The 56,855-nt window shown below is 69.6% G+C and carries 50 protein-coding genes, 5 tRNA genes and 6 pseudogenes (2 of these 61 cut by a window edge); 41 read left to right on the forward strand and 20 right to left on the reverse strand.

What is annotated here, in order from left to right; translation table 11 throughout:
• A protein-coding gene (locus L2X99_RS04925) for a TrmH family RNA methyltransferase (protein ID WP_329608134.1) crosses the window boundary here: on the forward strand, positions 1-131 show its final stretch. It extends 727 nt beyond the left edge of the window; 131 of the gene's 858 nt are visible here — the last part of the coding sequence; the start codon falls outside the window, past its left edge; it ends in the stop codon at positions 129-131.
• On the opposite strand, the gene L2X99_RS04930 is transcribed toward L2X99_RS04925, so the two are convergent.
• Positions 64-1,308, reverse strand: a complete 1,245-nt coding sequence (locus tag L2X99_RS04930; protein ID WP_236135702.1) for an MFS transporter — start codon at positions 1,306-1,308, stop codon at positions 64-66. The two genes, L2X99_RS04925 and L2X99_RS04930, sit on opposite strands and share 68 nt — an antisense overlap.
• Positions 1,309-1,402: 94 nt before the next feature.
• Between L2X99_RS04930 and L2X99_RS04935 the strand changes: the two genes are divergently transcribed.
• Entirely contained in the window at positions 1,403-1,987 is a 585-nt protein-coding gene (locus L2X99_RS04935; protein WP_236135703.1) for a TetR family transcriptional regulator, read from the forward strand.
• Between the two features lie 15 nt (positions 1,988-2,002).
• Here the strand turns inward: L2X99_RS04935 and L2X99_RS04940 are convergent, their stop codons facing one another.
• From L2X99_RS04940 to L2X99_RS04955, 4 genes are all read right to left on the reverse strand, one after another.
• Positions 2,003-2,524, reverse strand: coding sequence for a hypothetical protein (locus tag L2X99_RS04940; RefSeq protein ID WP_236135704.1), 522 nt, complete (start codon positions 2,522-2,524; stop codon positions 2,003-2,005).
• Entirely contained in the window at positions 2,521-3,192 is a 672-nt protein-coding gene (locus L2X99_RS04945; RefSeq protein ID WP_236135705.1) for a TetR/AcrR family transcriptional regulator, read from the reverse strand. The genes L2X99_RS04940 and L2X99_RS04945 overlap by 4 nt, the downstream gene beginning before the upstream one ends.
• A gap of 139 nt (positions 3,193-3,331) precedes the next feature.
• On the reverse strand, positions 3,332-4,753 hold the full coding sequence (locus tag L2X99_RS04950) for a glycerol-3-phosphate dehydrogenase/oxidase (protein WP_236124774.1): 1,422 nt from the start codon (positions 4,751-4,753) through the stop codon (positions 3,332-3,334).
• Complete coding sequence (locus L2X99_RS04955; RefSeq protein WP_236124772.1) at positions 4,750-5,319, reverse strand: TetR/AcrR family transcriptional regulator; 570 nt, start codon at positions 5,317-5,319, stop codon at positions 4,750-4,752. The genes L2X99_RS04950 and L2X99_RS04955 overlap by 4 nt, the downstream gene beginning before the upstream one ends.
• A 59-nt stretch (positions 5,320-5,378) precedes the next feature.
• Here L2X99_RS04955 and L2X99_RS04960 point away from each other — a divergent pair, with 59 nt between their 5' ends.
• The 3 genes from L2X99_RS04960 to L2X99_RS04970 are packed head-to-tail and all read left to right on the forward strand — an operon-like array spanning position 5,379 to position 9,535.
• Positions 5,379-6,998: an FAD-binding oxidoreductase gene (locus L2X99_RS04960; protein ID WP_236124770.1), complete on the forward strand. Its 1,620-nt coding sequence runs from the start codon at positions 5,379-5,381 to the stop codon at positions 6,996-6,998.
• A gap of 1 nt (position 6,999) precedes the next feature.
• Positions 7,000-7,908, forward strand: a complete 909-nt coding sequence (locus tag L2X99_RS04965; protein ID WP_236124769.1) for a diacylglycerol/lipid kinase family protein — start codon at positions 7,000-7,002, stop codon at positions 7,906-7,908.
• Complete coding sequence (locus tag L2X99_RS04970; protein WP_236124767.1) at positions 7,901-9,535, forward strand: GMC oxidoreductase; 1,635 nt, start codon at positions 7,901-7,903, stop codon at positions 9,533-9,535. Before L2X99_RS04965 ends, L2X99_RS04970 begins: the two co-directional genes overlap by 8 nt.
• 220 nt (positions 9,536-9,755) lie before the next feature.
• Here the strand turns inward: L2X99_RS04970 and L2X99_RS04975 are convergent, their stop codons facing one another.
• The 4 genes and pseudogenes from L2X99_RS04975 to L2X99_RS04990 form a co-directional block, all read right to left on the reverse strand.
• Positions 9,756-11,906: a 3-hydroxyacyl-CoA dehydrogenase NAD-binding domain-containing protein gene (locus L2X99_RS04975; RefSeq protein ID WP_236135706.1), complete on the reverse strand. Its 2,151-nt coding sequence runs from the start codon at positions 11,904-11,906 to the stop codon at positions 9,756-9,758.
• 12 nt (positions 11,907-11,918) lie between these two features.
• Positions 11,919-13,127, reverse strand: a complete 1,209-nt coding sequence (locus L2X99_RS04980) for a thiolase family protein (protein WP_236124766.1) — start codon at positions 13,125-13,127, stop codon at positions 11,919-11,921.
• Between the two features lie 73 nt (positions 13,128-13,200).
• Positions 13,201-14,393: pseudogene (locus L2X99_RS04985) on the reverse strand (ribonuclease D).
• Complete coding sequence (locus tag L2X99_RS04990) at positions 14,386-14,967, reverse strand: DUF3000 domain-containing protein (protein WP_236135707.1); 582 nt, start codon at positions 14,965-14,967, stop codon at positions 14,386-14,388. The pseudogene L2X99_RS04985 and the gene L2X99_RS04990 overlap by 8 nt, the downstream one beginning before the upstream one ends.
• 25 nt (positions 14,968-14,992) lie before the next feature.
• On the opposite strand from L2X99_RS04990, the gene L2X99_RS04995 reads away from it, so the two are divergent.
• Complete coding sequence (locus L2X99_RS04995) at positions 14,993-16,183, forward strand: alpha/beta hydrolase family protein (RefSeq protein ID WP_236135708.1); 1,191 nt, start codon at positions 14,993-14,995, stop codon at positions 16,181-16,183.
• Positions 16,184-16,221: 38 nt separating this feature from the next.
• Here L2X99_RS04995 and L2X99_RS05000 read toward each other — a convergent pair whose 3' ends face one another.
• A complete protein-coding gene (locus L2X99_RS05000; protein ID WP_236124762.1) occupies positions 16,222-16,653 on the reverse strand; it encodes a SufE family protein in 432 nt (143 codons plus the stop codon).
• A 19-nt stretch (positions 16,654-16,672) separates the two neighbouring features.
• Positions 16,673-17,568: pseudogene (locus tag L2X99_RS05005) on the reverse strand (sulfurtransferase).
• A 124-nt stretch (positions 17,569-17,692) separates the two neighbouring features.
• Here L2X99_RS05005 and zapE point away from each other — a divergent pair.
• Positions 17,693-18,733 carry a cell division protein ZapE gene (zapE, locus tag L2X99_RS05010; protein WP_236124760.1) on the forward strand — a complete coding sequence of 347 codons (1,041 nt, stop codon included), beginning with the start codon at positions 17,693-17,695 and terminating at the stop codon, positions 18,731-18,733.
• A gap of 117 nt (positions 18,734-18,850) precedes the next feature.
• Positions 18,851-20,101: an ammonium transporter gene (locus L2X99_RS05015; RefSeq protein WP_236124758.1), complete on the forward strand. Its 1,251-nt coding sequence runs from the start codon at positions 18,851-18,853 to the stop codon at positions 20,099-20,101.
• On the opposite strand, the gene L2X99_RS05020 is transcribed toward L2X99_RS05015, so the two are convergent.
• Positions 20,068-20,790, reverse strand: a complete 723-nt coding sequence (locus L2X99_RS05020) for a YceI family protein (protein WP_329608135.1) — start codon at positions 20,788-20,790, stop codon at positions 20,068-20,070. The two genes, L2X99_RS05015 and L2X99_RS05020, sit on opposite strands and share 34 nt — an antisense overlap.
• A 240-nt stretch (positions 20,791-21,030) precedes the next feature.
• Between L2X99_RS05020 and L2X99_RS05025 the strand changes: the two genes are divergently transcribed.
• The gene (locus L2X99_RS05025; RefSeq protein ID WP_442923512.1) at positions 21,031-21,447 is read left to right on the forward strand and encodes a type II toxin-antitoxin system PemK/MazF family toxin; all 417 of its coding nucleotides are present in this window, start codon (positions 21,031-21,033) and stop codon (positions 21,445-21,447) included.
• Between the two features lie 46 nt (positions 21,448-21,493).
• Here L2X99_RS05025 and L2X99_RS05030 read toward each other — a convergent pair.
• Both L2X99_RS05030 and L2X99_RS05035 read right to left on the reverse strand, forming a co-directional pair.
• Positions 21,494-21,569 (reverse strand) — tRNA-Gly (locus L2X99_RS05030).
• Position 21,570: 1 nt separating this feature from the next.
• Positions 21,571-21,643, reverse strand: a tRNA-Val gene (locus L2X99_RS05035).
• Between the two features lie 212 nt (positions 21,644-21,855).
• Here L2X99_RS05035 and L2X99_RS05040 point away from each other — a divergent pair.
• The 7 genes from L2X99_RS05040 to L2X99_RS05070 all read left to right on the forward strand — a co-directional run bounded on the left by L2X99_RS05040 (position 21,856) and on the right by L2X99_RS05070 (position 26,015).
• Positions 21,856-21,928: transfer RNA gene (locus L2X99_RS05040), tRNA-Gly, on the forward strand.
• Positions 21,929-21,983: 55 nt separating this feature from the next.
• Positions 21,984-22,054: transfer RNA gene (locus tag L2X99_RS05045), tRNA-Cys, on the forward strand.
• Between the two features lie 25 nt (positions 22,055-22,079).
• Positions 22,080-22,151, forward strand: a tRNA-Val gene (locus tag L2X99_RS05050).
• Positions 22,152-22,370: 219 nt separating this feature from the next.
• Positions 22,371-22,787, forward strand: coding sequence for a DUF6098 family protein (locus tag L2X99_RS05055; protein WP_236124754.1), 417 nt, complete (start codon positions 22,371-22,373; stop codon positions 22,785-22,787).
• A 399-nt stretch (positions 22,788-23,186) separates the two neighbouring features.
• Positions 23,187-23,369: a hypothetical protein gene (locus L2X99_RS05060; RefSeq protein ID WP_236135709.1), complete on the forward strand. Its 183-nt coding sequence runs from the start codon at positions 23,187-23,189 to the stop codon at positions 23,367-23,369.
• Positions 23,370-23,475: 106 nt separating this feature from the next.
• Positions 23,476-25,431, forward strand: coding sequence for a threonine--tRNA ligase (gene thrS / locus L2X99_RS05065; protein ID WP_236135908.1), 1,956 nt, complete (start codon positions 23,476-23,478; stop codon positions 25,429-25,431).
• On the forward strand, positions 25,428-26,015 hold the full coding sequence (locus L2X99_RS05070; protein WP_236124751.1) for an HIT family protein: 588 nt from the start codon (positions 25,428-25,430) through the stop codon (positions 26,013-26,015). Before thrS ends, L2X99_RS05070 begins: the two co-directional genes overlap by 4 nt.
• An 86-nt stretch (positions 26,016-26,101) precedes the next feature.
• Here the strand turns inward: L2X99_RS05070 and pdxY are convergent, their stop codons facing one another.
• Positions 26,102-26,953: a pyridoxal kinase PdxY gene (gene pdxY, locus L2X99_RS05075; RefSeq protein ID WP_236124749.1), complete on the reverse strand. Its 852-nt coding sequence runs from the start codon at positions 26,951-26,953 to the stop codon at positions 26,102-26,104.
• 28 nt (positions 26,954-26,981) lie between these two features.
• Positions 26,982-28,289, reverse strand: coding sequence for an aminotransferase class I/II-fold pyridoxal phosphate-dependent enzyme (locus L2X99_RS05080; protein WP_236135710.1), 1,308 nt, complete (start codon positions 28,287-28,289; stop codon positions 26,982-26,984).
• A gap of 67 nt (positions 28,290-28,356) precedes the next feature.
• Between L2X99_RS05080 and pdxS the strand changes: the two genes are divergently transcribed.
• The 11 genes and pseudogenes from pdxS to L2X99_RS05135 all read left to right on the forward strand — a co-directional run bounded on the left by pdxS (position 28,357) and on the right by L2X99_RS05135 (position 39,515).
• Complete coding sequence (pdxS, locus tag L2X99_RS05085) at positions 28,357-29,247, forward strand: pyridoxal 5'-phosphate synthase lyase subunit PdxS (RefSeq protein WP_236124747.1); 891 nt, start codon at positions 28,357-28,359, stop codon at positions 29,245-29,247.
• A complete protein-coding gene (gene pdxT, locus L2X99_RS05090) occupies positions 29,244-29,837 on the forward strand; it encodes a pyridoxal 5'-phosphate synthase glutaminase subunit PdxT (RefSeq protein WP_236124746.1) in 594 nt (197 codons plus the stop codon). The genes pdxS and pdxT overlap by 4 nt, the downstream gene beginning before the upstream one ends.
• A 37-nt stretch (positions 29,838-29,874) precedes the next feature.
• Positions 29,875-30,753: a DUF402 domain-containing protein gene (locus L2X99_RS05095; protein ID WP_236124744.1), complete on the forward strand. Its 879-nt coding sequence runs from the start codon at positions 29,875-29,877 to the stop codon at positions 30,751-30,753.
• Positions 30,754-30,829: 76 nt separating this feature from the next.
• Positions 30,830-31,591, forward strand: coding sequence for a YebC/PmpR family DNA-binding transcriptional regulator (locus L2X99_RS05100; protein WP_236124742.1), 762 nt, complete (start codon positions 30,830-30,832; stop codon positions 31,589-31,591).
• 119 nt (positions 31,592-31,710) lie between these two features.
• The gene (gene ruvC, locus L2X99_RS05105) at positions 31,711-32,292 is read left to right on the forward strand and encodes a crossover junction endodeoxyribonuclease RuvC (RefSeq protein WP_236124741.1); all 582 of its coding nucleotides are present in this window, start codon (positions 31,711-31,713) and stop codon (positions 32,290-32,292) included.
• A 9-nt stretch (positions 32,293-32,301) separates the two neighbouring features.
• Positions 32,302-32,910, forward strand: coding sequence for a Holliday junction branch migration protein RuvA (gene ruvA, locus L2X99_RS05110; protein WP_236135711.1), 609 nt, complete (start codon positions 32,302-32,304; stop codon positions 32,908-32,910).
• Positions 32,903-33,931, forward strand: coding sequence for a Holliday junction branch migration DNA helicase RuvB (gene ruvB, locus L2X99_RS05115; RefSeq protein WP_236124738.1), 1,029 nt, complete (start codon positions 32,903-32,905; stop codon positions 33,929-33,931). The genes ruvA and ruvB overlap by 8 nt, the downstream gene beginning before the upstream one ends.
• A 74-nt stretch (positions 33,932-34,005) precedes the next feature.
• A complete protein-coding gene (locus L2X99_RS05120; RefSeq protein ID WP_236135712.1) occupies positions 34,006-34,431 on the forward strand; it encodes a preprotein translocase subunit YajC in 426 nt (141 codons plus the stop codon).
• A gap of 36 nt (positions 34,432-34,467) precedes the next feature.
• Positions 34,468-36,207: a protein translocase subunit SecD gene (gene secD / locus L2X99_RS05125; RefSeq protein ID WP_236124737.1), complete on the forward strand. Its 1,740-nt coding sequence runs from the start codon at positions 34,468-34,470 to the stop codon at positions 36,205-36,207.
• Entirely contained in the window at positions 36,207-37,196 is a 990-nt protein-coding gene (gene secF, locus L2X99_RS05130; RefSeq protein WP_236135713.1) for a protein translocase subunit SecF, read from the forward strand. The genes secD and secF overlap by 1 nt, the downstream gene beginning before the upstream one ends.
• Positions 37,197-37,266: 70 nt before the next feature.
• Positions 37,267-39,515: pseudogene (locus tag L2X99_RS05135) on the forward strand (RelA/SpoT family protein).
• On the opposite strand, the gene L2X99_RS05140 reads toward L2X99_RS05135, so the two are convergent.
• Complete coding sequence (locus tag L2X99_RS05140) at positions 39,494-39,838, reverse strand: hypothetical protein (protein ID WP_236124733.1); 345 nt, start codon at positions 39,836-39,838, stop codon at positions 39,494-39,496. The pseudogene L2X99_RS05135 and the gene L2X99_RS05140 sit on opposite strands and share 22 nt — an antisense overlap.
• 287 nt (positions 39,839-40,125) lie before the next feature.
• On the reverse strand, positions 40,126-41,406 hold the full coding sequence (locus L2X99_RS05145) for a DUF349 domain-containing protein (protein WP_236135714.1): 1,281 nt from the start codon (positions 41,404-41,406) through the stop codon (positions 40,126-40,128).
• A gap of 264 nt (positions 41,407-41,670) precedes the next feature.
• Between L2X99_RS05145 and nirB the strand changes: the two genes are divergently transcribed.
• From nirB to L2X99_RS18205, 5 genes and pseudogenes are all read left to right on the forward strand, one after another.
• Positions 41,671-44,247 carry a nitrite reductase large subunit NirB gene (gene nirB, locus L2X99_RS05150; protein WP_236135715.1) on the forward strand — a complete coding sequence of 859 codons (2,577 nt, stop codon included), beginning with the start codon at positions 41,671-41,673 and terminating at the stop codon, positions 44,245-44,247.
• Between the two features lie 2 nt (positions 44,248-44,249).
• Positions 44,250-44,624 carry a nitrite reductase small subunit NirD gene (gene nirD / locus L2X99_RS05155; protein WP_442923513.1) on the forward strand — a complete coding sequence of 125 codons (375 nt, stop codon included), beginning with the start codon at positions 44,250-44,252 and terminating at the stop codon, positions 44,622-44,624.
• The gene (gene cobA, locus L2X99_RS05160) at positions 44,621-45,376 is read left to right on the forward strand and encodes a uroporphyrinogen-III C-methyltransferase (RefSeq protein ID WP_236124730.1); all 756 of its coding nucleotides are present in this window, start codon (positions 44,621-44,623) and stop codon (positions 45,374-45,376) included. The genes nirD and cobA overlap by 4 nt, the downstream gene beginning before the upstream one ends.
• Positions 45,373-46,194 (forward strand): annotated as a pseudogene (locus L2X99_RS05165) (uroporphyrinogen-III synthase); the annotation flags it as partial. The gene cobA and the pseudogene L2X99_RS05165, both read left to right, overlap by 4 nt.
• Positions 46,195-46,337: 143 nt before the next feature.
• Positions 46,338-46,496 (forward strand): hypothetical protein, encoded by a 159-nt coding sequence (locus L2X99_RS18205; RefSeq protein WP_329608170.1) that lies wholly within the window; start codon positions 46,338-46,340, stop codon positions 46,494-46,496.
• A 55-nt stretch (positions 46,497-46,551) separates the two neighbouring features.
• On the opposite strand, the gene L2X99_RS05170 is transcribed toward L2X99_RS18205, so the two are convergent.
• Positions 46,552-47,466 carry a formate/nitrite transporter family protein gene (locus L2X99_RS05170; RefSeq protein ID WP_236135716.1) on the reverse strand — a complete coding sequence of 305 codons (915 nt, stop codon included), beginning with the start codon at positions 47,464-47,466 and terminating at the stop codon, positions 46,552-46,554.
• 132 nt (positions 47,467-47,598) lie between these two features.
• Entirely contained in the window at positions 47,599-47,889 is a 291-nt protein-coding gene (locus L2X99_RS05175) for a hypothetical protein (protein ID WP_236124726.1), read from the reverse strand.
• A gap of 81 nt (positions 47,890-47,970) precedes the next feature.
• On the opposite strand from L2X99_RS05175, the gene L2X99_RS05180 reads away from it, so the two are divergent.
• The 9 genes and pseudogenes from L2X99_RS05180 to aroC form a co-directional block, all read left to right on the forward strand.
• The gene (locus L2X99_RS05180) at positions 47,971-49,302 is read left to right on the forward strand and encodes a replication-associated recombination protein A (RefSeq protein WP_236135717.1); all 1,332 of its coding nucleotides are present in this window, start codon (positions 47,971-47,973) and stop codon (positions 49,300-49,302) included.
• Between the two features lie 184 nt (positions 49,303-49,486).
• Positions 49,487-50,115, forward strand: a pseudogene (rpsD, locus tag L2X99_RS05185) (30S ribosomal protein S4).
• 82 nt (positions 50,116-50,197) lie between these two features.
• On the forward strand, positions 50,198-50,389 hold the full coding sequence (locus L2X99_RS05190) for a hypothetical protein (protein ID WP_236124722.1): 192 nt from the start codon (positions 50,198-50,200) through the stop codon (positions 50,387-50,389).
• Positions 50,390-50,454: 65 nt separating this feature from the next.
• Positions 50,455-53,115, forward strand: a complete 2,661-nt coding sequence (gene alaS / locus L2X99_RS05195) for an alanine--tRNA ligase (protein WP_236124721.1) — start codon at positions 50,455-50,457, stop codon at positions 53,113-53,115.
• Positions 53,112-53,585 (forward strand): Holliday junction resolvase RuvX, encoded by a 474-nt coding sequence (gene ruvX, locus L2X99_RS05200; RefSeq protein ID WP_236124719.1) that lies wholly within the window; start codon positions 53,112-53,114, stop codon positions 53,583-53,585. The genes alaS and ruvX overlap by 4 nt, the downstream gene beginning before the upstream one ends.
• A gap of 754 nt (positions 53,586-54,339) precedes the next feature.
• Positions 54,340-55,047: pseudogene (locus L2X99_RS05205) on the forward strand (endolytic transglycosylase MltG); the annotation flags it as partial.
• Positions 55,031-55,315 carry an endolytic transglycosylase MltG gene (locus L2X99_RS17815; RefSeq protein ID WP_268928550.1) on the forward strand — a complete coding sequence of 95 codons (285 nt, stop codon included), beginning with the start codon at positions 55,031-55,033 and terminating at the stop codon, positions 55,313-55,315. The pseudogene L2X99_RS05205 and the gene L2X99_RS17815, both read left to right, overlap by 17 nt.
• Positions 55,316-55,334: 19 nt before the next feature.
• Positions 55,335-56,114 carry a shikimate dehydrogenase family protein gene (locus L2X99_RS05210; protein ID WP_236135718.1) on the forward strand — a complete coding sequence of 260 codons (780 nt, stop codon included), beginning with the start codon at positions 55,335-55,337 and terminating at the stop codon, positions 56,112-56,114.
• 60 nt (positions 56,115-56,174) lie between these two features.
• A protein-coding gene (gene aroC, locus L2X99_RS05215; RefSeq protein ID WP_236124711.1) for a chorismate synthase crosses the window boundary here: on the forward strand, positions 56,175-56,855 show its 5' portion. It continues 546 nt past the right edge of the window; 681 of the gene's 1,227 nt are visible here — the first part of the coding sequence; its start codon is at positions 56,175-56,177; its stop codon lies beyond the right edge, outside the window.

The raw sequence follows: 56,855 nt of genomic DNA on the forward strand, positions 1-56,855 counted from the left end.
CGATTCCGATGATGGGCGGAGTCGACTCACTCAACGTCGCCGCCGGCATCCGCCGGTCACCTTCTACGCGACCCGCTGAGGCGCCCGAGTCGCGTCGTCGCGGCGCGGCCGCGCGAACACCGTCAGGCTGAGCACCGCGAGCAGGGCGAGTCCGGCCAGCCTCGACAGGAGAGCCGGGAACGGCACGCCGATCGCGGCGACGAGAGGCCCGAGGCTGGCGCCGAGGAAGAGGACGAACCCGTTCAGAGCCATTCCGCCGGCCCGCTGCGGCGCGGCGGTCTCGCCGAACAGGGTGATCATCGCCGGAATGGCGAGTGCCACGCCGACGACGTAGATCAGGCTGGTCGCGGCGATGCCGACAAGAGACGCCGACAGCAGAGCCTCGGCGACGAGTCCCGCCGCGCCGATGGCGAAACCGAGCCTGGCGACCCCGTCGGTGCCCAGACGCCGGGCGAGCGGCCCGACTGCGAGGGCGGCGAACATGCCGGGCAGTCCGGCGAGGCGGAGCCAGATCACCTGGGCGGCATCCAGGCCGAGGGTCTCGACGTGCGGGCCGACGGCGGTGTACATCGCGACGAACCCGAGCAGCAGCGTGAGGTGCGCGACCGCCAGCAGCAGCATCCGGGGCATCCGCGCAACGCGAGCCAGGGCGGCGAACTGCTGAGCGAGCCGGCCCGCGCGCAGCGGGCGCTGCGGCTCCGCCAGCATGACGGCGACTCCGCCGAGGCAGACGACGAGGATCGCGCCGCTGAGTCCGAACACCCAGGGCCAGCCGATGGCCAGAGCGACCGTCGACGCGAGCACCTGCCCGGCGACTCCTGCCACGAGGAACGCGGTGGACATCGCGCCGATCGCCAGCGGTCGGCGGCGCGGATGCACGGCCTCGGCCAGGTACGCGAGCGCGACGGGTGCGAAGCTCGCGGCGGTGAAGCCCTGAAGAGCGCGGAGCGTGCCGAGTGCCGGCAGCGTGGATGAGAGTGCGGTGCCCAGGGTGGTCGCCGCGAGCGCGGCCAGCCCGATCATCAGGACGCGTCTGTGGCCGTACTGATCGGCCAGGGGTCCCCAGATGAGGAAGCCGATGGCGTAGCTGAGGCTGAAGGCGGTGGACAGCGCGAAGGTCGAATCGCCGCCGAGGTCGGCACTGATCGGTGCGATCAGGGGGATCGCGGCGTACAGCTGAGTGAGTACGAAGAGCGCGGTGACGACGAGCGCGACCACGGCCGCCGTGGTCGCGGGGAAGGCGGATGCCGGTCTCGTGGCGGTCGAGGACTGTGCGGTCTCGGGGGCGGCGAGGGGGAGTGCGGACACGATCTCTCCTATTCCAACGGAAGCGTTGGAAGTCACCGTAGTACAGTGATGGACAAACAGCAACGGTTGCGTTGGAGATGGATCGGAGCAGACGATGGCATGGGATGTCGAGGGGACGAAGCGGGCGATCCTGGATGCCGCGATCGCGGAATTCGCCGCGCACGGGCCCGACGGAACGACCGTCGAGCGGATCGCGAAGGCCGCCGGGGTGAACAAGGAGCGCGTGTACAACTACTTCGGCGGCAAGCAGGCGCTGTTCGACACGGTGCTGCGCGACGAACTGGCGAAGCTCGCTCGCGACGTCCCCGTCGAGTCGTTCGCGACGGAGGACCTGGGGGACTACGCCGGCCGGGTCTACGACTATCACCGGACGCATCCGGAGCTCGGCCGGCTGCTGCGGTGGGAGGGGCTGGCCTTCGACGGCGAGGTGCCCGATGAAGAGCTGCGGCGTGATCACTACGAGTACAAGACGGCCGCGGTGCGGGACGGGCAGGAGAAGGGAGTCGTGAGCGGTGAGTTCGAGGCCGACCACCTGATGTTCCTCGTGCTCTCGCTCGCCGGATGGTGGGCCGCGGTGCCGCAGGTCGCGCGGATGATCGCCGGCGAGGCATCGGAAGCCGAGCACGCGCGTCGCCGCGCGTCGGTCGTCGCCGCGGCGCGCAGGCTGGGGCGGCCCTGAGGCGGGCGGATGGGATCAGGCGCCGAGCGGGTGGTCGTCGAAAGCGGCGTCCATACCCACCTTCGGCCCCGGGTCGTCCTCCGCGAGCGCGCGATTCGTCGTGAACCTCCACCCCAGGGCGACGGCGATCGCGCTGGCGCCCGCGAAGGCCAGGGAGACAGCAGTCGAGCTCGGACCTGCGGAGCCGCCGGCGAGGACCACGCCGACGATCAGGCCGATCACCGTTCCGAGCATGGCGAACGCCACAAGGTGTGCGCTGCGAGCGCGCACGCGCCTGAGGCACCACCCGAGCACCCAGGCGGCCGGGCTGAATACGGCCATCGTGACCACCGAGATCGCACCGCCGTACATCATCCCGTAGACCACGAAGACGACCACGCCGGCGCCTCCGCCCAGGACGATCGGCAGCACGATCAGACACACGAGCAGGATCACCAGGAAGAGCCCCCACGCCGCCCACATCCCGCGCAGGAACTCGCGGAAGGTGAACGCCATCGGCCGTTCCGGGGTCCTGGTGCGAAGGAGGCCGGGGTTCACGCCCGCACCTCGGCGATCTGGTCGAGCAGATCCCTCGTGACGCCGCGGATGCCGGGCATCCGCAGGAACGGCAGCGCGACGGCGAGCAGCTTCAGCGCCGTGTCGAGCAGCCGCTGCGTACGCCGGTGGTCGTCGCTGTCGTCGTACGTCCAGCGCAGCACCAGCCCGAGGTACGCGACGAACAGCGCGTCCGGCATCCGGGTCGCGATGTCATCGGGGAGACGGTGATCTGCGCCGTCCACTGCCCGTCGGAGCAGGCCGAGAGTCAGCTCGCGCGCCGGCGACGACTCCCGCGACAGCGGATTGATGGGGGAGTCGGGGGCGATCATCGCGCTGAGGAAGCCGGGTGCCACCTTCCGGTACGGCTCCAGTGTCGCCAGCCCCGTCTCGAAGACCACACGCAGCCGATCGACCAGCCCCGTCACTCCCTCCAGCTGCGGCACTGCGACGCGTGCGTGATCGCGCTGCACCTGCTCGTAGAGCTCCTGCACCAGGTGCGTCTTCGAGGGGAAGTAGTAGTACGCGTTCCCCACCGACACGCCCGCCTCGGCGGCGATGAGCCGGATTGTGGTGTCCGGGTATCCGCGTTCGATGAACGACGCGATCGCCGCGTCCCGGATCCTGCTGCGCGTCTGCTCCGCCTTCGGCGTGAGCTCAGAACTGAACATGTTCAAATTATAGCGGCACGAACAGCGAGAGCGGGAGAACCGGATTCAGTTCAGGGCGTGCAGCGCCGCGGCGCAACGCGAAAGACGCACCGAGCGGCGGGTCAGCCGCTGTTCGTCTTCAGCTCCGCGAGCGTCCGGCTCACCAGGCTCGACACCGCGGCGAAGGCGCGCTCCCGCTCATCCGGTACCAGCCCCACCCGCGAGCGCCGGTCGAGCACGTCGTCCGCTGTGAGGGCGAGCTCGGTGCGGACCGCCGAGACGACGTCCGCCCTCGAGAGCGGCAGGCCGTCCACCAGGCGTTCCGACGGCGGGACGACGGTGTCCACCAACCGCAGCGATGCCGTGCGACTCCGGCGCTGCGGCAGCGCGCGCACCCGCACGGCGAGGTCCACCGCGTCCTCCGCCATCCGCCGGTATGTCGTGAGCTTGCCGCCCAGCACCGACACGAACCCGTCATCCGATGCGGCGACGAGATGCCGTCGTGACACGTCGGCCGTCGAGCCGCCGCCCCGTCGACCAGAGGACGAAGTCCGGCGAACGCGCCGAGAACCTGGTCGCGGGCGATCGGCTCGCCGAGCACGCGGTTGACGCTCTCCAGCAGGAATCCGATCTCCGCCTCGGTCGGCTCCGCCACGCGCGGCACCGGGCCGGGGGCATCCTCGTCGGTCAGCCCGACGATCACGCGCCCGTGCTGCTGCGGCAGCGCGAAGACGTATCTGCTGATCGAGCCCGGGTGCGGGACGGTGAGCGCCGCCGGCGGATGCCCCAGATCAGCGGCATCCAGCACGATGTGCGTCCCGCGGCTCGGCCGGACCGTGATCGCCGGGTCGAGCGTGCCGGCCCAGACGCCGGTGGCATTGACCACGCTGCGCGCACGGATCTCGAACCGCTCTCCGGTGAGCGCATCCTCGGCGGTCGCTCCATCACCGCGCAGGCCGACGGCGCGCACCCGCGTGAGGATGCGTGCGCCGAGGCCCGCCGCGGTTCGCGCGACAGCGACGACCAGCCGCGCGTCGTCGACGAGCTGGCCATCGTACGAGAGCATGCCGCCCCGCAGCCCCTGCGGATCGAGTGCGGGGACCAGGCGCCGGGCGGTGCGTGCGGACACTGCACGCGGGCCGGGCAGAGTCGCCCGCGGCGTGTGCGCCCGCATCCGCAGCAGATCGCCCATCAGCATTCCCACCGCCCCCGCCGACCGCTGCCGGAACGTGACCCCGGACGCGAACGGCAGCAGCTGGGGGAGAGGGCGGATCAGGTGCGGCGCGATCGCCGTCATCAGCAGATGACGCTCGAGCGCGCTCTCCCTGGCGGTCGCCACATCTCCAGTGGCGAGGTAGCGCAGACCACCGTGCACGAGTTTGGAGCTGAATCGGCTGGTGCCGAACGCGAGATCCTCGGCCTCGATGAGCGCCACGCTCAGCCCGCGAGACGCCGCGTCGAGTGCGACGCCGGCACCGGTGATCCCGCCGCCGACCACGAGCAGGTCCACGACGCCGAAGGCCGTGCGCTCCAGTTCGATCCGACGGCGCTCGGCGTCGAGGTCAGTGGACGCGAAGGTCATGGCCGCAGCAGTCCGTGCAGCGCGGCACGCAGCTCGCGCTCCCAGGCGTCCTCGTCGATCAACTCGGCCACGGTGCCGTGCGAGAGCACGGCTGACTGCGCGACGAGCAGCAGCATCACGGCGATCTCCTGTGGAGGCGCTGCGCGCACGGTTGCGCCCTGCTGGGCAGCCGAGATCGCCTGAGCCAGCCAGCCGATGATCATGCGCTGGCTGGATCCCACCCGCTGCAGCGTGTACCGGGTGAACGCCTCGGGCTCCTCGGCCAGCAGGCGCCCATAGACCGCGTCACCGCGGAACAGGGCGATGAAGCGCAGCACGTCGTCGACGACGTCGGCCCGGCTGCGCTCGCGTTCGGGGAACCGGGACAGGATGCCCGCCGCGCGGCGCAGCAGCGCCGTGCGGACCACGTCGTCGGCGTCGCTCCAGCTGCGATAGATCGTCGGGCGGCTGACCTCGGCACGCCGTGCGAGGTCGGCGATGGTCACGTCGTGCACGCCACGGCGCAGGATGACATCGTCGGCGGCGTCCAGGATGCGGGTCTGAGTGGCATCCCAGTTCGGGAGCACGACGACCGGCACTGACTCTATGAATTGACGTTCTTCCACAATGTGTCACACTGTAACGCATGATCGACGAAGACGGCAGAGTCGCCGAAGACGCGCCGATGCGCTGGAACGGCTGGGGCGACCCGGCCAAGGAGAAGGACCTCCCGCGCGCCGTGCGCGCCCTCCTGCCGCTGCTGCTCGGTCGCATCCACCGTCCGGAACCCGCGGTCGCTCTCCCGGACGTCGCACTTGCGGCATCAGCTCTGTCCGAGGACGACCTCGCCGCGTTCCGGGACGTCGTCGGCGAAGAGCACGTCGATGTCTCGGACGAGGCGCGGATACGGCATGCCGGCGGCCGATCCACACCCGATCTGCTGCGACGGCGCATGCCGCGGCAGAACGCACCGGATGCGATCGTGCGCCCGAGCAGTCACATCGACGTCGTCGCCTGCCTGGCGATCGCGGTGGAGCGCGACCTCGCCGTCATCCCGTTCGGCGGAGGAACCAGCGTCGTCGGCGCGCTCGACCCCGAACGCGGACGCCATCGTGGTGTCGTGAGCCTCGATCTGCGGCGCCTGTCCGGTCTGATCGCGCTCGACGAGTTCAGCGGCGAAGCGGTCCTCGCCGCGGGCACCACCGGCCCCGATGCCGAGGCGCTGCTCGCCGCCCGAGGACTCGAACTCGGCCACTATCCGCAGAGCTTCCGCTACGCGACGGTCGGCGGCTTCGCTGCCGCGCGGTCGTCGGGACAGAACTCGTCCGGCCACGGCCGCTTCGAGACCATGGTCACCGGCATCCGAGTCGCGACCCCGACAGGCGACCTCGAACTCGGCCGTTCGCCGGGTTCAGCAGCGGGACCGGATCTGGTGCGCGTCTTCCTCGGCTCCGAGGGGATCTTCGGGATCATCACCGAGGTACGCGTTCGCGTGCACCCGGTGCCCCAGGAGCGGGTGTTCGAGTCCTGGACGTTCCGCGACTTCGCCTCCGGTGCCGACGGGCTGCGCCGGGTCGCCCAGCGCGGCGGCGGTCCGACCGTCATCCGGCTCTCCGATGAGGCCGAGACCGCCGTGAGCCTCGCCCAGGTGGGGAGGATCGGAAAGCTGCTCGCAAAGGGTGCGAGCGTCATCACGGTGTACGAGGGCACGGACATCGCCGAGCGTCGCGCGCGCACCGCGGAGCTGCTGGCCGATGCCGGCGGCACGTCGTCCGGTCAGGGGGCTGCCGAGGACTGGCTCGACGGCCGCTTCGACGGTCCCTACCTGCGGGACTCGCTGCTCGATGCCGGGGTGTTCTGCGAGACACTCGAGACCGCGACCACGTGGTCCAACCTGCAGACCCTCCGCCACGCGGTGGAGAGCTCGCTGCGCGAGGGCTTTGCCGCCGAGGGCGCGAAGAGCTACATCATGTGCCACGTCTCGCACGTCTACCCGACGGGGGCGTCGCTCTACTTCACCGTCCTGGCGGGTCTCCGCACGCCACCACTCGAGTCCTGGCAGCGGGTGAAGTCCGGCGTGAACGACGCGATCATCGCGGCGGGCGGAACGATCAGTCACCATCATGCCGTGGGCAGGGACCACGCCGCCTGGCTCGAGCAGGAGATCGGAGAGACAGGCGTGCGGATCCTGCGCGCGATCAAGCGCGAACTGGATCCCTCCGGCATCCTGAACCCCGGCGCAGTGATCGCCGAGCAGGCCGACTGAGGTGGGCGGCCACATCGCGCTCCTGGCGAACCCGTACGCGGGCAAGGGCCGAGGACGCCGGGCGGCGGATGCGGCGCTCGTGCACCTGCGTGCCCGCGGCGCGGAGGTGCGGACCTATGCCGGCCGCTCCGCCGCCGACACCGTGGCACTGGCGGCGCAGGCCGTGCATGAGCGGCCGCGTGTGCTCGTCGTCGTCGGAGGGGACGGCACGCTCTCCGGCATCCTCGACGCAGTGCGCGGATCCTCCGTGCCGATCGCTCTGGTACCGGCCGGGACCGGGAACGACCTCGCCCGAGCGCTCGGACTTCCTCGGCACGACCCCGTTGCCGCAGCAGAACTCGCGCTCACCGGGGTGCCGCGGGCGATCGACGTCGGCGAGATCAGGACGCCCGCCGGCACAGCTCCGTTCCTGACGGTCGCCGCGCTCGGTTTCGACGCCAAGGTCAGCGACCGCACCAACCGGCTGCGCTGGCCGCGCGGCAGGCTGCGCTACTACCTGGCCCTCGTCATCGAGCTGGCCAGGCTGCGGGCGATGGACTTCACCCTGTCGGCGGACGGCGAGGACTCCGCGCAGCGACCGGGCACCCTGATCGCGGTGGCGAACACCGCGAGCTACGGCGGCGGGATGCCGGTGGCCGCCGGCGCCGCGCCGGACGACGCGCTGCTGGACGTCGTGCACGTCGCCCCGCTCGGGCGGTTCCGGCTGGCGATGCTGTTCCCGCTGCTGCTGCGCGGAAGGCACCTGGACCGGCCCGAGGTGTCGCACCGGTACGCGAGCTCGGTGACCGTGCGGGCACCGGGCCTCGTCGTCTATGCGGACGGCGAGAGGATCGGCGAGGAGGAGTGCACGATCACCGTGCAGCCGGCGGCATTGACCGTGATGGTTCCTGGAGAGGAGAAGCATGGCTGACTTCGACGAGGACGTCGTCGTCATCGGATCGGGTTTCGGCGGATCGGTCGCCGCACTCCGGCTGGCCGAGAAGGGCTACCGCGTACGGGTCTACGAGGCCGGACGTCGTTTCGAGGACGACGACTTCGCCAAGACGTCCTGGGATGTGCGTCGCTATCTGTGGGCGCCCGCGATCGGATGCCGCGGCGTGCAGCGCATCCACCGGCTGCCTGATGTGATGATCCTGGCCGGCGCCGGTGTCGGCGGCGGGTCGCTGAACTACGCGAACACGCTGTATCAGCCAGGAGCGCCGTTCTTCACGGACCGGCAGTGGAACGGCATCGCCGACTGGGCGGCGGAGCTCACCCCGCACTATGCGACGGCCAAGCGGATGCTCGGGGTCGTCGAGCACTACCCGCACACGGGCCCGGTCGAGCGGATCATGGCGGGAGCCGCAGAGGACCTCGGCGTCTCGGAGACGTTCCGCCGCGCGCCGGTCGGCGTCTTCCTCGGCACGCCGGGCGTGCGCGTGCCCGACCCGTACTTCGGCGGAGAGGGGCCGGACCGCACCGGATGCACGCTGTGCGGCAACTGCATGGTGGGCTGTCGCGTGGGTGCGAAGAACACCCTGATGAAGAACTACCTCGCCCTCGCCGAGCGGCGCGGTGTGGCCATCGAGCCGCTCCGCACGGTCACCGAGGTGCGTGCCCTGCGCGGCGGGGGATTCGCCGTCACCACCCAGCGCAGCGGCGCCTGGCTGCGGCACGAGAGGCGCACGGTCACCGCGAAGCAGGTCGTGCTCGCTGGAGGCACGTGGGGCACGCAGCAGCTGCTGCACCGGATGAAGCACTCCGGCGCTCTCCCGCACCTGTCGGATGCACTCGGCCGGCTCACCCGCACGAACTCCGAGGCGCTCGACGGCGCGATCGCCACGCGGGTGCCGGAGTCGCTCGAGTTCACCCGCGGTGTGGCGATCACCACCTCGTTCCACGTCGACGACCGCACTCACGTGGAGAACGTGAGGTACGGCCCCGGGTCGAACCTCATGGGCGCCCTGGCGACGGTCCTCGTTCCCGGCGACATGCCGCTGCACCGCCGCCTCGGCCATCTGCTCGGCCGGGCACTGCGGCATCCGGTCAGGCAGCTGCGCCTGGGGTCTCTGCGCCGCTGGAGCGATCGCGGCATCATCGCGCTGGTCATGCAGACCGCCGACAACTCGCTGACGCTGTCGCTGCGCCGACGGTTCGGACGCCTGGTGATGACCAGCGCCCAGGGCCACGGCGAGCCCAACCCGAGTCACCTCCCGCAGGCGCATCGCGCCGCCGAGGCGATCGCCGCACGGATCGAGCGGGACGGGGGCGTACCGGCCGAAGCGCGCGGCTCCTGGCCGGAGGTCTTCGGCATCCCGCTGACCGCGCACTTCCTGGGCGGAGCCGTCATCTCGAAGGGCCCCGCGGAGGGCGTCATCGACGCCTACCACCGCGTGTGGGGGCATCCGGACCTGCACGTGGTCGATGGCTCGGCCGTACCGGCGAACCCTGGTGTGAACCCGTCGCTGACGATCACCGCCCTGGCGGAACGGGCGCTGTCGTACTGGCCGGCGGCCGGGGAAGCGGATACCAGGCCCGCGCAGCGCCCCGGTCGTTGAGCGAGGCGGTCGTTGAGCGAGGCGGTCGTTGAGCGAGGCGGTCGTTGAGCGAGGCGGTCGTTGAGCGAGGAGCGCAGCGACGAGACGAAACGCAGCAGCGACGAGACGAAACGCAGCAGCGACGAGACGAAACGCAGCAGCGACGAGACGAAACGCAGCAGCGACGAGACGAAACGCCCCCAGGATCGACCTGAGGGCGTTTCGTCTCGCTAGCGCTCGCTCAACGACCAGCGGTGTCGATGCCGCGGATCACCGGGGTGTGGAACGTGCCGCCGAAGACGCGCTCCGAAGCTCCCTCACGGTCCAGGTACGGCGACGCGCCACCGTCGATGAACGGCCAGCCGGCACCGAGGATCAGGCACAGGTCGATGTCCTCGACCTCGGGCACGACGCCCTCGTCCAGCATGAGACGGATCTCCTGTGCGAGACCGTCCTGCACTCGGCGCAGGATCTCGTCGGCGGACGTCGGCGCGCTGCCAGCGGCCTGCTTGACGAGTTTGTCCGCAGCCTTTGTGAATCCGGTCACGCGGCCGCCCTTGTCCTTCTCGACCACCTGGTCGAGATCGGCCAGAGCGTGGAAGTTCTCGTTCGCGTAGAACCGCTCGGGGAAGTGCGCCACCATGGTGTCCTGCACGTGCGCGGCGACCTTCCAGCCGACCAGGTCGATCAGCTGGAACGGGCCCATCGGCAGGCCGAGCGGACCGAACGCCTTCTCCACGTCGGCCACCGGAGTGCCCTCGTAGACGGCACGCGCGGCCTCGCCCATGACCTTGGCCAGCAGGCGGTTCACGACGAAGCCGGGGGCGTCCGCGGTGAGCACGGCGTTCTTGCCGAGGCCCTTGGCCACGACGAAGGCGGTCGACAGCGCGGCCTCGGTGGTGGCCGAGGTCTTCACGATCTCGATCAGCGGCATGACCGCGACGGGGTTGAAGAAGTGGAAGCCGACCAGGCGCTCGGGATGGGCGAGCTTCGAGCCGATCTCCTCGACCGACAGCGAGGAGGTGTTCGTCGCGAGGATCGCGTCCTCGGCGATGATCTTCTCGATCTCGCCGAACACCTGCTGCTTGACCCCGACCTCTTCGAACACGGCCTCGATCACGAAGTCGCAGTCGGCGTACAGGCTCTTGTCGGTCGTGCCGGTGACGAGAGAGCGGAGCTTGTTGGCGGTGTCGCCGTCCAGACGGCCCTTCGCCTCGAGCTTGCCGATCTCCTCGTGGATGTAGGCCACGCCCTTGTCGACGCGTGCCTGGTCGAGGTCGGTGACCAGCACGGGCACCTGCAGCCTGCGCACGAACAGCAGCGCGAACTGGCTCGCCATCAGACCCGCACCGATGATGCCGACCTTCGTGACCTTCTTCGCCAGCGCCTTGTCGGGGGCGCCGACCGGGCGCTTGGCCCGCTTCTGCACCAGGTCGAAGGCGTACATCGACGCGGCGAACTGGTCGCCGGTGACGAGCTCGGCGAGCGCCTCGTCCTCACGGGCGAAGCCCTCGGCCCTGGTGCCGCTGCGCGCCTTGTCGAGCAGCTCGAGCGCGGCGTACGGTGACTTCGGCATCGTGCCGATCTTCGACTCGAGCATTCCGCGCGCCATCTTGATGGCGATCGGCCATTTGACCGTGCGCTCGATCTTGCCCGGCTCGTTCTTGCGCTCGACCTTCTGGCCGCCGAGGACCTTGTCGGCCCACGCGAGCGAGTTCTCGAGGAAGTTCGAGGCGGGGTAGATCGCGTCGAAGATCCCGAGCTCGAAGGCCTGCTGCGGCTTGAGCATGCGGTTCTGCTTCAGCGGGTTCGAGATCACCACCTCGAGGGCGTTCTCGATGCCGATCAGATTCGGCAGCAGGTAGGCGCCGCCCCAGCCGGGGATGATGCCCAGGAAGACCTCGGGCAGCGCGAGCGCGGCCGCCGAGGCGTCCACCGTACGGTACGTGGAGTTCAGTGCGATCTCCATGCCGCCGCCCAGCGCGAGACCGTTCACGAATGCGAAGCTGGGCACGCCCAGCTCGCTCAACGAACCGAGCACCTTGTGGCCCAGCTGTGCGATGAGGCGCGCGTTGTCCTTCGAACCCACCTTGCTGATGTCCGACAGATCGGCGCCGGCCGCCAGGATGTACTGCTTGCCGGTGATGCCGACAGCCTGGATCTCGCCCGCAGCGGCGCGTGCCCTGAGCCCGGCGAGCGTCTCACCGAGCTCGGTCAGGGTCGCGGGACCGAGAGTGTTCGGGCGGGTGTGGTCACGGCCGTTGTCGAGTGTGATCAGCGCGAGGACCCTGCCGGAGGCGAGGCGCACGTCGCGCACGGGGGAGTGCGTGATGACCTCGCCCTCGGTGAGGGCCGTGATCGGCGAGAAGTCGATGTCGTCGTAGTTCGTCATGCGTGCGTGCCCTTACTTGCGCTTCTTCTTGCCGTCGAAGAACGGGTTCTCCCAGATGACCGAGCCGCCCTGACCGAGACCGACGCACATGGCCGTGAGGCCGTACTGCACGTCGGGACGCTCAGCGAACTGGGCCGCGAGCTGGATCATCAGGCGCACACCGGATGCCGCGAGCGGGTGACCGACTGCAATGGCGCCGCCCCACTGGTTGACACGCGGGTCGTCGTCGGCGATGCCGAAGTGGTCGAGCAGCGAGATCACCTGAATGGCGAAGGCCTCGTTCAGTTCGAACAGGCCGATGTCGGAGATGTCGAGACCGGCCTTCTTCAGCGCCTTCTCCGTCGAGGGGATCGGACCGATGCCCATGATCTCCGGCTGCACGCCGGCGAACGCGAACGAGACCATCCGCATCTTCGGGGTGAGGCCGAACTCCTTGACCGCGCCGCCGCCGGCGAGCAGCGACATCGTGGCGCCGTCGGTGAGCGGTGAGGAGGTCCCCGCCGTCACGCGCCCGTGCGGACGGAACGGGGTCTTCAGCGCCGCGAGGTCCTCCATCGTGGTCTGCGGACGGCGTCCCTCGTCCTCGGTGGCCAGACCCCAGGCGCCGTCGGCGCCCTTGATGGCCACCGACACGAGGTCGGGCTGGATCTTGCCGGCGTCGTACGCAGCCTGCACCTTGTGCTGGCTGAGCATGCCGAACCGGTCCGAGCGCTCCTTGGTCAGATGCGGGAAGCGGTCGAAGATGCGCTCAGCCGTGACGCCCATGTTGAGGGCGCCGGGGTCGACCATCTTCTCCGCGACGAAACGCGGGTTCGGGTCGGCGTTGCCGCCGATCGGGTGATGGCCCATGTGCTCGACACCGCCTGCGAGGGCGAAGTCGTACATGCCGACACCGATCGACGCGGCCATCGTCGTCACGCTGGTCATCGCGCCGGCGCACATGCGCTCGACCGCGAGACCGGGGACGGTCTGGGGGAGGCCCGCGAGGATCGCGACCGAACGACCGAGCGTGAGGCCCTGATCTCCGGTCTGACTCGTCGCGGCGATGGCGACGTCGTCGATCCGGTCGGCCGGGACGGCCGCATTGCGCTCCATCAGGCCGATGGTCGCCTTCACGGCGAGGTCATCAGCGCGGGTGTTCCAGTACATGCCCTTTTCGCCGGCGCGCCCGAAGGGGGTGCGCACTCCGTCGACGAAGAAGACGTCCGAGATCTCGGCCACTCTGCCTCCATTGTTGTGGGATGGTTCCAGCCTAGGAAGGCGAGGCGGGTGCCGGGAATCGGTTGGTTCGAACCTACGATTCCGCGCCCGAGGGCTCTGGAGGCGATTGCTCGGCTTCTACAAAGGCATCGGCGATCTTCTGTGCGGTCTGCTCAATCTGCCAGTGTCGGGCACCGAGGGCGCCCAGGGCATCGCCGACGGCTTCCGCCGTCAGTGCGGGAGGATTCCACGCGACGCGGCGCAGGTAGTCCGGCGTGAGCAGATTCTCGGTGGGCATGTGCAGCTCCTCGGCGGTGGCCTCCACCACCGGGCGCGCGGCCTTGAGCCGGGCATCCGCCTCGGGGTTGCGATCCGCCCACGCCCGCGGCGGGGGCAGGGCGTCACCGGGCACGCGCTCGCGGGGCAGGTCGGTCGTCGTGCGACCACGCTCGATCGCGTTCCACCAGCGGTCCAGCTGCGTCCTGCTGGCGCGGCCGTTGAACTCCTTGATTCCGGCCAGGGCCTGCTTGCTGGACGGGCCGCCGAGGATCGCGGCGAGCAGCGCGCGATCCGGGACGAGTCGCCCGGGGAGACGTCCATCTCCTTCGCGTAGTCCTCGCGTGCGGTCCACAGCTCGCGGGCGATCGCGAGATTGCGGGCGCCGCGCACCTTGTGCAGGCCGCTGAGCCGGCGCCACGGGTCCTCGCGGGGCGGCTTCGGCGCACGGCTGAGGGTCGCGGCGAACTCCTCAACGGCGATCTCCGTCTTGCCTGTCTCGGCGAGTTCGGCCGCGAGCGCATCCTCGACGTCGATCAGGTGCAGCACGTCGAGGGCGGCGTACTCCAGCCAGGACTCGGGCAGCGGCCGCGTGGACCAGTCGGCCGCCGAGTGCTCCTTCTTCAACGTGATGCCCAGCGTCTCCTCGACCACGGCGGCGAGGCCGACCCGCTCGTGGCCCAGCAGCCGCGAGGCCAGCTCGGTGTCGAAGACGGAGGCCGGCTCGAGACGCAGCTCGCGCAGGGACGGCAGATCCTGGCTCGCCGCGTGGAACACCCACTCGACGTCGCCGATCGCCTCCTGCAGCGGCGTGAAGTCGCCGATGGCGGGTGGGTCGAAGAGGAACACGCCCGCTTCCCTGCGGAAGACCTGCACCAGGTACGCGCGCTGGGAGTAGCGGAATCCGGATGCCCGTTCGACATCGACGGCCACCGGGCCGTCGGCCGCGGCGAGCCGCTCCGTCGCCCGTTCGAAGGACTTGCGGTCGGCGATCACCTCGTAGTCAGCCACGGCCGTCCTTTCTCGCGCCGAACACGGCGACGTTCTCGGAGCCGGGCGGCAGACCGGCGAGCATCCCGACGAGCTCGGCCCACGCCTCGGCGTGGGGGCGGATCGGGCCCTCGGGCGTCCAGGACGCGCGCAGCTCGATCTGCGCGCCGTCGCCTTGTCCTGCGAGGCCGCCGAACCCCTTCGAGAGCGTCTTCGTGGACGTGCCCGAGGCGGAGTGATAGACGGCGTCGCGCGACTCCAGCGCGTCGACCAGCCATGACCAGGTGACGTCCGCGAGCAGCGGGTCGGTGCCGATCTCCGGTTCGAGCGGCGCCTGTGCGAAGGCGACGATGCGCCACGGCCCGTTCCAGGCCGACGGCTCCTCCGGGTCGTGCAGCAGGACCAGTCGTCCGGTGCCGTAGATCGAGTCACCGTGGTCGTCGGGCCGGACATCGGCGGCGAGGGCCAGCGAGAACGGGGCGAGGCCGGCCGGGGAGGGGATCTCCCGGACGACGATGTCCGAGCGGAACGCGATCTCGCGCAGCTGCGTCGCTGCGGCGTCGAACAGCGCAGCGGAATCCGGGTGGGCGGTCACGGCAACAGGCTAGAGTCAGGAGGCGATGAAGAGTCTCAGGCACGCCGTAGCGGTGGTCGTACCCGCACTGCTCGCCCTGGCGGCAGGCGCCGCCGTCGCCGTGTTCGCCACGGCGCGCCGCGTGGTCACGCCGGCGGTCCGCAGCAACGACACCGAGATCCTCGCGGTGGACACGGGCGCCCAGACGATCGAGCTGACCCGCACTCCCGACACCGAACTGCCCGGACGCTACGGCCTGTTCACGACGGGAACCTACGGGTATGTGAAGCTCGGCGCCGTGCTCAGCGCCGACAAGCGCAAGGTGCGCCGCAAGCTGCTCACGCAGATCGACGTCGGCGCCGAGGTCGATCGCGCTGCAGCATTCAGCGGCTGGTACTACGCGTCGCCCTCCGAACTGCACCTGCCCTACGAGACCGTGCTCATCGGCTCTCCGGCAGGCCCCTGCCCGGCGTGGCTGTTCCCCGCGCCTCCGGACGCCGGGGCATCCGGCACAGCGGCATCCGGAACCCCCGCGTCGAGAACGTGGGTCATCCAGGTGCACGGCCGCGGCACGACGCGCGCCGAGTGCCTGCGGGGCGTCCCGGTGTTCCACTCGCTCGGCATGCCGACGCTCGTCGTGTCGTACCGCAACGACGGTGAGGCGCCGCGCAGCAGGGGCGGGTCGTACGCGCTCGGCGCGTCGGAATGGCGCGACCTCGATGCCGCGATCGGGCACGCACTCCGCCACGGTGCCGAGCGCGTCGTGCTGATGGGATGGTCCATGGGAGGAGCGATCGCGCTGCAGGCATCGGTCAACTCCGAGCACCGCGAGTCCATCGCGGGTCTCGTGCTCGATTCGCCGGTGGTCGACTGGCGCACCGTGCTGCGGTTCCAGGCCCGTGAGGCCGGACTCCGCGAGCCGCTCCCCGCGCTCGCGATGGAGGCGCTGTCGGCTCCGTGGTCCGCACGCCTCGGTGGCGCGGAGCAGGCGATCTCCTTCGACAGCCTGGACATGGTCGCGCGCGCCTCCGAGCTTTCAGTGCCGATCCTCATCCTGCACAGCGACGACGACGGCTTCGTGCCCTCGGATGCCTCGCATGCCCTCGCCGCGGCACGACCCGATCTCGTGACCATGCCGGAGTTCAGCGTCGCGCGACACACCAAGCTGTGGAACTACGACCAGATCTCCTGGACGAGAGCGATCACCGACTGGACCTCGACCCTGATCGGTCCCTGAGCCCGTCGCCCGATCGGTCCCTGAGCCCGTCGAAGGGCTCAGCGCTTCTGCGCGACCTGGTTCTTGGCGCGCATCAGCATGCCCGTCATTCCGCCGATCCGCAGCGGCGAGACCAGCTTGGTCAGCCCGAGGCTCTGCGGGTAGTCGTTCGGGATCGCCAGGACCTCATCGGCGGTGAGGCCGTCGATGCCCTGCACCAGGATGCTCGCGAACCCACGGGTGGTCGGGGCCTCGGGCGGTGCGGTGGCGTGCATCCGCACGACGTCGTCCTGCACCTCGAGATGGATGAAGACAGGGGACTGGCACTCCGCGACGCGCTCGTACATCTCGGGGTGGTCGGCCAGTTCGGCGGGCACCGCCGGCAGTTCGTTCGCGAACTCCAGCAGCAGCGAGAGCCGGTCGCTCTCGGGAAGCTCGAGGAAGTCGTCGCGGAACTCGGCGAGGGTGTCGGGGACGTGCTCGGTGCTCATCCCTGACATCCTCGCACGCTCAGAGCGTGCCGGGCTCCGAGCCGGTGGCGATCGGAACGCGCACGGCGCTGCCCCACTCGGTCCAGGATCCGTCGTAGTTGCGCACGTTCTCGAAGCCGAGCAGGTGCTGCAGCACGAACCAGGTGTGGCTGGACCGCTCGCCGATACGGCAGTAGGCGACGATCTCATCGCCGTCCTTCAGCCCTGCGCCGTCGCGATAGATCTCCTCGAGCTCGGCGCGTGTCTTGAAACCGCCGTCCTCGGCGACCGCCTTTCCCCACGGCACGCTCTGCGCGGTGGGGATGTGACCGGCGCGCAGCGCGCCCTCCTCGGGGTAGGCGGGAGCGGAGGTGCGCTCACCGCTGTACTCCTCGGGGGAGCGGACGTCGATCAGCGGACCCTGCCCGATGAAGGAGAGGACATCCTCCTTGTACGCGCGCAGCACGGAGTCGTCGCGCTGCACGACCGGGTACTCGGTGCGCGGCCGATCCGCGGGAGCGGTGGTGATCGCGCCCCCTCGGAGATCCAGCGATCGCGACCGCCGTCCAGCAGACGGACGTCCTCGTGCCCGAACAGGGAGAACACCCAGAGTGCGTAGGCCGCCCACCAGTTGTTCTTGTCGCCGTAGATCACGACGGTGTCGTCACGGGAGATGCCCTTGCGGCTGAGCAGCTCCGCGAAGCCGGCGCCGTCGACGTAGTCGCGCACGACCGGATCGTTCAGCTCGGTGTGCCAGTCGACCTTCACCGCGCCGGGGATGTGCCCGGTCTCGTACAGCAGCACGTCCTCGTCGGACTCGACGACCACGAGCCCGGGGTCGCCGAGGTGCGCCGCGAGCCACTCCGTGGTGACCAGCCGGCCGGGCTCGGCGTACTCGGCGAACTTGGCGGAAGTGGTGTCGAAGTCGATGGGCACGGGTGTCTCCTGGATTCGGGCGAACGGGTGGTTCGGGGAGACGGCGTAGTGTGGAGCCGTCCCTCTGACGATAAGCCTCCCCGCGGCCGTGCGCATGCGGATTACGAAAGACGTCCAAACGCGAATGACCCAGGCGACCAGCCCCGGAATCGTCCACCTCACCGATCGGATCCCGGTCGTCTCCGGCAGCGAGATGCTGGCCAGCCTCGTGCCCCCGCCGCAGTTCGACGGCGCGACGTTCGAGAGTTATCGGGCCGACCCCGTCTATCCCTCGCAGGAGGAGTCGAAGGAGAAGCTGATGCGCTTCGCCGGGGGAGCTGCACAGCCGGTGAAGCGGGGCGGATTCTTCCGCCGTGCGCCGAAGGAGCCCGAGACCAAGCCCGGTGTGTACCTCGACGGCGGGTTCGGCGTCGGCAAGACCCACCTGCTCGCGGCGATCTACCACGCGATGCCGGCCCGCCGGAAGTACTTCGGGTCGTTCATCGAGTACACCGCGCTCGTCGGCGCCCTCGGGTACAAGAACACCGTCGAACTGCTGCGCGGGGCCGATCTGCTCTGCATCGACGAGTTCGAGCTCGACGATCCGGGCGACACCATGGTCATGACCCGGCTGCTCGGCGAGCTCGTGGCATCGGGGACCAAGCTCGCGGCGACGTCGAACACGCCGCCGAACGCGCTCGGCGAGGGGCGCTTCGCCGCGCAGGACTTCCTGCGCGAGATCCAGGCGATGTCCGACAGCTTCGAGACGCTGCGTATCGACGGCGTCGACTACCGCCAGCGTGCGATAGACGGCCACTCGATCGCGCTCGACGATGCGGCCTACACCGGGGCCGTCGAGCAGGGTGTGGCCGACGGTGCGGCATCCGACGACGAGTTCGGCGCGGTCATCCGGCATCTCGCCCAGGTGCACCCGTCCCGGTACATCCGCCTGATCGACGGAGTGGGCCTGATCGGCCTTCGTGACGTGCACGTGCTGACCGACCAGTCCGAGGCGCTGCGCTTCGTCGCCTTCGTCGACCGTGTGTACGACGCACAGATCCCCGTCGTCGCCACCGGTGTCGCTCTCGACGAGGTGTTCGCCGAGGAGATGCTCTCCGGCGGGTACCGCAAGAAGTACCTGCGGGCGATCTCGCGCCTGAACGCGCTCACGCACTCCGCGGCGTAACACGACGTTCACGCAGCGGCCGCTCCCGTAACGCGCTCGCAACACAGCGAGCGACCAGCCGAAACGCGGCGGTTCCACACTGAACCTCAACTTCTTCTCCCGAAAGTGAGGTTCGACATGGATGCACCGGGGAACATCTCCTGGGCCGTGACGGCGACGGCGCTGGTGCTGCTGATGACGCCGGGTGTGGCGTTCTTCTACGGCGGTCTCGTGAAGGCCAAGAGCGTCATCAGCATGATGATGATGAGCTTCGGCGCGATCGGGCTGATCGCCGTGCTGTGGACGCTGTACGGCTTCTCGATGAGCACCGTGGAGAGTCCGACGCAGTTCGCCGGCAACCCGTTCGCCGACTTCGGCCTCGCGGAGTCGGCGTCAGAGCCCGGCGCGAACGTCGGACTGCTGAGTGTCGCGTACGGCGCGACCTTCGCGATCATCACCGTGGCCCTGATCTCGGGGGCGATCGCCGACCGGGCGCGATTCGGTCCGTGGCTGATCTTCGTCGGCGTCTTCGGAACGATCGGCTACTTCCCGATCGCGGCATGGGTGTGGGGCGGCGGCTGGATCATGAACCTCGGCTCCTGGCTGTTCGGTGAGGACAGCGGCATCGCGGTCATCGACTACGCCGGCGGCACCGCCGTGCACATCAACGCCGGTGCGGCCGCCCTCGCCCTCTCGCTCGTGCTCGGCAAGCGGATCGGCTTCCACAAGGGCATCCAGAAGCCGCACAACGTGCCGCTCACGCTGCTCGGCGCCGCCCTGCTGTGGTTCGGATGGTTCGGCTTCAACGCCGGCGCGGAGTGGCTGGCCGAGGACATGGGCAAGGTCGGCCTGATCGCCATCAACACGATGGGCGCCGCGGCAGCCGGCATCCTGGGCTGGATCCTGGTGGAGAAGATCAAGGACGGCAAGCCGACCTCGGTCGGCGCGGTCTCGGGCGCCGTGGCCGGGCTCGTGGCGATCACGCCTGCCTGCGCGAACCTCGCTCCCGGATGGGCGCTGCTGCTGGGTGCTCTGTCGGGTATCGCCTGCGCGGTGGCGGTGGAGCTGAAGTACCGGCTCGGCTTCGACGACTCGCTCGACGTCGTGGGCCTGCACCTGGTCGGCGGCCTGCTGGGCACCGTCTACCTGGGGTTCTTCGCCACCGGCCAGGGCCTGTTCACCGGCGGCGACGTGCGACTGCTCGCCGTGCAGGTGATCGCATCCGGCGGCGTGATGATCTACTCGTTCGTCGTCGCTCTGGTGACCGGGTTCGCGATCGAGAAGACGATCGGGTTCCGTGTCACCAGCGACGAGGAGATCGCCGGCGTCGACCTCGCCGTGCACGGCGAGGAGGGCTACGCGCTCGACGAGCCGGTCGCCGTGCACTGACCCGAGAAGCAGAGGGGGCGATGATCCGATCGGATCTCGCCCCTCTCCGCGTGTCCGGGACGGTCAGGACTCGCCGGAGCCGTCGGCAGAGTCCTCACCCTCGGCGGAGTCGTCGTTCTCGGCGCCGGAGCCGTCCTCAGAGGTCTCGACCTTGACCGCGGAGATCTCGAACTCGAGCGTGATCTTCTCGGAGACGAGCACGCCGCCGGAGTCGAGGGGGTGTTCCACTCCAGGCCGAAGTCGCGGCGGTTCAGCCGGCGGCTGCCCTCGAAGCCGGCGCGCAGCTCGCCGTAGGCGCCCGTCTCGAGGCCGATCAGTGCGAGCGGGATCATCACCTGCTTGGTGACGTCGCGGATGGTCAGGTCTCCGGTCACCGAGAAGGCACGATCGTCGACCTCTTCGATGTGCGTGCTGACGAAGGTGATCTCGGGCCACTTCTCCGCATCGAAGAAGTCGGCGCTGCGCAGGTGGTCATCGCGCTGCTGCACGCGGGTGTCGACGCTCCCGGTCTGCATGACGACCTTCGCCCAGGACTCGTCGGGGTGCTCGGTGTCGACGTGCAGATGGCCGCTGATCTCGTTGAAGGCGCCGCGCACGGTGGTCACCATGGCGTGCTTCGCGGAGAAGCCGATGCGTGTGTGCGTCGGGTCGAATTCCCAGTCGCCGTTGACTTTCTCGAGATCGATCACGCGTGTCTCCTATTCGTTCTCGCTCGGGATGACGAGAGATCGGTCCGAGCATAGCAAGGGGGACCGGGCGAGATTCAGCAGGGGTTCCTCTATCGTGGGCGGGTGAGCTCGACCAACGGCATCCTGTCCACTCTCGTCGATGCGCTGCAGAAGATCCTGCGCCGAGATTCCGGCACGACAGCCGTCGGGACGCGGCGTGCAGATCCTGCCGTCCGGGTCTCGGGCGAAGAGGCCGGGCGGATGCCGGGCAGCGAGACGATCCGCATCGACCCGGACCGCATCCGTGATCTGCGTGTCTCCTACGCCCCGCAGCGCGACGGCGCACCGGATGCCGGCGAGGTGATCTGGACCTGGGTCCCGTACGAGGAGAACGACGGGCGCGGCAAGGATCGTCCGGTGCTGGTGATCGGCCGCCACTCCGCTGAGCGCGTGTACGCGGTGCGGATGACCAGCAAGCCGCACGACGGCGATCGCGACTACCTGCCGATCGGCTCGGGAGGCTGGGACGGTCAGGGCCGGGAGAGCTGGGTGGACATCGAGCAGCTCTACAGCGTGCACGATGCCGGCATGCGCCGCGAGGCGGCGATCCTCGACAAGGAGCGGTACAGGCGCGTGGTCGCCGCGCTGATGCGCCGGTACGGCTGGGCGAAGGCCTGAGAAGAACGACGAAGCCCGGGATCGGAACGATCCCGGGCTTCGGACGTGGAGCGGATGACGAGACTCGAACTCGCGACCCTCACCTTGGCAAGGTGATGCGCTACCAACTGCGCTACATCCGCGTGGGCGATGCCGGACTCGAACCGACGACCTCTTCCGTGTGAAGGAAGCGCGCTACCAACTGCGCCAATCGCCCCTGTGAAGTTGTCTTGTGCGCAGCGGCACGAATGAAAAGCATACCCGATGCGGAGGGCGGTCCCGGCATCGCGTTCCGAGCCGGGCGTGGCGTGCGGCGCGGGCGCCGTCCGGACACGCCCGACGGCGTCATCCGGTTTGGCGAACGTCTGATCCTGGGATAATGTATCTCGAGTGCCCGGCACGCCGGGTAACATGAAAAATGAACAGTTTGCGGATGTAGCGCAGTTGGTAGCGCATCACCTTGCCAAGGTGAGGGTCGCGAGTTCGAGTCTCGTCATCCGCTCGAGTGCAGGAGCCCCAGCCAGGGGCACCGGCATGTGGGTTCGAATCCACCTCACGGTGGCGTGGCCGAGCGGCTAGGCACCGGCCTGCAAAGCCGTTTACACGGGTTCGAATCCCGTCGCCACCTCTCGAACAACTGAACAGCCCATTGGGCGCGATTGGCGCAGCGGTAGCGCGCTTCCCTGACACGGAAGAGGTCACTGGTTCGATCCCAGTATCGCGCACAGAGAAAACCCCGGCTCAGCCGGGGTTTTTTGTTCCTGAAACATGCGTGGGCAACATGCGTGCAACATCGAATACACATCACATCCGGCAGGTACCCGTGCTGAGGACCGCCGCGCATGCCATGACATCGGGGGAGAGGTCAACCCCCTGCATCGAACGCCGGCCGCTCCGTAAGCTGCTCAGTGCCGTCACACGGGGTGAGGGCGGGGAGGTGACCCGTGCTGCCGGTGATCGATTCGCTCGCCCAGCTCGAGGACCTCGTGTGGGAGACGCCCGGCCTCGGCATCCGATACTCCGCCGGCTGGGACCACGATCGCGACGAGGAGTCGATCGATCATGAGAGCGGCCTTCCGCTGCCGGGACTGTCCGTGAATCCACTGGATCCCGAGTTCTGGTGGGTGCGTCCGCTGCGAGAGTGGCTCGCGCGACAGCTGTGCCAGTACCGGCATCTCGCCGAGGAGGACGACGACCGGCACGCCTGGGTCCTCGCCGGACGACTCGTCGCACGCGGCCCGGACTGCGAGCCGCTGCTCGACCATGTCGAGCCCATAGCGGATCTCTCCCCGGAGGTCATCGCCGAGGCGGTGCGCGTCTATGCGGAACGATTCGACGCCGGACGCGGGCCGACCGACTGAACTGCATGCAGGGTTCGGGAGGAGCCCTTCGGCGGATCGGATCAAGGATGCCGCATTCGGCCTTGCTCTCACGATGGGCAGGGCTGCGGGAGACCCGCAACAGCTCGCCCGACTCCTGCAGCGCTGATCGGTTCTCCTGTTCGTCCTCGTCGCGGCCGCGGAGATCGGGGGAGCGTGGCGGCGATCATCATCCTCGCGCCCGCGGTCGGGGCATCCGCTGACTGAATCGATCGCTCGGCTCAGCGCATCGAGTTGTGACGCATCCAGTCGTCCCAGCTCATCGACGCGCCGACGTCCACAGGGTCGGCGATCGAGGCGCGCAGGCCGCGCAGGTAGTACTCGAGGTGACGCAGGTTCGCGCAGGGGGCGGAACCTCACGAGCTGGGCGGGCTGCTCGGCGTGAACGGGGTGCTGCGCACGGTCGGCTCCTCCTTCGGCGCTCCGATCGCGATACGGATCATTGCCGGTGCGACGGGCGTCGACGGCTTCGTCGCACTGTTTCTGGTCGCGGCACTGGTCAGCGTGGTGGGTGGAGTGCTGTCGATGTGCCTGCGGTCCGGCGCGCGGATGCGGGGCGAGTAATCTTGACGTGACCCCTGGATGGAGATTGTCTGTGTCTGAGAACGCCCAGCCGAACGCCGAGAAGCGCGACGGCTTCGCCCTGTTCACCGACCGTTCTGTCATCGCGATGCGAGTGAACGGCGTCCTGAAGGACCTCGCCACGACGCTGACCGAGACCGACGTCGTCGAGCCCGTCACCATCGACAGCCCGGCCGGCCTCGACATCCTGCGGCACTCGACCGCTCACGTGCTCGCGCAGGCGGTGCAGCGCATCCGGCCGGAGGCGAACCTGGGCATCGGGCCGTTCATCACCGACGGCTTCTACTACGACTTCGGGGTGGAGAGTCCGTTCACTCCCGACGACCTGAAGGCCATCTCGAAGGAGATGCAGCGCATCGTCCGTGAAGGTCAGCGCTTCACCCGCCGTGTCGTCACCGAGGACGAGGCCCGCGCCGAGCTGGCGAACGAGCCCTTCAAGCTCGAGCTCATCGATCTGGCCGGCGGCCCCGGCTCCGGTGCTTCGACAGGCTCAGCAACCGAGGTCGCAGAGGGCGCATCCGTCGAGGTCGGTGCCGGCGAGCTCACCATCTACGACAACGTCACGAAGGACGGCGAGGTCGCCTGGAAAGACCTCTGCCGCGGCCCGCACGTGCCCAGCACCCGCATGGTCGGTAACGGCTGGGACCTCACCCGGGTCGCCGCGGCGTACTGGCGCGGCAGCGAGAAGAACCCGCAGCTGCAGCGCATCTACGGCACCGCATGGCCGACGAAGGACGAGCTGCGCGCCTATCAGGAGCGCCTGGCCGAGGCCGAGCGCCGCGACCACCGCAAGCTCGGCGTCGAGATGGACCTGTTCTCGTTCCCCGACGAGATCGGCTCGGGTCTGGCGGTGTTCCACCCCAAGGGCGGCATCATCCGGTACGAGATCGAGGAGAACCTGCGCAAGCACCTGCTGCGCAACGGCTACGACCTCGTGAACAGCCCGCACATCACCAAGAAGGATCTGTTCCAGACGTCCGGGCACCTGCAGACCTACGCCGACGGCATGTTCCCGCCGATGCACCTCGACGAGATCGTCGACGACGAGGGCAGCATCACCCGTCAGGGCCAGGACTACTACCTGAAGCCCATGAACTGCCCGTTCCACAACCTGATCTTCCGCGCCCGGGGTCGTTCGTACCGCGAGCTTCCGCTGCGGCTGGCGGAGTTCGGCACCGTCTACCGATACGAGAAGAGCGGCACGCTGTCGGGGCTGACCCGCGTGCGCGGCCTGACCCAGGACGACGCGCACATCTACGTCACGCAGGAGCAGGTGCGCGAGGAACTCGCCACCAACCTGAACCTGGTGCTCGAGCTGCTGCGCGATTACGGCCTGAACGATTTCTATCTGGAGCTGTCCACGAACGAGGAGGGCAATCCGAAGTTCCTCGGCGAGCCCGAGCAGTGGACCACGGCGATCGAGACGCTCCGCGAGGTCGCTCTCGAGTCGGGACTCGAGCTGGTCGCCGACCCGGGTGGCGCGGCCTTCTACGGCCCGAAGATCTCGGTGCAGGCGCGTGACGCGATCGGCCGCACCTGGCAGATGTCGACGATCCAGCTGGACTTCAACCAGCCGGAGCGCTTCGAGCTGGAGTACACCGGACCCGACGGGCAGAAGCACCGTCCGGTGATGGTCCACCGCGCCCTGCTCGGTTCGGTCGAGCGCTTCTTCGCCATCCTGCTGGAGCACTACGCGGGAGACTTCCCGCTGTGGCTCGCCCCCGTGCAGGCGGTCGGCGTCCCTGTCGCCGAGGAGTACGCCGAGTACCTCGAAGGCGTCATCGGCCAGCTGAAGGCCGAGGGGCTGCGTGCCGAGGTCGATCATTCCGACGACCGGATGCAGAAGAAGATCCGCAACCACACCACGGCGAAGGTGCCGCTGATCCTCATCGCGGGGGAGCAGGACCGCTCGGCGGGCACCGTCTCGTTCCGCTTCCGCGACGGCACGCAGGAGAACGGCGTGCCGGTGGCGGATGCTGTCGCTCGCATCCGCTCGGCGGTCGCCGCCCACATCCGTGTGATGGCAGCCGGAGACCTGGCGTGACGGACCCTTGGACAGGCTCAGGGACCCAGAGCTCGGGATCAGCGACCCAGCCGGAGGACGCCGCGCACCTGGCGGGCGTCGCCGACGAGTTCCAGCGGCTCTGGACCCCGCACCGGATGGCATACATCCAGGCCGGGCCCGAGCCGCTGCGCGAGGAATGCCCGTTCTGCGAGGCGCCGAAGCATGACGATGCCGAGCGGCTGATCGTCGCGCGCGGCCAGAGCGCCTACGTGTTGCTGAACCTGTTCCCGTACAACTCCGGCCACCTGCTGGTCTGCCCGTACCGGCACATCGCGACGTACGACCAGGCCACGCCCGAGGAGGTCGCCGAGATCGGCTCGCTCACGCAGACCGCGATGCGGGTGCTGCGCGAGGTGTCGAACTGCGACGGTTTCAACCTCGGCATGAATCAGGGCGCGGTCGCCGGCGCCGGCGTCGACGCGCACCTGCACCAGCACATCGTGCCGCGCTGGCGCTCGGATGCGAACTTCTTCCCGATCATCGCCAAGACGAAGGCGCTGCCGCAGCTGCTCGGCGAGGTCCGCGAGGCCGTCGCGCACGCGTGGCCTCAGGCTGGTCGTTGAGCGAGGGAGCGCAGCGACGGAGACGAAACGCGTCGGGGATCGGCTGAGAGCGTTTCGTCTCGCTCCGCTCGCTCGACGACCGGAGGTCAGCGCACGCGCTGCGCGGTGAACTGCATCCGCGGATTCGCGTAGTACTCCTGCGACTCCACCAGCTGCAGCTCGCGTTCGCCCGACTCCAGCGTCGCCTTCAGCAGGTCGAAGACGCTCGAGACGGTGCGCTCGAGGGCGACCTCGGCGTCGTGGGTGGCGACGTAGTGTGCCGTGAACAGCGCCGCGGTCACGTCGCCCGAGCCGTTCGCCTTCATCGGCAGGTGCGGCGTGGCGACCAGCCAGGCGCCCTTGTCGTCGACGGCGAGCATCTCGATGGTGCCCTCCTCGCGGTCCGGGCGCTCCACGCTGGTCACGAGTACGACCGAGGGACCCATCGCGCGGGCCGCGTCGACTGACGCGAGCGTCTCCTCGAGCGTGGACGGTTCGGTGCGGGTCAGGTAGCCGAGCTCGAACTGGTTCGGGGTGATGATGTCGGCGACCGGCACGACCCGGTCGCGGAGCAGCTCGGGGATGGCCGGTGCCACGAAGCATCCGGACTTGGCGTTGCCCATCACCGGGTCGCACGCGTACACGGCACCGGGGTTGGCGGCCTTCACCCGCGCGACGGCGTCGATGATGACGTCGCCGATGCCCTCACCGCCCTGGTAGCCGCTCAGCACCGCGTCGATCTGCGGCAGCACGCCGCGCTCCTCGATGCCGGTGATGACCTCGCGCACGTCGGCCGGGTCGATCAACGGTCCGCGCCAGGCGCCGTAGCCGGTGTGGTTCGAGAAGTTGACCGTGTAGACCGGGAGCACCTCGACGCCGATCCGCTGCAGGGGGAAGACGGCGGCGGAGTTGCCGACGTGACCATAGGCGACAGCGGACTGGATCGAGAGCATCTTCATCCCGCCATCCTCTCACCCTGCCGCGGCGTCATCTGCGCACGGCGGCCGCGAGGTCGTCGAGCAGCGCCGTGGTCTCGTCCGCATCGAGGTCGTGCACGGTCAGCCGCAGGTGGTGCGAGGGCTGCAACCCCTCGTCGGGGCGGAACTCGTCGCCGGTGCGCGCCAGCCAGCCGCGTCGCATCAGGTGCTCCGCAGCGATGCGCGCAGGCACCGGAAGCTCGACCCACAGGTTCAGACCGTCGCCCGGTTCGCAGGGGATGCCGCGGACCGCGAGCCCCTCGGCGAAGGCCCGGTTGCGGGAGGCGTAGTGCTCCGCGGCCTCGTCGAACAGCGTCTGCACGGACGCGTCCTGCAGCTGGGTGAGAGCGAGACGCTGCAGCAGATGGCTGACCCAGGTCGTGCCGGGGCTGAGTCGCATCGCCAGCCGCTCCGCGGTGGTCGGGTCGGTGGCGGCGACCGCCAGGCACATGTCCGGACCGAGGAATTTCGACACCGACCGCACCAGTGCGTAGCGGCGGTGCTCCGGTCCGATCAGCGACTCGTACGGACGACGTGACAGCGCGGAGAAGTGGTCGTCCTCGATGATGAGCACGTACGGATGCTCGGCGAGCAGCTCGCGCAGCGCCGTGGCCCGCGCGGGGGAGAGCGACGCGCCGGTGGGGTTCTGCGCGCGGGGCGTGCACACGATCGCCCGAACACCGGCGTCGAGTGCGCCGCGCAGCCCGTCGACGGTCATGCCCTCGGAGTCGACCGGCACCGGGATCGTGCGGTAGCCACCGAGTCGGGCGGTGTGGATGCTGGCGAGGAAGCAGGGGTCTTCGAGCGCGACCGCGTCGTCGCGCATCAGCGCCTGCGCGAGCAGTCGTTCCACCGCATCCACCGCGCCGCTGGTGATCGTGACACGCAGGTCGTCGCGCCCCAGGTCGGCGGCGACCCAGGTGCGGGCCCAGGTGTCCAGCGCAGGGTCGATGACCGGTTCGCCGTAGAGCACGGGACGTCCGACGATGCGATGCAGCGCGGGAGTCGGATCGGGGATGTAGCCCGGGTCGGGGTTGCCCGAGCCGATGTCGCGCAGCACGGTGTCTGCGGCATGTCCTTCCTGCGCGACACTGCCGGCGCCGGCGACGACGGTGCCGGCCCTGCCGCTGGAGAGCACGAGACCGGCCTGGGCGAGCTGACGGTACGCGGCGACAGCCGTGTTGCGGTTCACGCTCAGTGCCGAGGCGAGCTCTCGCACCGGGGGAAGGGCGTCGCCGGGAGAGAGCAGGCCGCGTTCGCGGAGCGCGCGGATGCTGTCGGCGATCTCCGCCGCCGTGGAACCCGTGATCTGGTGCATCGGGTCGAGTCTACGGTGCTATCGTTTGGCATAGGCCAATAGTTGTCTTTGTCCCGAGAGGATCCCCATGTCTGAGCAGACCACCGGATCGGCCCGCGTCAAGCGCGGCCTCGCCGAGATGCTGAAGGGCGGCGTCATCATGGACGTCGTCACCGCCGAGCAGGCGAAGATCGCCGAGGATGCCGGCGCTGTCGCTGTGATGGCCCTCGAGCGCGTCCCCGCCGACATCCGTGCCCAGGGCGGCGTCTCCCGCATGAGCGACCCCGACATGATCGACAGCATCATCGACGCCGTCTCGATCCCGGTGATGGCGAAGGCCCGCATCGGTCACTTCGTCGAGGCGCAGGTGCTGCAGGAGCTCGGTGTCGACTACATCGACGAGTCCGAGGTGCTCTCGCCTGCGGACTACGTCAACCACATCGACAAGTACGACTTCACCGTGCCGTTCGTCTGCGGCGCCACCAACCTCGGTGAGGCGCTGCGCCGCATCAACGAGGGTGCGGCGATGATCCGCTCCAAGGGCGAGGCCGGCACCGGCGACGTCTCCGAGGCGATGAAGCACATCCGCAAGATCCGCGGTGAGATCGCCGCCCTCGGCGCGCTGTCGAAGGACGAGCTGTACGTCGCTGCGAAGGACCTGCAGGCACCCTATGAGCTGGTCGCCGAGATCGCCGAGACCGGGACGCTGCCCGTCGTGCTGTTCGTCGCGGGAGGCGTCGCCACCCCGGCGGATGCCGCGATGATGATGCAGCTCGGTGCGGACGGCGTGTTCGTCGGCTCCGGCATCTTCAAGTCGGGCAACCCGGCGGAGCGCGCGAAGGCGATCGTCAAGGCGACGACCTTCTACGACGACCCGAAGGTCATCGCCGAGGTGTCCCGTGGTCTCGGCGAGGCCATGGTCGGCATCAACGTCTCCGACCTCCCCGCACCGCACCGTCTCGCCGAGCGCGGCTGGTGACCACGCACCGCGTCGGTGTGCTCGCGCTGCAGGGCGATGTGCGCGAGCACACCGCTCTGCTCACGGAGCTGGGTGCCGAGGTCGTGCTGGTGCGCCGGCCCGAGGAAGTCGCGTCCGTCGGCGGTCTCGTGATCCCCGGCGGCGAGTCGACCGTGATCGACAAGCTCTCTCGCACCTTCGGCCTGCAGGAGCCGATCCGCGCGGCCATCGCCGACGGGATGCCGGTGCTCGGCACCTGCGCGGGGCTCATCATGCTCTCGAATGAGCTGGTCGACGGCATCGAGGGGCAGGAGACCTTCGGAGGCCTGGACGTGCTCACCCGGCGCAACGCCTTCGGCCGTCAGACAGAGTCCTTCGAAGCACAGCTGGACGTTCCCGAGCTCGGCGAGGCACCGGTGCATGCCGCGTTCATCCGCGGTCCGGTGGTCGAGTCGGTCGGGCCGGATGCCGCGATGCTCGCGGCGCTGCCCGACGGTCGCGTGGTCGCGGTCGAGCAGGGCGACCTGCTCGGCATCAGCTTCCACCCCGAGATCTCCGGCGAACCGCGCTTCCACCAGCGCTTCCTCGCCCGGGTTGCAGCGCGCGGCTGAGATCGAGGGTCAGCCGGCGCAGCGGTAGCGTGAACCCATGCGACTTCCCCTCGGATCGACCGACGTCAGCGCGAGCGGCGGAAGCGCCGTCCTGGCCGGGCGCAGGGGAGAGGCGTGGAACGATGTCGCCTCGGGGCCGATGTCCCTCGAGGGCGCCATCGAGGTGCTCGAGGACGGGAGCATGGCAGTCGCCCACGCCGACCCGGCATTCGACGTCGCAGTCCCCTCCGACGCCCCGGACGCTCCGCGCTTCGGTTCCGGCGATCCGATCCTCTGGCGGTACGGGCGCTACATCGAGACGGCGCGGGTGATCCGCGACGATGCGCGCGGGCTGGTCGTGTGGATCCCGTCCGGCTCCGCACGCCTGGTCTCCGTGCCTGCCGACGGCCGCTCTCCGCGCGACGTGCCGCTCGACGAGCGGTTCAGCGTGCCGTGGGCGATCGAGGAGTCGTCCTGGCGCGGCCCCGGCGTGGTGCGCGTGGCGCCGGCGGGCAAGCCCTGGTCGGTATGGTTCTTCCGATCCACCGACGGGACGCCGGAGGGTGCCTACGTGAACCTCGAACTCCCGCACCGGCGAACCGCCGGCGAGACTCCGGGCATCTTCTCCCGCGATCTCGTCCTCGACCTCTGGATCGACGCCGGGCATCCTGGCAGCGAGGACATCTGGGTGAAGGATGCCGACGAGCTGGTGGCCGCCGTGCAGCAGGGCCGGTTCACCGCGGAACAGGCCGAGGCCGTGCGTGCACTCGCCGATCACGCGGTGCGCGAGTTCGTGGCATCCGGTGACTGGCCGCTCGACGAGGGGTGGGATGCCTGGACGCCGGGCGAGGAGCTCGACGTGCCCGTGATGCTGCCGGCCGGTGCCGCGATGGATGCCGTCCGGCGACGGTCGGGCCGAACCAGCCTCGAAGGCTGACGGCGGAACGTTCGCGATTCGTTAGAATGGACGATGCCCTGGAGGCGACTCCGGGAGACGAGACGAGCGGAGACTTATGTCCGGGCATTCCAAGTGGGCCACGACCAAGCACAAGAAGGCGGTCATCGACTCGCGCCGTGCCAAGTCGTGGGCCAAGCTCATCAAGAACATCGAGGTCGCTGCGAAGCTGGGCGGCCCCGACCTCGCAGGCAACCCGACGCTGTTCGACGCGGTGCAGAAGGCGAAGAAGACCTCTGTCCCCAAGGACAACATCGATCGCGCCGTCAAACGCGGAGCCGGCATCGGCGGCGAGTCCGTCGAGTACTCCTCGATCACGTACGAGGGCTACGGCCCGAACGGCGTCGCGCTGATGATCGAGTGCCTCACCGACAACAAGAACCGTGCGGCGGCCGAGGTGCGCACCGCGCTGTCCCGCAACGGCGGCACGCTCGCCGACCCCGGCAGCGTGGCCTACAACTTCACCCGCAAGGGCGTCATCGTCGTGAGCTCCGAGGGCACGACCGAGGACGACGTCATGATGGCGGCTCTCGAGGCGGGCGCCGAGGAGATCGAGCCGCACGCACAGGGCTTCGAGGTCATCACGGAGGCCACCGACCTGGTGGCTGTGCGCTCCGCACTGCAGGAGGCGGGTATCGACTACGAGTCGGCCGACGTCGAGTTCGTACCGAACCTCAAGGTCGAGATCGACGCCGACACCGCGCGCAAGATCTTCCGCCTCATCGACGCGCTCGAGGACAGCGACGACGTGCAGAACGTCTTCAGCAACTTCGACCTCCCCGCCGAGGTGCAGGCCGAGCTCGAGAACGACGACGAGTGAGTTGAGCGACGGCCCTTCGACGAGCTCAAGGACCCATGTCGACAAGCTCAACGACCGATGACCGACAGAACCCCCGGGCGCGCCTGCGTCCGGGGGTTCTGCGTCGTAACCAGCCTGGGGTGGTGACCTCGCTGCGCGTGCTCGGCATCGACCCCGGCCTCACCCGGTGCGGCGTCGGTGTCGTCGACGTCGACCGTGCGCGCCGGGGCACGCTCGTGCACGTCGGCGTGATCCGCACTCCGGTCGACGCGTCGATCGGCGACCGGCTCGCCGCGGTCGCCGCCGGAATCCGCGAGGTGCTCGAGTCGCACCGGCCGGATGCCGTCGCCGTGGAGCGCGTCTTCGCCCAGCAGAACAGCCACACGGTGATGGGCACCGCTCAGGCGAGCGGCGTCGCCCTGCTGCTCGCCGCCGAGGCGGGCCTGCCCGCTGCCACCCACACGCCGAGCGAGGTGAAGGCGGCCGTCACCGGCTACGGGTCGGCGGACAAGAAGCAGGTGCAGTCGATGATCGCCCGCATCCTGCGTCTGGACACCCTGCCGCAGCCGGCGGACGCCGCGGATGCGCTCGCCATCGCGCTGTGTCACGCCTGGCGGCGGGACGCCTCGGCGCCGGCCTCCGGCGGTGGCCTGACTCCGGCCCAGCAGGCCTGGGCGGACGCCGAGCGTGTCGCTCGAACATACGTACGATCGGCCCGATAGGCTGACGGCATGATCTGCTCCCTGCACGGCGTCGTCCTGCACGCCGACTCGGGCCACGTCGTCATCGAGACCGGCGGTGTGGGCTTCGCCGTCTTCGTTCCCGCCGACGTCGCGCACACCGCGGTCGTGGGGGAGCGGATGCTGCTGCACACCAGCCTCATCGTCCGCGAGGACGCACTCACGCTGTACGGCTTCGCCGACCGCGACGAGCTGGAGATCTTCGGTCAGCTGATCAGCGTCACCGGCGTGGGACCGAAGTCCGCCCTGGGAGTGCTGTCGCACCTCACCGTCGACCAGATCGCCGCAGCGGTCGGTGACGAGGACGACGCACCGTTCCGCCGCGTCTCCGGCATCGGTCCGAAGACCGCCAAGCTCATCGTCGTGCAGCTCGCCGGCAAGGTGCAGCCGCGCGTCGCCGCGGCACCGGCCGGCATCTCGGCACCGGGCATCACGGACCAGGTCGCCGCGGCACTCGTCGGCCTCGGCTGGTCGGAGCGCGTCGCCGCCGAGGCCGCGGAGCAGACGGCGGCAGACGCCACCGACGCCGAGCGAGAGTCCGTCGCCGCGCTGCTGCGGCGCACGCTCGCCGCTCTCGGCCCCGGAGCGGGCCGTGGCTGAGCCCCGGGACGCCGCCGAGGCGCTGGACGAGACCGAGCTCGCGATCGAGGGCGCACTGCGGCCTGCGAGTCTCTCCGAGTTCGTGGGGCAGCCCAAGGTGCGCGGGCAGCTGCAGCTGCTGCTGCAGGCCGCGCGCATCCAGGAGCGCACCGCCGACCACATCCTGCTCGCGGGCCCTCCCGGGCTGGGCAAGACCACCCTTGCGATGATCGTCGCGCACGAGAGCGAGCGGCCGCTGCGGCTCTCCAGCGGGCCGGCCATCCAGCACGCCGGCGACCTTGCGGCGCTGTTGAGCAGTCTCACCCCGGGCGAGGTGCTGTTCATCGACGAGATCCACCGGATGGCGCGCTCCGCCGAGGAGATGCTCTATCTCGCGATGGAGGACTTCCGGATCGACATCATGGTCGGCAAGGGCGCCGGTGCCACCAGCATCCCGCTGGAACTGGCCCCGTTCACCCTCGTCGGTGCGACCACGCGCTCCGGCCTGCTGCCCAATCCGCTGCGCGACCGGTTCGGCTTCACCGGGCACCTGGAGTACTACGGCGAGGATGAGCTCGAGCAGGTCATCGCCCGCTCGGCGGCGGTGCTCGGCATTCGGCTGCCATCCGATGCGCTCTCAGAGATCGCCCGCCGCTCGCGCGGCACGCCCCGCATCGCCAACCGGCTGCTGCGTCGCGTGCGCGACTACGCCCTGGTGCACGGCGAGCAGGACACCGCGTCGATCTCCGACGTGCGCGCGGCGCTCGAGCTGTACGACGTCGACGCGATCGGACTCGACAGGCTCGACAGGGCGGTCCTCGACGCCCTGGTGCGCCGATTCGGCGGCGGACCCGTGGGGCTCAGCACGCTCGCGGTCGCCGTCGGTGAGGAAGCCGAGACCGTGGAGAGCGTGGTCGAGCCCTATCTTGTTCGCATCGGCTTCCTCGGGCGCACCCCCCGTGGCAGGATCGCGATGCCGCAGGCCTACGCGCACCTCGGCGTCGCGCACCCCGGCGGGGGCGCATTGTTCGATGACCTATAATCGCTGAAGACTTCGCATCCCCCTATAGCGCGCCCCATTGTCGGCGTGCGCGCGTCGGAAAGGCCCCACCCGTCATGGAAATCATTCTCTTTGGACTGCTCGCGCTTCTGCTCGTCTTCATGTTCTTCAACACCCGCAAGCGGCAGAAGCAGATGAAGGCCGAGCAGGAGGAGAAGGCGACCAAGACCGTCCCGGGCGCCAAGGTGCTCCTGCAGGGCGGCCTCTACGGCACGATCGTGTCCTTCGACCCGGAGAACCTCGACCAGCCCGCGCGCGTCGAGCTCGCCCCCGGCGTCGTCATCGAGGTGCACAGCCAGTCGATCCTCCGCATCGTCGAGCCCACCGACGCCGAGCCGGCCGACGCTGACGCCGTCGTCGAGGATGCTCCGGTCATCGGCGAGATCGCCGACTCCGAGCTTCCCGACCCGAACCACGTCGAGACCCCGGAGGAGACGCGCGCCCGCCTCGAGCGCAACGAGCGCGGCGACTCCGAGAACTGATCCGCGGCGTTCCAGCACACGAGAAAGCGGCAATCCGTGGCATCCACTTCTCCGACCCGCCATGCCTGGCGGGTCCTCCTCGGTCTGCTCGTCGTCACGGCGGTGCTGTTCGGCATCAACGCCGTCGGCGTGTTCCTCGGCAAGAGCTCCTGGACGCCTGAGCTCGCCCTCGACCTGCAGGGCGGCACCCAGATCATCCTGAGCGCGCAGACCGCGGACGGTTCCGACCCGACGCAGGAGCAGCTCGACCAGGCCGCGGCCATCATCCGGCAGCGCGTGGATGCCTCGGGCGTCGGCGAGAGCGACATCACGACCGAGGGCGGCCGCAACATCGTCGTCCAGATCCCGGGTGTCGCCGACGAGCAGACCCGCCAGCGCATCGAGGCGAGCGCCCAGCTCGAGTTGCGTCCTGTGCTCGCGACAACCGACCCCGCGACCGACTTCGTCGGCGAGGACGGCAAGAGCACGCCGTGGCCCACGCCGGACGCCACGATGAACGCGACGCCGACGGCCGAGCCCACCGACGCCAGTGACCTCTCGTGGGTCACTGAGAAGCTGCGGGCGCAGTTCCTCAGCTACGACTGCACCGATCCGGACAACGACCCGGCGTCCGCGCCCAAGGACGAGCCTCTGGTCGCGTGCAGCATCGACGGACAGGTCAAGTACCTGCTCGGTCCCACCGAGCTGACCGGCACCGAGATCACCGACGCGCAGGCCGCTCGCGAGCAGGACTCCGGACAGTGGATCGTGCAGCTCGAGATGAACGACAAGGGCACGAAGACCTTTGCCGACGTCAGCCAGCGCCTGTACCAGAACAAGCTCGCGAACCAGAGCCCGCGCGACCAGTTCGCGTTCGTGCTCGACGGCAAGGTCATCTCCGCGCCGCAGATGCAGGCCGTGATCAGCAACGGCAAACCCTCGATCTCGGGCAGCTTCACTCAGGAGTCCTCGAAGACCCTCGCCGATCAGCTGCGCTACGGTGCGCTGCCGCTGAGCTTCAACGTGCAGAGCAACGAGTCGATCTCGGCGACCCTCGGTTCGCAGCAGCTGCAGATCGGCCTGATCACCGGCCTCATCGGTCTCGGCCTGGTGGCGATCTACTCGCTGCTCAGCTACCGCGCACTCGGCTGGGTGATCATGGCGTCCATCGGCGTGATGGGCGTGCTGACCTACATCATCATCTGCATCCTGGCCTGGCGCATGGGCTTCCGGCTCTCGCTGGCGGGCGTGGCCGGTCTGATCGTGTCGATCGGATTCACCGCCGACTCGTTCATCGTGTACTTCGAGCGAATACGAGACGAGTTGCGAGACGGCAAGTCCATCACCGGCGCGGTGGAGGACGGCTGGGGCCGTGCGAAGCGCACGATCTACATCTCGAAGTCGATCAACATCCTCGCTGCCGTCGTGCTGTACATCCTCGCGGACGCCACGGTGAAGGGCTTCGCGTTCACACTCGGACTGACCACCCTGATCGACGTGTTCATCTTCGTGATCTTCACGCACCCGGTCATGCAGCTGCTCGCCCGTACGAGGTTCTTCGGTGGCGGCCATCCGCTGTCCGGGCTCAACCCCGAGGAGCTCGGTGCGGTCTACCGCGACCGCACGGAGTTCCGTCAGGTGCAGACGGCGTCGAGCGGGAAGGCCGCGCGCACCAAGGCATCGCGCGGTGAGGCCGAGCGCCGCCAGACCATCGCCGAACGCAAGCGCGCCGAGGCCCTCGCCGGGGCATCCGACGCCGGTGCATCCGCAGAGTCCGGAAAGGACGGGGACGCCTGATGTTCTCCATGAACGAGTTCGGCAACAAGCTCTACTCCGGGAAGACCTCCTTCCCGTTCGTGCAGAGGCGCAGGCTGTGGTTCATCATCGCGATCCTGCTCGTGGTGGGGTCCGCACTGATGCTGATGGTGCGTCCTCCGCAGTTCTCGATCGAGTTCACCGGCGGTTCGCAGTTCATCGTGCAGGCACCGGCGAGCACCGATCAGGCGCTCGCGACGCAGGCCGTGCAGTCGGTCGTCCCGGAGGCCACCACCAAGGTCGCGATCGTCGGCGGCACGGATGTCCGCGTGCAGACATCGCAGATGACCGCGAAGGAGACCAACGAGGTCGCCACGGCGCTGGCCAAGGCCTACGACGTCGCTCCGGACGAGGTGAACAAGTCGTTCATCGGTCCGGCCTGGGGCGAGAACGTCACCCGGCAGTCGCTCTGGGGCCTCGCGATCTTCCTCGCGCTGACGTTCCTGATCCTCGCGATCTACTTCCGCACCTGGAAGATGTCGGCCGCGGCCATCATCGGCCTGCTCGACGTGCTGGTGATCACTGTCGGCGTCTACGCGCTGGCCGGCTTCGAGATCTCCCCGGCGGCGGTGATCGGGTTCCTCACGATCCTCGCCTATTCGCTGTACGACACCACCGTCGTGTTCGACAAGGTGCGTGAGAACACGACGGAGGACGGGGAGCAGCTCACCCGCACGTTCGGCGAGTCGGTCAACCTCGCGGTCAACCAGACGCTGGTGCGCTCGATCAACACGTCTGTCGTGGCCGCTCTTCCCGTGGGCGCGATCCTGTTCATCGGCGCGTTCTGGCTGGGAGCCGAGACGCTCACCGACATCTCGCTGTCGATCTTCGTCGGCATCCTTGTGGCGACGTACTCGACGCTGTTCGTCGCTGCTCCGCTGTACGCGTTCTTCCGTCAGAAGGAGCCGGCGATCCTCGCCCACGACAAGAAGGTGCTGAAGGCCCGAGAGCGCGCCGTTCAGGCCGTCTGAGCAGCAGGACCGCGGAGTCTCTCGGCGGTCCTGTCAGCGCGTAGGATGATCTGATCGGAGGTGTGAGCGTATGGCGGAGCCGCAGACGACGTCGCAGGGATCGAGTCTGCGCAGACTCGTGCCCCGGATCTTCTCGCGTGCTCCCCGGGTCAACGACCTCGACAACCTCATCCGCACCGTGCGGGTCAACCACCCGCGGGGCGACCTCCCGATCATCGAGCGGGCGTACACCGTCGCCAAGGAGAAGCACGAGGGGCAGCTGCGCCAGAGCGGCGAGCCCTACATCACGCATCCGCTCGCCGTCGCGCAGATCCTGGCCGAACTCGGCCTCGGACCCCGCGCCGTGGCGGCGGCGCTGCTGCACGACACGGTCGAGGACACCGGGTATGCGCTGAGCGAGCTGCAGGCGGAGTTCGGCGACGAGGTAGCGATGCTGGTCGACGGCGTCACCAAGCTCGACAAGGTCAAGTACGGCGAGAGCGCCCAGGCGGAGACCGTCCGCAAGATGATCGTCGCGATGTCGAAGGACATCCGCGTGCTGCTCATCAAGCTCGCCGACCGTCTGCACAACGCCCGCACCTGGGGCTTCGTCCCGCCGGAGAAGGCGGCGAAGAAGGCCAAGGAGACGCTCGAGATCTACGCTCCGCTCGCACATCGCCTGGGCATCCAGGCGATCAAGAGCGAGCTCGAGGACCTGTCGTTCGCCGTGCTGCATCCGAAGATCTACGCCGAGATCTCCAGCCTCATCACGCAGCGCACCCCGCAGCGCGAGAAGTACCTGCAGCAGGTCATCGAGGCGATCGACGAGGACCTCCGCGATCTGCGCATCCGCGGCAAGGTCGCCGGGCGACCCAAGCAGCTGTACTCCGTGTACCAGAAGATGGTCGTTCGAGGTCGCGAGTTCGACGACATCTACGACCTGATCGGCATCCGTGTGCTGGTCGGCTCGGTGCGCGACTGCTACGCGGTGCTCGGCGCGATCCATGCCCGCTGGACGCCGCTGCCCGGCCGCTTCAAGGACTACATCGCCACACCCAAGTTCAACCTGTACCAGTCGCTGCACACGACGGTCATCGGCCCCAGCGGACGCACGGTCGAGATCCAGATCCGCACCCACGAGATGCATCAGCAGGCGGAGTTCGGCGTCGCCGCGCACTGGATGTACAAGGAGCGGATGAACGGCGGCAAGGCCGACGCGAAGCCGATGGACACCGAGATGGCGTGGCTCGCGCACATCTCGGACTGGCAGGCCGAGACCGCCGATCCGAGCGAGTTCCTCGACTCGCTGCGGTTCGAGATCGGCGCCAAAGAGGTCTACGTCTTCACCCCGAAGGGGCGGGTGATCGGCCTCCCGGCTGGTGCCACACCCGTGGACTTCGCCTACGCCGTGCACACCGAGATCGGCCATCGCACCATGGGTGCCAAGGTGGGCGGCCGTCTGGTGCCGCTGGAGACCGAGCTGCACAGCGGCGACGTCGTCGAGGTGTTCACCTCGAAGAACCCGGATGCCGGGCCCAGCCAGGACTGGCTGACGTTCGTGAAGAGCACGCGCGCACGAAACAAGATCCGCGGCTGGTTCACGAAGGAGCGCCGCGAGGAGGCGATCGAGCAGGGCAAGGAGGCCATCGCCAGGGCGATGCGCAAGCAGAACCTGCCGCTGCAGCGCCTGATGAGCCAGGACTCCTTCGCCCAGGTCGCCCAGCAGCTGCGCTACGAGGACGTCTCGGCCCTGTACGCGGCCGTCGGCGAGGGACACATCTCCACGCAGCACGTCCTCGAGAAGGTCACCGCACTGGTCGGCGTGGAGGACACCTCCACCGGAGCGATCGATCTTCCCGGCCGGGTTCCGGTGAAGGAGCCGCGCGGAGGCGACGCCGGCGTGCTGGTGCGCGGCGACAACGACATCCTGGTGAAGCTCGCACGCTGTTGCACCCCGTGCCGGGTGACCCGATCGTGGGCTTCGTCACGCGGGGGAGTGGCGTCTCCGTGCACCGGGCGGACTGCGTGAACGTGAAGGCGCTGAGCGCAGATCCCGCGCGCTTCGTCGACGTGGCGTGGGCGCCCACGACGAAGAGCGTGTTCCGGGTGCAGATCCAGGTCGAGGCGCTGGACCGCTCCGGTCTGCTCTCCGATGTCACCCGGGTGCTCAGCGAGCACCACGTGAACATCCTCTCGGCCACGGTCACGACGACCGACGAGCGCCTCGCGCTGAGCAGATTCGTGTTCGAGATGGGCGATTCCGTGCATCTGGACCGAGTGCTCAACGCCGTGCGCCGGATCGACGCCGTGTACGACGTCTACCGCGTCACCACCTCCTGACCGGCCGGCTCCGCGAGCAGAGCCAGCGCCGCACGTTTGCCAGGGGCTCGCGGACGCTCGCCGATCGCGTCGTGGGTGCGCGTGCCGAGGCCGGGCACGACCTCGAGCAGCGCGCGCAGCCAGCGCGCGCTCTCCTCGTCACGATGGGCGGCGAACGCGAGCGACATCGCGACCGCGTCCACCGACGCCACCGGGATCCCCGAGAGAAGGATGCGCTGCGCTCCCTCCAGCGCGACCTGATGAACCGCGATCCGCGACCCGGGGCGCAGCCGCGGTACCGGCGGCATCCGCTCGGCAGACGTGATGACGCACCGGCGGCGCATCACCGGCGCCGTGCACCCAGGCGGCGCTGGGCCCGCACAGCGCTCCGCCGGGAGGGATGAGCGTTGCCAGCGACAGCGCCCGCGCTTCGGGACCCTCGACGGTGTCCGCCGGCAGGTAGCCCTCTCCGACCTCGACCACGTGCCCGTCCAGGCGCGCGGCGCCGAGCTCGGCGAGACTGAGCCGATCACCGGGCAGATAGATCAGGGCGGGATGCACCCTGACAGTCTGATGCCGGTGCCCCCGCGATGGGGCCACCGGCACCGGACTGTGGATAAGACGACGGAGATCAGCCGCCGAGCGCGGACAGCCAGGCGCGTCGGGCCTCGAGGGCGTCCTTCGCCTCCTTGACCGCCTTGGCGTCTCCCGCCTTCTCGGCAGCGGCGAGCTCGGCCTCGAGCTTCTCGATCGCCTCGACCAGCTGCGAGCTCATGTCGTTCGCGCGCGCCTTCGTCTCGGGGTTGTTGCGCTTCCAGTCGACGTCCTCGCGACCCTTGAGCGCCTGCTCGATTCCGCGCAGCCTGTCGTCGAGCGCGCGCTCCTTGTCGCGCGGGAAGATGCGGCCGACCTCATCCCACTGCCGCTGGATGCGGGTCAGCAGAGCACGGGCCTTCTTGATGTCCGACTCGTCGGCGACGGCCTTCGCCTCGACCAGCAGTGCCTCGCGCGCCTCGATCTTCGGCGCGGAGTCGGCCTCTTCGGCGGCGGCCTGCTCGGCACGCGCCTGGTACAGAGCGTCTCCAGCCGCCTTGAACTTCGCCCACAGTGCGTCGTCGGCCTTGCGGCCGGCCCTGCCCGCGGCCTTCCACTCGTCGAGCAGTCCGCGGTACGCGGGGATGCCGTCGACACCGCCGGGCGCGAGTGCCTCGGCGCGCTCGACCAGACGGGTCTTGGCGTCACGGGCGACGCGGTGAGTGTCATCCAGCTCGGAGAAATACGCCCGTCGCGCCTTGTCGACGGTCGAGCGTGCGTCGCGGAAGCGCTTCCAGAGCTGCTGCGCGGCACCCTTCGGCAGTCGGGGACCGGTCTGCTGGTGCGCCTGCCACTTGTCGAACAGCGCCGTCAGGTCGGCGGTGATCTGCTTCCACTGCACCTTCGAGAGGTCGAGTGCGGCGATCCGCTCCGCCTCCTCGACGATGGCGGTGCGCTCCACGATGGCGGCGTCGACAGCCTCCTTGGCTGCCTGCGCCTCCTGGGCCGAGGCCTCGGACAGCGAGTCGAGCAGGGTGTCGAGGCGGGCGCGGAGACCGGCGAGGTCGCCCACGGCGGCGGCATCCGCCAGCTCGCCGACGATGTGCTTCGCCTGCTTGGAGAGGTCGGCGGCGGAAGCCTCGCCGGTCTGCACGCGCTTCTCGAGCGTGCCCACCTTGATCGCGAGGTCGTCGTACTTGCGCGCGAAGTAGGCGAGCGCCTCGTCCGGCGTGCCGTCGGGGTACTGGCCCACCGCGCGCCAGGTGTCGCCCTCGCGGACCTCGACGGTGCCGTCCTCGACGACGCGGCCCCATTCGGCGGCATCGGACGAGACCGGCGCGGACGGCGCGGCGGGCTTCGCCACCAGCTTCGGCGGCATCGGCAGGCGCGGGGGTGCGGGGACGGGGGAGTCGGCTTCGACGGCTCGGACACGGTGATCTCCTTGCGCGGCTGCCCGCGGGAGTGGGAAAGGACGTCGTCCAGCCTAGTATGCGCCGGCGCCTCCGTCCGGGCCGGTCCTGCCGGAATGCTCACGGGCTCGTTACCCATTCGTGAGAAGAGTGTTCGCTGTCCGTAACACGGGACCGGAGTTCCGCGAAACACCTCCCGCCTAACGTCGCACTCAGACGACCGGGGAGGCGACATGAAGCATCAGGGAACAGCGGTATCGGACGTCCTCGTGGTGGGTGCCGGCATGGTGGCCCACCGGTTCGTCGAGAGCCTTCTCAGCAGGGCCGGGACGGAGCTGACGGTCACGATGCTGGGCGAAGAGGGGCGTGGTCCGTACGACAGGGTGGGGCTGACCTCGTTCTTCAGCGGGACGACACCCGAAGGGCTCGCCCTGGACGGCGCCGTGTTGGCCGATCCCCGGCTGAGGTTCAGCCCGAGGGACAGGGTGACACGCATCGATCGCGGATGCCGCGCGGTGCGCACCGCGTCGGGAGCCGCGCACGGATACCGGACGCTGGTGCTCGCCACCGGGTCGGCCGCCGCCCGCGTGGTGCTGGACGGCGCCGATCTGCCGGGCTGTTTCGTGTACCGCACGCTCGGCGACGTCACCTCGCTGCGCCGGTTCATCGAGCGCCGGCGCGCCCGGCTCGGCCGGCCGCTGCGCGGCGCGGTGATCGGCGGGGGACTGCTCGGACTGGAGGCCGCGGGCGCGCTTCAGGAGATGGAGGTCGAACCCACGGTCGTGCAGTGGTCGGATCGGCTGATGTCGGCGCAGCTCGACCTTGCGGGCGGCACGATGCTGCGCCGGCTCATCGAGGCCCGCGGCATCGCGGTGCGCACCCGGAGCCGCACGACGCGGCTGGACCCCGACGGGTCCGGATGCGTCGCAGGGCTGGAGTTCCAGGACGGCGACTATGCCGAGGCGGACGTCGTGGTGTTCACGGTCGGCGTGCGTCCGCGGGACGAGCTGGCGCGCGATGCGGGGCTGGCCGTGCATCCGTCGGGCGGCGTGATCATCGACGAGGGCTGCCGCACCGCCGACCCGCACATCCTCGCGATCGGGGAAGTGGCGAGCTATGACGGGCGCTGCGTCGGACTCGTCGCACCCGGCTATGCGATGGCCGAGGTCGCCGCGACCCGGCTGCTCGGCGGCGACGCATCCTTTCCCGGCTTCGACGACGCCGCGAAGCTCAAGCTCTCCGGCGTCGATGTCGCGAGCTTCGGCGACGCGATGGCCGCCACCCAGAACGCGCTCGACGTCGTCTACGCGGATCCTGTCGCCGGCGTGTACAAGAAGCTCGTGCTCTCCGACGACGCGACCACGCTCCTCGGGGGCATCCTGGTCGGCGACGCGTCCGCCTACGGGGCGCTGCGTCCGCTGCTGGGCACGGCTCTGGGCGCAGACCCCGGCGCCTACCTGGTGCCGGCCGGCGAGGGAGGCGTTCCTGACACGGCGCTTCCGGATGCCGCCGTGGTGTGCTCCTGCTCCAACGTCACCGCTGGACGCATTCGCAGCGCCGTGCACGAGGACGGCTGCCGGGATGCCGGCGCGGTCAAGGCGTGCACCAGAGCGGGGGCGACCTGCGGCTCGTGCTTCGTGATGGTCAAGAAGATCGTCGGACAGGAGCTCACCGCATTGGGACAGGCGCCGTCGGACGCGCTGTGCGAGCACTTCGATCTGTCCCGACGGCAGCTGTTCGACGCGGTCCGCGTGTCGGGGCTGAGCACCTTCAGCGGGATCATCGCGCGATTCGGCCGCGGGCGGGGATGCGACGTCTGCAAACCCGCCCTCGCGAGCATCCTCGCCGTGCTGGTCGGCGAGCACGTGCTCGACGGCGAGAACGCCGCTCTGCAGGACACCAACGATCACGTCATGGCCAACATGCAGAAGGACGGCACCTACTCGGTCGTCCCGCGGATGCCCGGCGGCGAGGTGACACCCGCAGGACTCATCGCCATCGGGCGGATCGCCGAGGACTACGGGCTGTACACCAAGATCACCGGAGGGCAGCGCATCGACATGTTCGGAGCCCGGCTCGAGCAGCTGCCGCAGATCTGGGGGCGCCTGGTCGACGCGGGCTTCGAGTCCGGGCAGGCGTACGGCAAGGCGCTGCGCACGGTCAAGTCCTGCGTCGGATCCACGTGGTGCCGGTACGGCGTGCTGGACTCGGTCGGCATGGCCGTGCGTCTCGAGCTGCGATACCGGGGCCTGCGCTCACCGCACAAGCTGAAGGTCGGCGTCTCGGGATGCGCTCGCGAGTGCGCGGAGGCCCGGTCCAAGGACGTCGGCGTGATCGCGACCGAGACGGGCTGGAACATGTATGTCGGCGGTAACGGCGGCTTCTCCCCGCGGCATGCGGAGCTGCTGGCGTCGGACCTCGACGACGACGGGCTGATCCGGGCGATCGACCGGTTCTTCATGTACTACATCCGCACCGCGGACAGGCTGCAGCGCACGGCACGCTGGTGCGAGGAGCTCGACGGCGGCCTGGACGGGCTGAAGGAGGTCATCTTCGAGGACAGCCTCGGCATCGGCGCCGATCTCGATGCGGCGATGGCTGCGCACGTGGACCGTTACGAGGACGAGTGGGCGGCGACGCTGCGCGACCCCGAGAAGCTGCGGCGCTTCGAGTCGTTCGTGAACGCCGCGGACACCCCGGATCCGTCGCTGGCCTACGTGCCGGAGCGCGGGCAGGTGCGTCCGGCCACTGCCCGGGAGCGGAGCGCGGACGTGCTGATCGCCGGAACCACGCTGGAGGTGCGCAGATGACGATGACGGCCGAGGCGGCCACACTGATCCGGGTGTGTGCGGTGGACGATCTCGAGGTCGAGCGCGGCAGGGCCGCGCTCCTGGGAACGGCCCAGGTCGCGCTGTTCCTGCTCGCGGACGGCAGCGTCCGCGCGGTCGACAACCTCGATCCTTACAGCGGTGCGAACGTGATCTCGCGCGGCATCGTGGGCAGCAGAGGCACGACGCCGACGATCTCGTCACCGATGCACAAGCAGGTGTTCGACCTGGGCACCGGCGAGTGCATCGACGCGCAGGGGAAGGACGCCCTCGCCCTGCGGTCCTACCCGGTCGTCGTGCGGGACGGCGAGGTGCTGCTGGAATGGGCGCAGCTGCCGGATGCGGAGGGGCGGCGATGACCGGCCGCGTCGATCTCGTCGGCGGCGGCCCGGGGCCGGCCGATCTGATGACGGTGCGCGCCATGCGCCTGATCGCTCAGGCCGAGGTCCTCGTGATGGACCGGCTGGGACCCGGACACGAGATCCTGGACATGCTCGGACCCGACGTCGAGATCATCGATGTCGGGAAGCACCCAGGGCATCATCCGGTGCCGCAGGAGGAGATCAACCGCATCCTGGTCGATCGCGCGGCCGCGGGCAGAAGAGTGGTGCGGCTGAAGGGCGGCGACCCGTTCGTGTTCGGGCGCGGCGGCGAGGAGGTGCTCGTCTGCCGAACCGCGGGGATCCCGGTGACCGTGACGCCGGCGCCGTCCAGCGCGACCGCCGTGCCTCAGGCTGCCGACATCCCGGTGACCCAGCGCGGCATCGCGTCGGCCTTCCACGTGGTCAACGGCCAGGCGCCGATCACTGCGAGCACTCTCGCGGCGATGGCGGACGAGACGGTCACCACCGTGGTGCTCATGGGTGTCGGAGCGCTGGGCGGCATCGTCGCCGCCGCACGCGCGCACGGAGTTCCCGACGATCGTCCGATGGCCTTCGTCGAGAGCGGTCACACCCCGGACCAGCGCACCACCCGGACGAGCCTGGGCGCTGCGCTGCAGGATGCCGCCGCGGTGATGCTGCGGAACCCGGCAGTGATCCTCATCGGCGATGTGACCAGGGCCGGTCTGCTGCTGCCGGTGGCCCAGGTGGCCGGGCCCGCGGTGGCATGACGAACCGGCATCCTGACGACGGCGCGCTCACCGGGTGCACGATCGCCCTCGCCGCCGACCGTCGTGCCGCCGACCTCGGCTCCGCGCTCGAGAGGCACGGGGCGGAGGTGTACCGCGCACCAGCGATGGCGATCCTTCCGATCGCCGGCGACGAGCACCTCCTGGATCGCACGAGAGCACTCATCCGGGAGCCGCCGGACGTCATGGTCGTGACGACGGGCGTCGGGCTGCGCGGGTGGATGGATGCCGCGCACGAGAGCGGGCTGGCGGAGGCGCTGTCGACAGCGCTCGCGCGGACGAGGTTCGTCGCCCGCGGGCCGAAGGCGCACGGGGCGATCCTGCAGGCCGGCTTCGCCGCGGAGTGGGTGGCGGCCTCCGAGACCTCCGCAGAGGTGGGGAGGCACCTCGTCACCGAGGGCGTCGCGGGTCTGCGCGTGGCGATCCAGCATCACGGGTCGGGCGCCGATGGCCTCGACACCCTGCTCGCGGCGCACGGTGCCGACGTGGCCAGCATCACGGTGTACCGGTGCGGCCCTGCACCGGATCCCGCCCTGGTGACGCGTTCGGTGCAGGAGGCGGCGGGCGGCGAGCTCGACGGGGTGCTCTTCACCTCCGCGCCCGGCAGCGCTGCCTGGATCCGCTGGGCGGCCGAGGAAGGCGTCGTCGACGGGATCCGCTCCCGTGCGGCGGCGGGCCGGCTGCTGATCGCGGCCGTCGGACCCGTCACCGCGGCGCCGCTGCAGGCGGCGGGCCTTCGCACGACGATCGCCGAGCGCGGGCGCCTGGGTTCCCTGGCACGCTGCGTCATCGATCATCACCGCAGCGGGCGGGCGCCACGGCTGGCGACATCCGCCGGTGTCCTGGAGGCGCGGAGCGGGGAGCGCTGCTGGACGGACGCTTCATCCCGCTGTCGAGGGGCTCGGCGGCCGTGCTGGGGGCGCTGTTCGACGCGGGCGGGCGCGTGCTCTCACGCCACGAGCTCACCCGGCTCACGCGGGGCGGCCGCAGCGCGCACGCGGTGGAGATGTCGATCGCCCGGCTGCGCGACTCCCTGGGTGCGGCCGATGTCGTCAGGACGGTCGTCAAGCGCGGGTATCGTCTGGCGGTCACGGATGCCTGAGTCGCGTGACGATGCGGGGGCCGACGGCGGACGCCGGCCCCCGCATGACGACGGCTCATAGGACGGCGACAGGCTCGTGCTCTCGCTCGCGCTCGTCGGCGGCCGCTGCGGTCCGCGGCGCGACCGACGTGTCGACGATTCCGCGCCGCCGCAGCGCGGTCGTGCGCACCGCCCGCATCCTCGGATGCCCGTGTGTGATGTACAGCGGCAGTCCGACCAGAAGCAGGCCGCCGATGAGATTGCCGAGCACGGTGGGGATCTCGTTCCAGATCAGGTAGTCCCAGAGCGTGAAGTCCGCGCCGAGCAGCAGGCCGGAGGGGAACAGGAACATGTTGACGACCGAGTGCTCGAACCCCATGTAGAAGAACAGCATGATCGGCAGCCACATGCCGAGGATCTTGCCCGTCGTGCTCTCCGAGGCGAGGGCGAGCACCACTCCGGTGGAGACCAGCCAGTTGCACAGGACTCCCCGGATGAAGAGCGTGAGCATCCCTGCGGCGCCGTGATCGGCGTATCCGATCGTGCGGGCATGACCGATCTCGCCGATCGCGTGACCGACCGGACTGGGATCGGCCGAGAAGCCGTAGGTGAAGTACACGGCCATCAGCACGGCCACCAGGAACGCCCCGCCGAAGTTGCCGAGGAACACCAGCCCCCAGTTGCGGAGCATGGCCGGAAGCGTCGCCCCCGGCCGGCGAGCCATGACGGCGAGCGGGCCGAGGGTGAAGACTCCCGTGAGCAGGTCGTAGCCGAACAGGTACAGGATGACGAATCCGACCGGGAACAGCACCGCGCCCAGCAGAGGCTGGCCGGTCTGTGCGCTCACCGTCACGGCGAACGCCGCACCCATCGTGAGCAGGGCTGCGCCCATGAAGGCGCGGATGAGCGTGTCTCGCGCTGACAGCTGCATCTTGTGGGCACCGGCGTCGACCATTCGATCGACGAGCTCGGCGGGCTTGATGTACGACACGGGACCTCCTGAGGACGGGAGCACAAGGCTCGCTGTGCTGCCCAGGATCCACGGCCCGCGTTTCGCGGAGCGGCGCCGGAGGTTACGGACTCGGTGCGAACTGCTCACACCCGAGGAGGAGTGCGGTGAGGCTCACTCCGCCGGAGTCGAGGTCGGGGACGGTGATCCGGTCGGGGTCGGGTCGGGTGACGGCGTCACGACGGTGCTGGGTGACGGCGTGGGTGACGGCGCCGTCGCCTCGGCGTGCGCGACCTGGCTCGCGATCGCCGCGATCACGAGGATGCCGCCGGCGACACCGGCGATGACGTTGTCGCGGGTGCGCGTACGGACGCGGTTCTCGTACCAGGCCGTGCGTGCCGCGTATCGTCGCGCGCGCTCCGCCTGGACACGTGAGCGCTGAGCATCGTTGCCGCGTCCGGCCATCGTCGTCCTTCCTGAGGGGGAACAGTCGATGCGAGCCTACCGGCCGGGGCCGCTGTCGGAGTCACCCCGTAGCCTGGAGACATGAGCTCTCCCGCATCCCTGATGTCCGGCCGGACGCCCCTGGCCGTGCGGATGCGTCCGGTGTCGCTCGATGAGGTCGCCGGCCAGCAGCACCTGCTGCGTCCCGGCTCGCCGATCGTCGCCCTGGCCGATCCCGATGCCGCGGCCCCGGGCGCCGTGTCGATCATCCTCTGGGGTCCTCCGGGCACCGGCAAGACCACGCTCGCGCAGGCCATCGCACGCTCCTCGGGGCGCCGCTTCGTCGAGCTCTCCGCGATCACGGCGGGCGTGAAGGATGTGCGCGAGGTCATGCAGGAGGCTGTCACCCAGCGCGACCTGTACGGGCAGACGACCATCCTGTTCCTGGACGAGATCCACCGCTTCACGAAGGCGCAGCAGGACGCGCTGCTCCCCGGTGTGGAGAACGGCTGGGTCATCCTCATCGCCGCGACCACAGAGAACCCCTCCTTCTCGGTCATCTCGCCGCTGCTCTCGCGATCGCTGCTGCTCACGCTGCAGCCGCTCACCGACGACGACATCGGACTGCTGATCGATCGCGCGGTGACGGATGCCCGCGGTCTGAACGACACGGTCGTCGTGCAGCCCGGCGCGCGTGCCGCTCTGATCCGGCTGGCATCCGGTGACGGGCGCCGTGCGCTGACCGGCCTCGAGGCGGCCTCAGCGGTCGCTCTGTCGACGACCGATGAGGAGGGTGTCCCCGAGGTCACCGACGACGACGTCGCGCAGGCCGTCGACAAGGCGCTGCTGCGCTACGACCGCCAGGGCGACGAGCACTACGACGTGATCAGCGCGTTCATCAAGTCGATCCGAGGGTCGGATCCGGATGCCGCGCTGCACTACCTCGCGCGGATGATCGAGGCGGGGGAGGACCCGAGGTTCATCGCGCGGCGACTGGTCATCTCCGCGGCCGAGGACATCGGGCTCGCCGATCCGCAGGGACTCGTCATCGCGACGGCCGCGGCCGACGCCGTCGCCTTCATCGGGATGCCGGAGGGACGCATCCCGCTCGCCGAGGCCACGGTCTACCTCGCGACCACGGCGAAGTCGAACGCCGCCTATGTGGGCATCGACAAGGCGATCGCCGACGTCCGCGCCGGTGGCTTCGGCAGGGTGCCGCTGCACCTGCGCGACGCGCACTACCCCGGCGCGAAGCGGCTCGGCCACGGCAAGGGCTACCGCTATCCGCACGACGCGGAGGCCGGTGTGCTCCCGCAGCAGTACCTGCCCGACGAGCTCGACGGCCGGCGCTACTACGAGCCCAAGCCGCTCGGTGCGGAGCGCGACGTGGCCGCCCGGCTCGACCGCATCCGCCGCATCCTCGGCGACCGCTGAACCGCGCGACATCCGATCAGGCACGATCTGATAGCATTGACCGGCTCGAAACCGAGTTTTCGGGCATCCCTCCGCTCCTGCAACACTCTCCGACGCGCCCCGGCGTGCGCATCGGAGAGGGGAATCGAGGCGATACGTCCGCGGGCCGTGAAAGACACGGCCGCGTCATCGGAAGGAATGCTTCGTGGTCACGAAGTCCCAGGACCGCCGCAAGGTCCGTCTCAGCCGCGCGCTGGGAATCCCGCTCACCCCCAAGGCCGCCCGCTACCTCGAGAAGCGTCCCTACGCTCCGGGTGAGCACGGTCGCACCAAGCGCAAGGCCGACAGCGACTACGCCGTCCGTCTGCGTGAGAAGCAGCGTCTGCGCGAGCAGTACGGCATCCGCGAGAAGCAGCTGCGCATCGCGTTCAACGAGGCCCGCCGCAAGGACGGCCTGACCGGTGAGAACCTGGTCGAGCTGCTCGAGATGCGTCTCGACGCCCTCGTGCTGCGTGCCGGGTTCGCCCGCACCACCGCGCAGGCCCGTCAGCTGGTCGTGCACCGTCACATCCTGGTCGACGGCCAGATCGTGGACCGCCCGTCGTTCCGCGTGAAGCCGGGTCAGCTCATCCACGTCAAGGCCAAGTCCGAGGCTCTCGAGCCGTTCCAGGTCGCAGCCGCCGGCGGTCACGCCGAGGTGCTGCCCCGGTCCCGGGCTACATCGAGGTCGAGCTCGACAAGCTGCAGGCGCGCCTCGTGCGTCGCCCGAAGCGCGCCGAGGTCCCCGTGACCTGTGAGGTCCAGCTGGTCGTCGAGTACTACGCGGCTCGATAAGGCACTGGGTGCCTGAGCCGGTCGAAGGCTCGCACGAGAGGCGTCGGGGAATCCCCGGCGCCTCTCGTCATAGGATGGCGGAATGAAGAATCTGCTGTGGCTCCTGATCGGCGTGATCGGCGGGTTCGTCGCTGCGCACTTCATGAACAAGGACCCGCGCGGCCACGACGTCCTCGCCGACCTCGACTCGCGCATCACCGAGTTCACCAACATCGTCGGCGACGCGTACCGTGCGGAGGCGGCGCGGCTCACCGAGCCCGGCGCAGAAGCCTGACCCGACCCCTTCCTGCGCGTCCTGCGGTCGCGCGTCGTTCCCACGCAAGGAAACCGAACACCCCCATGAAAACTGCGGAGATCGCGCAGCGCTATCTGAACTACTTCGAGAAGAACGACCACCTCATCGTTCCCTCGGCGTCCCTGGTGAGCGACGACCCCTCACTGCTGTTCACGGTCGCCGGCATGGTGCCGATGATCCCGTATCTGACGGGCGTCGTCCCTGCGCCGCATCCTCGTATCGCGGACCTGCAGAAGTGCATCCGCACCAACGACATCGAAGAGGTCGGACGCACGGCCCGGCACGGGACCTTCTTCCAGATGCTCGGGAACTGGTCGTTCGGCGACTACTTCAAGGAAGGCGCCATCCGGTACGCCTGGGAGCTGTTGACCTCGCCCGAGGCCGACGGCGGCCTCGGGTTCGATGAGAAGGATCTCTGGGTCACCGTCTACGAGACCGACGACGAGGCCGAGTCGATCTGGCGTGACATCATCGGTCTGAAGCCCGAACGCATCCAGCGTCTCGGTCGTGCCGACAACTACTGGAACACCGGTCAGCCCGGGCCCGGCGGCCCCGACTCGGAGATCTTCTTCGACCGTGGTCCCGCCTACGGCAGGGACGGCGGACCGGCCGTCGATGACACGCGCTTCCTGGAGATCTGGAACCTCGTGTTCATGCAGGACTTCATCGAGAACATCCGCAGCAAGACCGAGTTCGACATCACCGGCGAGCTGCCGCAGAAGAACATCGACACCGGCATGGGCCTGGAGCGCGTCGCCTTCCTCAAGCAGGGCGTCGAGAACATGTACGAGACCGATCAGGTGCGTCCCGTGCTCGACCGCGCGGTGGAGCTGTCCGGCCGTCGGTACGGCGCCGTGCACGAGGACGACGTGCGCTTCCGCGTGATCGCGGATCACGTGCGCTCCTCGCTGATGCTGCTGTCCGACGGCGTGCGCCCCTCCAACGAGGGCCGCGGATACATCCTGCGCCGCCTGATGCGCCGCACGGTGCGCGCCATGCGCCTGCTCGGTGTGGACGCACCGAGCTTCCCCGAGCTCTTCGAGGTGTCGAAGGACGCCATGAAGGCGGCCTATCCGATCCTGGAGACCGACTGGGCCACGCTGTCGTCCGCCGCCGTCGCCGAGGAGGAGACCTTCCGGCGCACGCTCGCGCAGGGCTCCACGATCCTCGACCTCGCTCTGGACGAGACGAGGAAGTCCGGCGGCTCGACCCTCAGCGGCTCCGAGGCCTTCCTGCTGCACGACACCTACGGCTTCCCGATCGACCTCACCCTCGAGGTGGCGGAGGAGGCCGGGCTCGATGTCGACCGCCCGGCGTTCGACGAGCTCATGCGCGGTCAGCGCGAGCGGGCGAAGGCCGATGCCCGCAACCGCAAGCGCCAGCTCGCCGACGTCTCGGTGTACCGCGAGTTCCGCGCGGTCGGTGAGACGCTGTTCGCCGGCTACACGGACCTGCAGACCGACTCGCGCATCCTCGGGCTCATCGTGGACGGCGCCCCGGTGCGGACCGCGTCCGAGGGACAGGTCGCCGAGGTGATCCTCGCCGAGACCACCCTGTACGCCGAGTCGGGCGGTCAGGTCGCCGACAGGGGCACGATCGTCGGAGCCGGCTTCGAGCTGGACGTGCTGGACGTGCAGAAGCCGGTGCCCGGCCTGATCAGCCACACCGTGCACGTGGCCTCCGGAAGCGTCGCGGTCGACGACCGCGCCACCACGGTGGTCGATGCCGCGAACCGCCGTGCGGCCCGCCAGGCCCACTCCGCCACCCATCTCGTGCACGCCGCCCTGCGCGACACGCTCGGCAAGACCGCCACCCAGGCCGGTTCGCTGAACCGAGCCGGCTACATGCGATTCGACTTCGCATGGTCGCAGCCGCTGTCGGCCGACACCCGTTCCGAGATCGAGGACATCACCAACCGCGCCGTGAATGACGCGCTCGAGGTGACGACGCGCATCGTGTCGCTCGACGAGGCGAAGGAAGCCGGCGCCATGGCGCTGTTCGGCGAGAAGTACGGCTCCGTGGTGCGGATGGTCGACATCGGCGGCCCCTGGTCGCGCGAGCTCTGCGCAGGAACCCACGTGTCCTCCAGTGCGGAGATCGGCCTGGTCAGCGTGGTCGGCGAGTCCTCGGTCGGTGCTTCCAACCGCCGCATCGAGGCCCTGGTCGGTGCCGACGCCTTCCGTGAGCTCGCCGCCGAGCGCACCGTGGTGTCGCAGCTGTCCGCCGCGCTGAAGGCGCCGCGCGACCAGCTGTCCACGCGGATCGAGGAGCTGCAGACGAACCTCAAGGCCGCCGAGAAGCGCATCGCGCAGTTCGAGGCGAAGGAGCGCGAGGGCCGCGTGCCTGCACTGGTCGAGACCGTGAAGCCGGCCGGCGCGCACCGCGTGGTCGCGGCCTCGCTCGGCGCGGTCGGCTCCGCCGACGACGTGCGCACCCTCGCGCTGAGCGTGCGCGAGCGCCTCGGAGCGGACGCCGCGGTCGTCGCCCTCGGCGGCGTCGCGAACGATCGCCCGATCGTCGTGATCGCCACGAACGACGCCGCTCGCGCGGCAGGGGCCAAGGCAGGAGCGCTGGTGCGCATCGCGGCCGGCGTCCTCGGCGGCGGCGGCGGCGGCAAGGACGATGTCGCGCAGGGCGGCGGCACCGACGCCACGGCTCTCGACGCCGCCCTCGACGCGGTCGTGACGGAGCTGCAGGGCGCGTGAGCGGCTTCCGGCGCGGCATCCGTCTCGGCATCGACGTCGGGAAGGCGCGGGTCGGAGTCGCCCGCTGCGATCCGGACGGGATGCTGGCGGTGCCCGTCGAGACCGTTCCGCGATCCGACACGTCCGTCGAGCGGATCGCCGAGCTGTGCGGGGAGTGGGAGCCGATCGAACTCGTGGTCGGGCTGCCCGTGAACATGCGCGGCGAGGAGACGCTCTCGACGACAGACGCACGGCAGTTCGCTGCGGCGCTGGGGGAGCGCACCGGACTGCCCGTGCGCATGGTCGACGAGAGGCTCAGCACGGTGTCCGCACACTCCGCACTGCGTTCTTCGGGCAGATCTCAGAAGAATTCTCGTAGCATTGTGGATCAGGTCGCCGCAGTAGTGCTGCTGCAGCATGCGATCGACACCGAGAAGAGCACCGGCAACCCGGCCGGCGCGATCATCGAGACATCCGAGGAGCATTCCTGACCATGCCCGACCCCGGCAGGCAGAACGAGCAGAGCCATCCCCCAGGCTCAGCGATCTCTTCGACAATCTGCCGACCGCCGGTTCGCAGTTGCCGCAGCCCGACAGGACGCCCGCACCCGCCGGATCGCGCAGAGCTGCGCGCCAGGCACGTCAGGCGGCCTCCGGGCCGGTCCCCGTCGTCCCGCCCGCGGAGCAGCAGGCTCCTCCTGCGCCGGCGGCGCCGGAGCAGTCGCGTCCCGCGACGCCGCGTCCCGTCGATCCGCTGTCCACGACGGAGAGTGCGCACCGCGCACCGGAGGTGCCGTCGATCACCGGCCCGTTCGCGATCACGGTGACCGGCGAGCAGGCCGTCGTCGAGCAGCCGTCGCCCACCGTGCCGATCACGACCGTCCCCGGTCTGCAGCCTGGGGCATCCCTGCCCGAGCCGCGGCGAGCGGCATCCGCACCAGAGCCGCAGCCCGCGGCATCCGCCCCCGAACCCTCGGCCGCGCAGCCGCAGACGCCCGCGCCACGGCCCGCGGAGCCTGCGACTCACGAGGGCGACGCCGACGCGGCGGCATCGGCGTCGGACGGCGGCTCCGACGGGCCGACGGACTTCGATTCGCTCTTCGCACCGGAGTCGCACCACCAGCCGAAGAAGAAGCGCGGCAAGGGATGCCTGATCTCGCTGATCGTGCTGCTCGCGATTCTCGGCGGCATCGCGGGTGCCGGCGCCTGGGTGTACAACACCTACGGCGACAAGATCAACGACGTCATGGGCTGGGGCCCGTCGAAGGATTACGAGGCAGGGCAGGAGAAGGGCGAGGCGTACGTCACCATCAAGGACGGCGACACCGGCCAGCCCATCTCCACCGCACTGCACAGCGCGGGTGTGACCAAGACGCCGTCGGTGTTCTACGACATGCTCGTCGACAAGAACCTCGCGGTGACGTTCTACCCGGGCGTCTACAAGCTGAAGAAGCAGATGACGGCGGACGCCGCCCTCGCCGCGCTCCGTGACGAGAGCAATCGCATGGAGAACACGGCCTCGGTTCCCGAGGGCGGTCAGATCAAGAACTACCTGCCGACCGTCGCGGACTCGCTCGGCATGCCGCTGGAGGACCTCCAGGCGGCGGTCAAGAACCCGGCGGACTACGGCGTGCAGGCGAAGAGCCTCGAGGGCTGGCTGTTCCCCGCCGTCTACACGTACGATCCGGGCGTCACGGCGAAGGAGGTCGTGCAGAAGATGGTGGATCGCACGCGGCAGTCGCTGAAGGATGCCGGCGTGGCGGCGGGCGACGAGGAGCGGATCCTCACGATCGCGTCGATCGTGCAGCGCGAGGGGCACACCAGGGACTTCGACAAGGTCTCGCGCGTGATCGACAACCGCCTGCAGCCGAACAACGACGAGACGCACGGACTGCTGCAGATGGACTCGACGGCCCAGTACGGGTACGGGCTGACCCATGACGGTGCCGTGTCGTCCTGGCCCTGGAAGGCGGTGTCGACGGATCAGAACCCCTGGAACACGTACGTGCACGCCGGCCTTCCCGTCGGGACCGATCTCCAGCCCGAGCGACGCCGCCATCAAGGCGGCGCAGAACCCGGCCGAGGGCCCGTGGTTCTACTTCGTGACGGTCAACCTGGACACCGGCGACACGGTGTTCTCGGCGACGTATGAAGAGCAGCAGAAGGCCGAGAAGAAGTACCAGCAGTGGTGCAAGGACAACCCGGACGGCGGCTGCTACTGATGCACGGCGGGCCGAGCGCATGAGCGAGCGCACCCGCCTCGCCGTCTGGGGCGATCCGATCGCGCACAGCCGCTCCCCGCAGCTGCACGGTGCCGCCTACCGGAGTCTGGGCCTGGACTGGACCTACGATCGCCGTCAGGTGGATGTCGCGGGCTTCGCCGGTGCCCTGGCCGGGCTGGACGACACCTGGCGCGGCCTCTCGCTCACGATGCCGCTCAAGGAGCGGGCCTTCCGCGCCGCCGACGTGCGCGATCGGCACGCCGAGCTCACGGGTGCGGTGAACACGCTGCTGCTCGGTGACGCCCTGCACGGCTTCAACACGGATGTCGGCGGAATCGTCGACGCGGTCACGGCGGCCGGTGTCACGGCCATCGGCAGTGCCAGGATCCTCGGAGCGGGGGCGACAGCGGCGTCCGCACTGATCGCCGTCGCCGACCTCGGAGCAGAACGCGTCGAGATCCGCGCGCGCCGTCCCGAAGCCGCCGTGCACCTGGTCGCGCTGGGGAACAGTATCGGCGTGCAGACCTCCGTCAGCGCGTTCGCCGAGCCCGGCGGCATCCGTCGACCTCACGATCGCGACGCTGCCCAGCGGCGCGGAGCTGGACGACTCCGTCGTCGACGCGCTCTCGGCATCCGGCGGCGCGCTGCTCGACGCGGCGTACGCGCCGTGGCCGTCGGCTCTGGCGGGCCGGTGGGCGGATCCGACCGTGCTCTCCGGGCTCGAGATGCTGCTGTACCAGGCCGTGCGGCAGATCCGGATCTTCCGCGACGGCTCTCAGGAGACGCCGCTGCCCGATGAGGCGGCGCTGATCGGGGTAATGCGCTCAGCGCTGCCCTGAAGGCATGGGAGACTGGAGCAATGCTCCGCGTGCTCACGGCCGGCGAATCGCACGGCCCCGAACTCATCGCCGTCATGGAGGGCCTGCCCTCCGGTGTGCCCATCACGGCAGAGGACATCCAGTCCGACCTGCAGCGACGCAAGCTCGGCTACGGCCGCGGCTCGCGGATGAAGTTCGAGCAGGACGAGCTCAGCATCTCGGGCGGCGTCCGGCACGGACTCTCGCTGGGCAGCCCCGTTGCGCTGCGGATCGGCAACACCGAGTGGCCGAAGTGGACCGAGGTGATGAATCCGGCGCCCGCCTCGCTCACCGAGAAGTCGCGCGGCCGCGGAGCCGCGCTGACCCGCCCGCGACCCGGTCACGCCGACCTGGTGGGTATGCAGAAGTACGACTTCGACGAGGCACGCCCGATCCTCGAGCGCGCCAGCGCCCGCGAGACGGCCGCGCGCGTCGCCCTCGGCGCGCTCGCGCGCGCGTTCCTCGCCGAGCTCGGCATCCGGCTGGTGAGCCACACCCTGTCGATCGGACCGGTGCAGGTGCCCGAGGGCTCCGCGCTGCCGACCCCCGACGACGTGGCCGCCCTCGACGCCGATCCGCTGCGCTGCTTCGACCCGGCCACCTCCGCGCTGATGGTCGCCGAGGTCGACGCCGCGCGCAAGGACGGCGACACGCTCGGAGGCATCGTCGAGGTGCTCGCCTAC

Source organism: Microbacterium sp. KUDC0406 (assembly GCF_021582875.1).
In the GTDB taxonomy this organism is placed as follows: domain Bacteria; phylum Actinomycetota; class Actinomycetes; order Actinomycetales; family Microbacteriaceae; genus Microbacterium.

Excerpts from the sequence above, each read along its gene's own strand:
- L2X99_RS04935 (WP_236135703.1), top strand. The coding sequence starts at position 1,403 with ATGGCATGGGATGTCGAGGGGACGAAGCGGGCGATCCTGGATGCCGCG.
- L2X99_RS04945 (WP_236135705.1), bottom strand. The coding sequence starts at position 3,192 with ATGTTCAGTTCTGAGCTCACGCCGAAGGCGGAGCAGACGCGCAGCAGG.
- L2X99_RS04950 (WP_236124774.1), bottom strand. The coding sequence starts at position 4,753 with ATGACCTTCGCGTCCACTGACCTCGACGCCGAGCGCCGTCGGATCGAA.
- L2X99_RS04960 (WP_236124770.1), top strand. The coding sequence starts at position 5,379 with ATGATCGACGAAGACGGCAGAGTCGCCGAAGACGCGCCGATGCGCTGG.
- L2X99_RS04970 (WP_236124767.1), top strand. The coding sequence starts at position 7,901 with ATGGCTGACTTCGACGAGGACGTCGTCGTCATCGGATCGGGTTTCGGC.
- L2X99_RS04975 (WP_236135706.1), bottom strand. The coding sequence starts at position 11,906 with ATGACGAACTACGACGACATCGACTTCTCGCCGATCACGGCCCTCACC.
- L2X99_RS04995 (WP_236135708.1), top strand. The coding sequence starts at position 14,993 with ATGAAGAGTCTCAGGCACGCCGTAGCGGTGGTCGTACCCGCACTGCTC.
- L2X99_RS05000 (WP_236124762.1), bottom strand. The coding sequence starts at position 16,653 with ATGAGCACCGAGCACGTCCCCGACACCCTCGCCGAGTTCCGCGACGAC.
- zapE (WP_236124760.1), top strand. The coding sequence starts at position 17,693 with ATGACCCAGGCGACCAGCCCCGGAATCGTCCACCTCACCGATCGGATC.
- L2X99_RS05015 (WP_236124758.1), top strand. The coding sequence starts at position 18,851 with ATGGATGCACCGGGGAACATCTCCTGGGCCGTGACGGCGACGGCGCTG.
- L2X99_RS05025 (WP_442923512.1), top strand. The coding sequence starts at position 21,031 with ATGCCGGGCAGCGAGACGATCCGCATCGACCCGGACCGCATCCGTGAT.
- thrS (WP_236135908.1), top strand. The coding sequence starts at position 23,476 with ATGCGAGTGAACGGCGTCCTGAAGGACCTCGCCACGACGCTGACCGAG.
- pdxY (WP_236124749.1), bottom strand. The coding sequence starts at position 26,953 with ATGAAGATGCTCTCGATCCAGTCCGCTGTCGCCTATGGTCACGTCGGC.
- L2X99_RS05080 (WP_236135710.1), bottom strand. The coding sequence starts at position 28,289 with ATGCACCAGATCACGGGTTCCACGGCGGCGGAGATCGCCGACAGCATC.
- pdxS (WP_236124747.1), top strand. The coding sequence starts at position 28,357 with ATGTCTGAGCAGACCACCGGATCGGCCCGCGTCAAGCGCGGCCTCGCC.
- L2X99_RS05095 (WP_236124744.1), top strand. The coding sequence starts at position 29,875 with ATGCGACTTCCCCTCGGATCGACCGACGTCAGCGCGAGCGGCGGAAGC.
- L2X99_RS05100 (WP_236124742.1), top strand. The coding sequence starts at position 30,830 with ATGTCCGGGCATTCCAAGTGGGCCACGACCAAGCACAAGAAGGCGGTC.
- ruvA (WP_236135711.1), top strand. The coding sequence starts at position 32,302 with ATGATCTGCTCCCTGCACGGCGTCGTCCTGCACGCCGACTCGGGCCAC.
- L2X99_RS05120 (WP_236135712.1), top strand. The coding sequence starts at position 34,006 with ATGGAAATCATTCTCTTTGGACTGCTCGCGCTTCTGCTCGTCTTCATG.
- secF (WP_236135713.1), top strand. The coding sequence starts at position 36,207 with ATGTTCTCCATGAACGAGTTCGGCAACAAGCTCTACTCCGGGAAGACC.
- L2X99_RS05140 (WP_236124733.1), bottom strand. The coding sequence starts at position 39,838 with ATGCGCCGCCGGTGCGTCATCACGTCTGCCGAGCGGATGCCGCCGGTA.
- L2X99_RS05145 (WP_236135714.1), bottom strand. The coding sequence starts at position 41,406 with ATGCCGCCGAAGCTGGTGGCGAAGCCCGCCGCGCCGTCCGCGCCGGTC.
- nirB (WP_236135715.1), top strand. The coding sequence starts at position 41,671 with ATGAAGCATCAGGGAACAGCGGTATCGGACGTCCTCGTGGTGGGTGCC.
- nirD (WP_442923513.1), top strand. The coding sequence starts at position 44,250 with ATGACGGCCGAGGCGGCCACACTGATCCGGGTGTGTGCGGTGGACGAT.
- cobA (WP_236124730.1), top strand. The coding sequence starts at position 44,621 with ATGACCGGCCGCGTCGATCTCGTCGGCGGCGGCCCGGGGCCGGCCGAT.
- L2X99_RS05175 (WP_236124726.1), bottom strand. The coding sequence starts at position 47,889 with ATGGCCGGACGCGGCAACGATGCTCAGCGCTCACGTGTCCAGGCGGAG.
- L2X99_RS05180 (WP_236135717.1), top strand. The coding sequence starts at position 47,971 with ATGAGCTCTCCCGCATCCCTGATGTCCGGCCGGACGCCCCTGGCCGTG.
- L2X99_RS05190 (WP_236124722.1), top strand. The coding sequence starts at position 50,198 with ATGAAGAATCTGCTGTGGCTCCTGATCGGCGTGATCGGCGGGTTCGTC.
- alaS (WP_236124721.1), top strand. The coding sequence starts at position 50,455 with ATGAAAACTGCGGAGATCGCGCAGCGCTATCTGAACTACTTCGAGAAG.
- L2X99_RS17815 (WP_268928550.1), top strand. The coding sequence starts at position 55,031 with ATGACGGTGCCGTGTCGTCCTGGCCCTGGAAGGCGGTGTCGACGGATC.
- L2X99_RS05210 (WP_236135718.1), top strand. The coding sequence starts at position 55,335 with ATGAGCGAGCGCACCCGCCTCGCCGTCTGGGGCGATCCGATCGCGCAC.